The organism is Microcoleus vaginatus PCC 9802, from assembly GCA_022701275.1.
GTDB classification, from domain to species: Bacteria; Cyanobacteriota; Cyanobacteriia; order Cyanobacteriales; family Microcoleaceae; genus Microcoleus; species Microcoleus vaginatus_A.
On sequence record CP031740.1, the window covers coordinates 3,364,599 to 3,422,269 of the forward strand.

Annotated in this window: 36 protein-coding genes and 4 pseudogenes (2 of these 40 cut by a window edge); 19 read left to right on the forward strand and 21 right to left on the reverse strand. The window is 47.1% G+C overall.

The window, feature by feature from the left end:
* Positions 1-740, reverse strand: partial view of a folate/biopterin family MFS transporter gene (gene fbt, locus D0A34_13685; protein ID UNU19783.1) — the 5' portion only. 715 nt of this gene lie to the left of the window's left edge; only the first 740 of its 1,455 coding nucleotides appear in the window; its start codon is at positions 738-740; the stop codon falls past the left edge of the window.
* Between the two features lie 148 nt (positions 741-888).
* On the opposite strand from fbt, the gene D0A34_13690 reads away from it, so the two are divergent.
* From D0A34_13690 to D0A34_13705, 4 genes are all read left to right on the forward strand, one after another.
* On the forward strand, positions 889-1,368 hold the full coding sequence (locus D0A34_13690) for a hypothetical protein (GenBank protein UNU19784.1): 480 nt from the start codon (positions 889-891) through the stop codon (positions 1,366-1,368).
* Between the two features lie 47 nt (positions 1,369-1,415).
* Positions 1,416-1,877 (forward strand): cupin domain-containing protein, encoded by a 462-nt coding sequence (locus D0A34_13695; protein ID UNU19785.1) that lies wholly within the window; start codon positions 1,416-1,418, stop codon positions 1,875-1,877.
* Positions 1,878-1,883: 6 nt separating this feature from the next.
* Positions 1,884-2,549: a class I SAM-dependent methyltransferase gene (locus D0A34_13700; GenBank protein ID UNU19786.1), complete on the forward strand. Its 666-nt coding sequence runs from the start codon at positions 1,884-1,886 to the stop codon at positions 2,547-2,549.
* 348 nt (positions 2,550-2,897) lie between these two features.
* Positions 2,898-6,236 carry a hypothetical protein gene (locus D0A34_13705; GenBank protein UNU19787.1) on the forward strand — a complete coding sequence of 1,113 codons (3,339 nt, stop codon included), beginning with the start codon at positions 2,898-2,900 and terminating at the stop codon, positions 6,234-6,236.
* 289 nt (positions 6,237-6,525) lie between these two features.
* Here D0A34_13705 and D0A34_13710 read toward each other — a convergent pair whose 3' ends face one another.
* The 6 genes from D0A34_13710 to kdpA all read right to left on the reverse strand — a co-directional run bounded on the left by D0A34_13710 (position 6,526) and on the right by kdpA (position 14,293).
* Positions 6,526-7,764 carry a sodium:proton antiporter gene (locus tag D0A34_13710; GenBank protein UNU19788.1) on the reverse strand — a complete coding sequence of 413 codons (1,239 nt, stop codon included), beginning with the start codon at positions 7,762-7,764 and terminating at the stop codon, positions 6,526-6,528.
* A gap of 271 nt (positions 7,765-8,035) precedes the next feature.
* A complete protein-coding gene (locus D0A34_13715) occupies positions 8,036-9,187 on the reverse strand; it encodes a sensor histidine kinase KdpD (protein ID UNU19789.1) in 1,152 nt (383 codons plus the stop codon).
* 75 nt (positions 9,188-9,262) lie between these two features.
* Complete coding sequence (kdpC, locus tag D0A34_13720) at positions 9,263-9,892, reverse strand: K(+)-transporting ATPase subunit C (protein UNU19790.1); 630 nt, start codon at positions 9,890-9,892, stop codon at positions 9,263-9,265.
* Between the two features lie 41 nt (positions 9,893-9,933).
* Entirely contained in the window at positions 9,934-10,203 is a 270-nt protein-coding gene (kdpF, locus tag D0A34_13725; protein UNU19791.1) for a K(+)-transporting ATPase subunit F, read from the reverse strand.
* A gap of 156 nt (positions 10,204-10,359) precedes the next feature.
* Complete coding sequence (gene kdpB / locus D0A34_13730; GenBank protein ID UNU19792.1) at positions 10,360-12,453, reverse strand: K(+)-transporting ATPase subunit B; 2,094 nt, start codon at positions 12,451-12,453, stop codon at positions 10,360-10,362.
* Positions 12,454-12,532: 79 nt separating this feature from the next.
* Positions 12,533-14,293 carry a potassium-transporting ATPase subunit A gene (gene kdpA / locus D0A34_13735; protein ID UNU19793.1) on the reverse strand — a complete coding sequence of 587 codons (1,761 nt, stop codon included), beginning with the start codon at positions 14,291-14,293 and terminating at the stop codon, positions 12,533-12,535.
* A gap of 652 nt (positions 14,294-14,945) precedes the next feature.
* Here kdpA and D0A34_13740 point away from each other — a divergent pair.
* Genes D0A34_13740 through D0A34_13750 form a run of 3 tightly spaced genes read left to right on the forward strand, consistent with a single transcriptional unit; the run spans position 14,946 to position 16,924 of the window.
* Positions 14,946-16,046: a sensor histidine kinase gene (locus D0A34_13740; GenBank protein UNU19794.1), complete on the forward strand. Its 1,101-nt coding sequence runs from the start codon at positions 14,946-14,948 to the stop codon at positions 16,044-16,046.
* Positions 16,043-16,735: a DNA-binding response regulator gene (locus D0A34_13745; protein ID UNU19795.1), complete on the forward strand. Its 693-nt coding sequence runs from the start codon at positions 16,043-16,045 to the stop codon at positions 16,733-16,735. Before D0A34_13740 ends, D0A34_13745 begins: the two co-directional genes overlap by 4 nt.
* On the forward strand, positions 16,736-16,924 hold the full coding sequence (locus tag D0A34_13750) for a hypothetical protein (GenBank protein ID UNU19796.1): 189 nt from the start codon (positions 16,736-16,738) through the stop codon (positions 16,922-16,924). It abuts the gene before it with no gap.
* Positions 16,925-16,936: 12 nt separating this feature from the next.
* Here D0A34_13750 and D0A34_13755 read toward each other — a convergent pair.
* From D0A34_13755 to D0A34_13770, 4 genes and pseudogenes are all read right to left on the reverse strand, one after another.
* Positions 16,937-17,047: pseudogene (locus tag D0A34_13755) on the reverse strand (IS630 family transposase).
* A 390-nt stretch (positions 17,048-17,437) separates the two neighbouring features.
* Positions 17,438-17,959, reverse strand: a complete 522-nt coding sequence (locus D0A34_13760) for a hypothetical protein (GenBank protein ID UNU22289.1) — start codon at positions 17,957-17,959, stop codon at positions 17,438-17,440.
* 8 nt (positions 17,960-17,967) lie between these two features.
* Positions 17,968-18,465 carry a TIGR00725 family protein gene (locus tag D0A34_13765; protein ID UNU19797.1) on the reverse strand — a complete coding sequence of 166 codons (498 nt, stop codon included), beginning with the start codon at positions 18,463-18,465 and terminating at the stop codon, positions 17,968-17,970.
* A 460-nt stretch (positions 18,466-18,925) separates the two neighbouring features.
* Positions 18,926-19,811, reverse strand: a pseudogene (locus D0A34_13770) (4-hydroxybenzoate octaprenyltransferase).
* Positions 19,812-20,024: 213 nt separating this feature from the next.
* On the opposite strand from D0A34_13770, the gene D0A34_13775 reads away from it, so the two are divergent.
* Positions 20,025-21,641 carry a Ppx/GppA family phosphatase gene (locus D0A34_13775; protein ID UNU19798.1) on the forward strand — a complete coding sequence of 539 codons (1,617 nt, stop codon included), beginning with the start codon at positions 20,025-20,027 and terminating at the stop codon, positions 21,639-21,641.
* 538 nt (positions 21,642-22,179) lie between these two features.
* Here D0A34_13775 and D0A34_13780 read toward each other — a convergent pair.
* The 3 genes and pseudogenes from D0A34_13780 to D0A34_13790 form a co-directional block, all read right to left on the reverse strand.
* Positions 22,180-26,730 carry a sodium:calcium exchanger gene (locus tag D0A34_13780; GenBank protein ID UNU19799.1) on the reverse strand — a complete coding sequence of 1,517 codons (4,551 nt, stop codon included), beginning with the start codon at positions 26,728-26,730 and terminating at the stop codon, positions 22,180-22,182.
* A 437-nt stretch (positions 26,731-27,167) separates the two neighbouring features.
* Positions 27,168-31,598 carry a tandem-95 repeat protein gene (locus tag D0A34_13785; GenBank protein ID UNU19800.1) on the reverse strand — a complete coding sequence of 1,477 codons (4,431 nt, stop codon included), beginning with the start codon at positions 31,596-31,598 and terminating at the stop codon, positions 27,168-27,170.
* 213 nt (positions 31,599-31,811) lie between these two features.
* A pseudogene (locus D0A34_13790) lies at positions 31,812-32,310 on the reverse strand (DNA-binding response regulator).
* A gap of 401 nt (positions 32,311-32,711) precedes the next feature.
* On the opposite strand from D0A34_13790, the pseudogene D0A34_13795 reads away from it, so the two are divergent.
* Positions 32,712-33,688 (forward strand): annotated as a pseudogene (locus tag D0A34_13795) (hypothetical protein).
* 109 nt (positions 33,689-33,797) lie between these two features.
* Here D0A34_13795 and D0A34_13800 read toward each other — a convergent pair.
* Positions 33,798-34,910 carry a UDP-N-acetylglucosamine 2-epimerase (non-hydrolyzing) gene (locus D0A34_13800; protein ID UNU19801.1) on the reverse strand — a complete coding sequence of 371 codons (1,113 nt, stop codon included), beginning with the start codon at positions 34,908-34,910 and terminating at the stop codon, positions 33,798-33,800.
* A gap of 332 nt (positions 34,911-35,242) precedes the next feature.
* Here D0A34_13800 and D0A34_13805 point away from each other — a divergent pair, with 332 nt between their 5' ends.
* Positions 35,243-35,812: a pseudouridine synthase gene (locus D0A34_13805; protein UNU19802.1), complete on the forward strand. Its 570-nt coding sequence runs from the start codon at positions 35,243-35,245 to the stop codon at positions 35,810-35,812.
* A 119-nt stretch (positions 35,813-35,931) separates the two neighbouring features.
* Here D0A34_13805 and D0A34_13810 read toward each other — a convergent pair whose 3' ends face one another.
* Positions 35,932-36,777, reverse strand: a complete 846-nt coding sequence (locus tag D0A34_13810) for a hypothetical protein (GenBank protein UNU19803.1) — start codon at positions 36,775-36,777, stop codon at positions 35,932-35,934.
* Between the two features lie 195 nt (positions 36,778-36,972).
* Between D0A34_13810 and D0A34_13815 the strand changes: the two genes are divergently transcribed.
* Positions 36,973-38,292 carry a PDZ domain-containing protein gene (locus D0A34_13815; GenBank protein UNU19804.1) on the forward strand — a complete coding sequence of 440 codons (1,320 nt, stop codon included), beginning with the start codon at positions 36,973-36,975 and terminating at the stop codon, positions 38,290-38,292.
* 295 nt (positions 38,293-38,587) lie between these two features.
* Here the strand turns inward: D0A34_13815 and D0A34_13820 are convergent, their stop codons facing one another.
* Together D0A34_13820 and D0A34_13825 are read right to left on the reverse strand one after the other, a co-directional pair.
* Positions 38,588-39,025: a VOC family protein gene (locus D0A34_13820; GenBank protein ID UNU19805.1), complete on the reverse strand. Its 438-nt coding sequence runs from the start codon at positions 39,023-39,025 to the stop codon at positions 38,588-38,590.
* Between the two features lie 196 nt (positions 39,026-39,221).
* A complete protein-coding gene (locus D0A34_13825; protein ID UNU19806.1) occupies positions 39,222-39,731 on the reverse strand; it encodes a TIGR02652 family protein in 510 nt (169 codons plus the stop codon).
* 107 nt (positions 39,732-39,838) lie between these two features.
* On the opposite strand from D0A34_13825, the gene D0A34_13830 reads away from it, so the two are divergent.
* From D0A34_13830 to D0A34_13840, 3 genes are all read left to right on the forward strand, one after another.
* Positions 39,839-40,396, forward strand: a complete 558-nt coding sequence (locus tag D0A34_13830; GenBank protein UNU19807.1) for a gamma carbonic anhydrase family protein — start codon at positions 39,839-39,841, stop codon at positions 40,394-40,396.
* A 340-nt stretch (positions 40,397-40,736) separates the two neighbouring features.
* A complete protein-coding gene (locus D0A34_13835) occupies positions 40,737-43,193 on the forward strand; it encodes a bile acid beta-glucosidase (GenBank protein UNU19808.1) in 2,457 nt (818 codons plus the stop codon).
* 329 nt (positions 43,194-43,522) lie between these two features.
* Positions 43,523-44,956 (forward strand): YdiU family protein, encoded by a 1,434-nt coding sequence (locus D0A34_13840; GenBank protein UNU19809.1) that lies wholly within the window; start codon positions 43,523-43,525, stop codon positions 44,954-44,956.
* Between the two features lie 254 nt (positions 44,957-45,210).
* On the opposite strand, the gene D0A34_13845 is transcribed toward D0A34_13840, so the two are convergent.
* Positions 45,211-47,625, reverse strand: a complete 2,415-nt coding sequence (locus tag D0A34_13845) for a tetratricopeptide repeat protein (protein ID UNU19810.1) — start codon at positions 47,623-47,625, stop codon at positions 45,211-45,213.
* Positions 47,582-49,780, reverse strand: a complete 2,199-nt coding sequence (locus D0A34_13850) for a tetratricopeptide repeat protein (protein ID UNU19811.1) — start codon at positions 49,778-49,780, stop codon at positions 47,582-47,584. Before D0A34_13850 ends, D0A34_13845 begins: the two co-directional genes overlap by 44 nt.
* Positions 49,781-50,409: 629 nt before the next feature.
* Between D0A34_13850 and mnmE the strand changes: the two genes are divergently transcribed.
* Complete coding sequence (gene mnmE, locus D0A34_13855; GenBank protein UNU19812.1) at positions 50,410-51,795, forward strand: tRNA uridine-5-carboxymethylaminomethyl(34) synthesis GTPase MnmE; 1,386 nt, start codon at positions 50,410-50,412, stop codon at positions 51,793-51,795.
* Positions 51,796-52,047: 252 nt separating this feature from the next.
* On the opposite strand, the gene D0A34_13860 is transcribed toward mnmE, so the two are convergent.
* Positions 52,048-53,586, reverse strand: coding sequence for a SagB/ThcOx family dehydrogenase (locus tag D0A34_13860; protein UNU19813.1), 1,539 nt, complete (start codon positions 53,584-53,586; stop codon positions 52,048-52,050).
* A gap of 228 nt (positions 53,587-53,814) precedes the next feature.
* On the opposite strand from D0A34_13860, the gene D0A34_13865 reads away from it, so the two are divergent.
* The 4 genes from D0A34_13865 to D0A34_13880 form a co-directional block, all read left to right on the forward strand.
* A complete protein-coding gene (locus D0A34_13865; GenBank protein ID UNU22290.1) occupies positions 53,815-54,336 on the forward strand; it encodes a pentapeptide repeat-containing protein in 522 nt (173 codons plus the stop codon).
* A gap of 194 nt (positions 54,337-54,530) precedes the next feature.
* The gene (locus D0A34_13870; protein ID UNU19814.1) at positions 54,531-54,863 is read left to right on the forward strand and encodes a hypothetical protein; all 333 of its coding nucleotides are present in this window, start codon (positions 54,531-54,533) and stop codon (positions 54,861-54,863) included.
* A 33-nt stretch (positions 54,864-54,896) separates the two neighbouring features.
* Positions 54,897-56,975, forward strand: a complete 2,079-nt coding sequence (locus tag D0A34_13875) for a dynamin (GenBank protein ID UNU19815.1) — start codon at positions 54,897-54,899, stop codon at positions 56,973-56,975.
* Between the two features lie 14 nt (positions 56,976-56,989).
* Positions 56,990-57,671 carry the 5' end (the start) of a dynamin gene (locus D0A34_13880; protein ID UNU19816.1) on the forward strand. Its footprint extends 1,001 nt past the window's final position, so only the first 682 of its 1,683 coding nucleotides appear in the window; it begins with the start codon at positions 56,990-56,992; the stop codon falls past the right edge of the window.

The window sequence follows — 57,671 nt, forward strand, 5'->3', positions numbered from 1 at the left end:
AAGAGAAAGGCGGTGGGTAGCCAAATTGTTTTTTGGCTAACAGCTTGCCGCAGTTGTTTTAGTTGGTCTTTGACAGTTTCAAAGTCTGTTCTTTTGTTGGTTTTTTCTTCGGCAATTAACCAAGCTGTTGCTGATACAATTAGCGGAAAAGATGCGGTGATTAAAAATATTGTGTGGGTGCTGAAGTGTTGCAGCAGGGAACCGCTGAGGTAGGCGGTAATGAGTCCGCCGAGGGCTGCAGCGCCCCAAGACAAGGATTGCAGGGAACCGGCGTCGGTAACGGATTCTTTTCTGGCCCTTTCGACTACCAGGGAGTCGGCGATTACGTCGCTGACGGCGAGGGAGAGGGAACTCAGGGCGATCGCGCCTGTAGCGGCAAGTGGCGTGTGTACAATTGTTGCTAGGCCCACCCATGCTGACGTTCCCAGCAGCCCGGAGAGGACAATGTAAGGGCGTCTGCGGTAGCCGAATATCGGCAAACCGTCGGACATGAAGCCGAACACGGGTTTGATAATCCAAGGCAGGGCTACGACGCCCAGCATTGCCGAGACTTCGGCGGGACTCATACCTAGTTCGTCTTTGAGAAAGAAGCTGACGGCTAAGCGGGCTAGTCCGAGAATGCCTTGGACGAAGTAAATCAGTAAGATGGCTATGAGTTCGGGGGTTGGCTCATTCCCAAAGAATACTTTTTCTTTTAAAGATTCTTTGAGTTTGCTGACGCCGGAGGGGGAAACGAGCATTTGAGCAATATTTCTTAATGAATCTCAATATTTATAACACATTCTTAATGGGTTCCGGGAACTGTCGGAGGTGGGATGCGAAAGTGACGGGGAGGTGGCAGGTACTATAAGATTTTGATGAGCTCGAATTAAAGGATTTTTAGTAGCAATGAAAGCAGAAATTAGAATTGTCTTTCTCGCAGCGGCTTGGATTTTAGGAATGGGGGCTAATTTAGCCTCAGCAATACCTGTTGCTAACAAGCAAGGTGATTATCCGGTTCCGCCTGCGAGACAGCGGGGCAACAGGCAGGTAAATTGGTTGGTTGTTGACTCTGATTATAAAGGGTTGAATTGCCGGATGGCTCAGAGATTTCGATCAATTTCTGTAGACGGTTTGGATGCGCCTGCTGAGTTGTTTGAAAGAAATAAACACAATGTTTCGCAGTGGCCTGTCGTGGCTGCATTTCGGCGGGGAGAACGCTTGCAAGCGGTGACAGGAAATAATGCCAATCAAATTATGATTGCTGACTCTCAGGGCAAACCTTGGCTGCCGGTTTCAACGGATAAGGGTAATTGTTTTGTGCGGGCGAACAGCCGTTTTATTAAACCCATTCGGGAAAATCCTACTACTTTGAAACCTTTAGAATAGCTAAAATTTTTTGGATAAGAGTGGGCAATTGGTGAAAAGAATGTTTTATGATTATAGATCCTAAAAATGTGCCGGAAATTACTGGTTCCAAGTACCCTCAGCCATTCAAATCTGCTGTTTTGGGGAGAGTTAAAAAACGCTTGGGCGATGCTGCCGGATTGCAGAATTTTGGGGTAAATTTGGTGAGACTTGCACCGGGAAGTTGTTCTGCTCTCAGGCATTGGCACACCCGGCAAGATGAGTTAATCTATGTTTTGGAAGGGGAAGTTACTCTGATTACAAATTCGGGAGAGGAAGTGCTGAAACCGGGTATGGCGGCGGGTTTTCCGGCGGGTGATGCAGATGGGCATCATTTAGTCAACCGCACGGATTTAGATGTTGTTTATCTGGAAATTGGCGATCGCACTGAGGGTGATTCAGCTAATTATCCCGATGATGATTTAATCGCGAAAACTAGCGATAATGGTTGGATTTTTACACACAAAAACGGCGAGCCTTATGAGAGTTGAAAAAATATGAGTCAAGTGAATCTTTGGACTTCTGCGGAACACGCTTTGTGGTATCTTGCTAAAGCTGAGGGAATTCCTCACCGCACTGAAGGTGAAGCGGTTTTGTTGGAGGAAGTGCCGAAAAATGTTAAGCGAATTCTGGATGTGGGCACGGGAGACGGGCGGTTGCTGGGTCTGCTGAAGTGCGATCGACCAAATGTGGAATGTGTGGCGATCGACTTTTCGCCGACAATGCTGGAAAAAGCCAGAATTCGCTTTGCGGATGACCAGAAGGTCACGGTAATCGAGCACAATTTTGACGAATCGCTGCCGGATTTGGGCAAGTTTGATGCGGTTGTTTCTAGTTTTGCGATTCATCATGTAGCAGACGATCGCAAACGTTCGCTTTACGCTGAGATTTTCGAGCTTTTGGAACCGGGAGGCATCTTTTGCAATTTGGAACACGTAGCGTCCGCAACTCCCGCTTTACACGAGAAATTCCGAGAGGCGCTGGGTATTAGCAACGATCCGGATGATCCGTCTAATCAATTGCTGGATGTCGAAACGCAACTGCGCTGGTTTCGAGAAATCGGTTTTACCGATGCAGACTGTTATTGGAAGTGGCGGGAACTCGCTTTATTAGTTGGGGTGAAACCAGTCACCCCTGTCAACGTGGTGCAGAAGGCTCCCTAAGGCTTGAAATTTCGTTGCAGTCGCGAGCTCTGATTTTTTTCAACCGCGCGAGACAATAAATTTTGTTTATTATCGATCGCCAACCGATAGGATGACGTAAAGTTGCTCGTTCGCACCTTGACGCGGGCTGGGTGAAACCAGTTTAATAGCTAAACAAAACAGTAGTAGATTGCAAAGCCTACGCACTTCCTTTGGGCAGCCCAACTGCGAAACTTAATAAAATTGGCAGCGTCATAGATTCTAATTTGCAATATCGCACTACGCGCGCGATGGAAATCGCGATCGCTGCCCCTAACCCGCGAGATCCGCGCTAGAGCCACAACCATCACTTACCATCTATCAAAAAAAATGGCTACACTCGAAGGTACCCCCAACAACGATGTTTTAATTGGCTTTCCTGGAAGTAACTCGCTCTCGGGCAAACAAGGCGATGATACTTTGTTTGGCGCAGAAGGGGACGATCAAATCTTTGGCAACCAAGGTAAGGACTACATCTTGGGCAACCAAGCCAATGATACCCTCTACGGCGGCAAAGACAGTGACCTCATTCAAGGTGGCGAAAACGAGGATTGGGTGTTTGGGGATAACGGTAATGATACCCTCGAAGGAGGGCAGGGAAACGATTTTGTGCGCGGCGGCAAAGAAAATGATTTGCTATCTGGAAATGAAGGCAATGATGTCCTATTTGGAGATAGCGGTGCCGATACCTTAAGCGGTGGCAATGGTGACGACCTTTTTGTCATCGGCCGAGTACAAAATAATTCTGTTAATACCGGCACTTCTACTCTTGCCAATGCAGACTTGATTGCCGACTTTAGCCTGGGTACAGACTTAATAGGACTCGATGGAGGCTTGCAATTTCAAGACTTGAATATCTCTCAAGGAACAGGCGATTTTGCCAGAGATACGATCGTTAGAGATAACGTGACAGGCGAATATCTCGCTATTTTAAAAGGTATTAACAGCAGCAGTATCCGAGCCGCCAATTTCACCACCTCACTCGCTCCAGTTACCTCAACATCAAGCCCCAGTATCTTAGCATTCAGCACCTCTAGCTACAGTGCCGACGAGGGCAAGAGTGGCACTTCCGAAATTGTCGCCACAGTTCAACGCACTGGCAGCAGCGAGGGGGCAGTCAGCGTTCAAGTGGAACTAGATACACCTTCCACAGCTACTGTTAGCGAAGACTACATTAACAATCTGCCAGTTACTATCAACTTTGCCAGCGGCGAATCCTCCAAAACTCTATCAATTCCCATTGTGGGAGATACCATCGTCGAACCAGACGAACAGATTAAAGTGAAATTGGTTAATCCTGTAGGTAGGGTAACTTTAGGAAGTCAGCCTACTGCCACATTAACTATTATTAACGATGACATATCAATCCCCAGTCTCTTAGCATTCAGCACCTCTAGCTACAGTGCTAACGAGGGCAACAGTGGCAGTCCCAATCAAGTTGTCGCCACAGTTCAACGCACTGGCAGCACCGAGGGGGCAGTTACCGTCCAAGTGGAACTAGATACCTCTTCCACAGCTACTGTTACCGAAGACTACATTAACAATCTGCCAGTTACTATCAACTTTGCCAGCGGCGAATCCTCCAAAACTGTATCAATTCCTCTTGTGGGGGATACCGTCGTCGAACCAGACGAACAGATTAATTTGAAATTAGTTAATCCAGTAGGCAGGGGAATTTTAGGAAGCCAGCAAACAGCTACCTTCACTATTATTAACGATGACATTTTGCCAACGGTCAGCATCGCTGCTATAGATGAGGCAGCATCAGAAACAGGCAACAATCCAGCCACTTTTCGCATCAGTCGCGCTGGTGAGAGTCGCGGCAACTTAACAGTCAACCTAGCAATAGACGGTACTAGCAACAATCCAACTAAACCTAGCGACTACACCCTCAGCGGTGGCGGCGTTTCTGTCAACAGTTCAAATGTCAGCGTCACCATCCCGGATGGACAAAATTTTGTAGATGTCAGCCTCACCGCTGTCGATGATATCCAAGCTGAGGCACAGGAGACGCTGAAGCTGAAACTAGCAGATGGGAATTACCAAATTGATGCTAACCAAAACAATACTACTATCGCGATCGCAGACAATGATACCGTAGTTGTCAATAGCAATGACAGCTTGACAGACTACAGTCTGGCAGAAGGTTCGTTTCGACAAGCACTGCTGAATGCTAACGCTTTTGCTGGGAATGATACTATTACTTTCAATCTACCAGCCGAACCGCAGACAATCAATCTCACAGGAGTATTGCCTGAGATTAGCGGCGATGTCACTATTACTAATAGCACTGGTTCTAGCAACTTGACAGTGCGGCGGGATACGGGCGGAGATTACCGGATTTTCAAGGTAAACAGTCAAGTCAGTGCGACTTTTGACGGATTAACTATCGCCAATGGTTTGACAACTGACAACGGCGGCGGCATCTATAACGACGGTGGCACAGTAAATGTGACCAACAGCACTCTCTCTAACAACACTGTGAAAGATGGCAGGGGTGGTGGCATCTACAACAATGGCGGCACAGTAAATGCGACCAACAGCACTTTCTCTAACAACCGTTTGAGCAATTTCTTTAACCCCAATTTGAATCCCATCCCCAGTGGTGGTGGCATCCACAATGAGGGCGGCACAGTAAATTTGACTAACAGCATTTTCTCAAGCAACAGTGGCTTCGCACCAAGCAAAGGCGGTGCCATCTCAAACAATAGTGGCACAGTAAACGTGACGAACGGCACTTTCTCAGGCAACAGCGCTCAAGATGGCGGTGGCATCTCTAACAATGGCCCAGGCACAGTCAAAGTAGCAAACAGCACTTTCTCTGACAACGTTGGAGTGCGTTTTACCCTAGGGCTTCCGGCATCAGTAGATGGTGCTGCCATCTTTAACCAAGGCGGTACTGTGGAGGTGACAAACAGCACTCTTTCTGGCAACAAAGCGGGCGGTGCCCGTGGTGGTGGCATTCATAACCGTGAGGGTGGTACAGTCAAAGTGACGAACAGCACTATTTCTGGTAACACAGTGGGTGGTATTTTTGGGTTGGGTTTGCTTGGCGGTGGCATTTATAACGATAACGGCACAGTAGAGGTGACCAACAGCACTCTCTCTGGAAACCAAGCAACCAACGCAGGTGGCAGCGGTGCTGGCATCTATAACAAAGCTGGCACGGTAACGCTGACCAACAGCACTCTCTCGGGCAACATAGCAAACCCCTCCACCACCTACTCTGATGGCAGCATTTTCCCTACCCCTGGAAGTGGTGGTGGTATATGGAACGGCGGCACGTTGAATGTCAAAAATACGATCGTCGCTCAGAACAATGCCGCTACTGGCCCTGACGTTTTCGGCAGCTTCGCCAGCGGTGGCTACAACTTAATTGGCGACGGTACTGGCAGCACTGGTTTTACTGCAGTCGGCGATCGAGTTGGCACTGCTGCTGCACCTATTGACCCCCTACTAAACCCCCTGGCAGATAACGGCGGTTCGACTCAGACTGTGGCACTGCAACCGGGTAGTCCCGCTATTAATGGTGGCGACCCAGCTTTTGTTTTAACCTCTGGACCTTTTATCGGTCCTCCCTTCTACGACCAGCGGGGTATCTCTCCTTTTGATCGCGTTAGCGGGGGAATTATTGACATCGGCGCTTTCGAGTCTCCTCTGGTTCCTTAACGCCTGTAGGATGCGTGGCAATGCCTTTGTTGTCAACTTAAGAGTGACGGCATAACTCAGGCACAGAAAGCAACCCTGTGCGCTTTGGGGGCCATCGAGAATTAAGATTTAGTAGGGTGCGTGATTCTCAATCATCTCGTTGGGAATTAAAGAACTCAAAGTCACGCACCTTACTCAATTAGTCCTGGACGCAGAAACCTGTTTTGTTTAGGAAGATACTGCATGGTTAACCTTTAATAAAAGTGACCAATCTAGTTGATAAAGGTATTTAGGCGTCCCGGACTATGAATTAAATTAAATCCGGTACTTGAGGTTTGATTCGGCGCTCGTACCAGTTCATTAACGGGGTGGAAGTAATGCCGTGCAAAATCACAGAAATTACGATAGTTGTAAAGGTAATCCAGGCGATTTTTTCGGCTGTTTCACCTTCCAAACCCTTACCGAAAGCATAGGTAAGGTAATAGATAGAACCGACACCACGAATGCCGAACCAACCGTAAAGCCAGCGGTTGGCGGGATGTAAAGGACTCCCGATCGTACTAATCCAAGCTCCCACAGGCCGGATTAAAAAAAGCAACAATCCAGCTACTAAGAGGGAGTATCCTCCATATGCCAACATAGGCTCTAGGCGCAAAAGCGAACCTAATAGTAAAATAGTTGCTATTTCCATTAACTTTTCAATGCGCTCGGTAAAGTGCAGTTGGGAAAGCGGTTTTTCTGGGTTGCGGTAACTCGCCTGCACCACAATTCCTGCTACAAAAACTGCGAGAAATCCGTAGCCGTTGACTACTTCTGTGAGGGAATATGTGAGCAGAATTGTGCTGAGAGCAATGAAATCTTCCATTAATTGATCGGCCGGTCGATAGTGTTGGAGTTGGCGATCGATCCAGGTGACGGCTTTAGCTACTAAAATTCCCATAACGATACCTGCGGCGATCGCCCAAATCAAGTCAACTGCTACCCACTGCGAAAACCACTTCGACCAGTTGTTATCTTTTAGCGAATAAATTCCGAAATAAACAAAGGGAAAAGCTAAAGCATCGTTCAAACCGCCTTCCGATGTTAAACCAAAGCGCAATTCATCGCGATCGTCTAGATGAGCTAACTGAACTTCTGAGGCTAAAACTGGATCGGTGGGAGCGAGAATTGCTCCCAGTAAAATCGCCGGACCCCAATCTAATTTTACAAACCAATGACCGATAGCGGCCACTGCAAAAATAGAAATGGGCATCAAAAAACCGATCAGCCGCGCTGTGGAATTCCAAGCCCAAAATTGCAGCGGGCGATTCATTTTTAAGCCGCAACTGAACAGAGAAACAATAACTACAAACTCTGTAAGTCTTTCTAAAAATTGAGCTTCGGGACGCAAGTCAATCAGCTTCACGCCGTAGGGCCCCAATCCGATACCGACAATTAGATAAATTAAGGCATAAGATACAGGCAATCGCGAAATCCATCCGGAACCCAAGGTAACGGTAAGCAGGAGGATGCCAATAACTAGCAAGTTGAGAATGTAATCATCCACCATAGCGATCGCACTTTTAATCAGGTCTAGCAAGTGCCATTTTGACAGGTAAATGCTTCGAGCGCATCTACCGCCCGCTAGATTCAGCTATCCTCCGAAAGTTGGAGTTGTTATACCAAATTGTTTATGCTTCTAGCCTGCTCCGGCGGGCTTTGCCTTTGTGCCCTATAAATTCCGTGACTTACAATCGCCCGGAATTGTTTATTTCATTCATGTGGCTAATAACTAATAATTAATGACTAATGGCTGATGACTAATGACTCAGGAGTAATGACTAATTAGAAAGACCACTTTTTTCGGTAGCGATGATGTGCAAATCTACGTGTTTGAGCGATCGCACTAACTGTTGAGTCAAAGAACCCCGCAGCAGCAAATTCCAGCGGGATTGCTGGCTTTCGCCGATCACAATTTGAGTAATGCGATACTGTTTAGCTACCTCCGAAATCGCTTTGGCTATATTAGTGCCGTTTACCCGCAAAAATTGCCCGTTAAATTCTTGACAGAGTTTCTCACAAGTTTCAACGTGCAAGCTTTCTGCTTTTGTTAAAAATCGGTCTGGATCGTTGACAAACACAGCATAAAATTGGGCATTCATGTAGCTAGCAATCCTCGCGCCCCGCCGCAGCAGTTGCAAGGAATTCGGATAAGTCGAGGCGCATACTAATACTCGTTCGTGAATGTTGCAAGATTGACCTTTTAAAGTTGCTGCGTCGTCTTCAACATTGTCTGCTACTTCTCGCAGGGCGAGTTCTCGCAAAGCAATTAAATGACGGCGCTGGAAAAAGTTTTCTAAAGATTGTTCAATTTTTTCGGGAGCATAAATTTTGCCTTCTAGCAACCTGTCTTCTAAAGTTTCCGGCGTGACATCGACAACGACTATTTCGTCAGCAGCTTCGAGGACGCGATCGGGCACTCGCTCTCGCACTACAACTCCGGTAATTCGAGCTACTAAATCGTTGAGACTTTCTATGTGTTGAATGTTGAGGGTGGAGAAAACATCAATCCCAGCTTTGAGAATTTCTTCGACATCTTGATATCGTTTTTCTCGTAGACAACCCGGAATGTTTGTATGAGCCAGTTCGTCTATTAAGGCTAATTGAGGACGGCGTTCTATGACAGCATCCGTATCCATTTCGTTGAGAATTTTTTCGCCGCGCAGCATTTGTTTTTTGGGCACTATTTCTAGTCCCTCGCCTTTAGCTGCTGTCTCTTTCCGCCCGTGAGTTTCTAACAGTCCAATTACCACATCAATGCCTTCAGATTTGAGCCTGTGTCCTTCTTCCAGCATTCGGAAAGTTTTGCCGACACCGGGGGCCATGCCGATAAATATTTTGTGCTTTCCCCGGCGGGGGGTGCGATCGTAAGTGCGGTTCGGTTGGGTGTAAACCGCGTCTGGATTGTTGGTAAGTTCGCTAGAGTGAATCATCGGCCAAGGAGTGGGTAGTTAGTCAATTTCGAGTCATCAGTCAGTTGATGACCGATGACTGTGAACTGTTGTAAACTATTGTAAACGGTCGAGAGCCAAATTTAGTTGGAGGACGTTAACTCCCGGTTCGCCGAAAATGCCGAGAAATCTGCCATCTGTATTTTTGGCTACCAACATTTCTACTTGATTGAGATTGAGCGATCGCACCGTTGCTATCCGCTGAATTTGCGCTCGGGCTGCCTCTACGCTAATGTGCGGATCGAGGCTAGAACCAGAGGTGTAGACTAAATCAGCAGTCGGTTTGATACCAGCTTTGTTAAGGCGATCTAATTCTACTTGCACCCCCTGAAAACCATCTTTCTCATTGCCTCGCTTCAGCAACTCCGAGTTACTGGGGGCAATGTTGCTAGCTCCCGAAATACCTGTTTTTTGAATTAAATTTTCTGCGTTTGTGGGATCGTAATTTTCGGTCGCAAAGCTGCTGTAATTTGTCGTGCTGGGGCGGCTCCAAAAATATCTTTCGGAGGAGAAAGGTTGGCCAATTAATGACGAACCCACTATAACTCCTTGCTTGCTAATTAAGCTGCCGTTTGCCTGGGAGTTGAAGGCAATTTGACCGATTACTAGCAAGATTAAAGGGTAAATAATGGCTGTGATTCCCCATAAAACCAGGGTAACGCGAATGGCTCTAATTATTTCTCTCATAAATTACCTGGCTCGGTTATTTGCTAAGGGTTAATTATTGACTAAAATCTTTCCGGCTGAAAGATGACTACAAACAGGTAAATAGAAAGGGCGATAATCACCAAACCCAGGAGACTTAAACCCCAGACAGCTTTTCGGGTCAAATCTTCACCCGCAGCCGCGTAAACAGCGGGGGCAATTATCGCATTGAAACACATTACCAGAAATAGCTGCACCGGGATTGGGTGGCGCTGCCCAAGCATTTGCGCTAACTCAATAATTTCTTGGAAATCTCTGGGAAAAATATCATTCAGCAAATCATTCCGTTTCATGAATTCTCCTTATTTTGGGAATAAATATCTGTCTTTCTATTGGATGATTTTTTTGGGAAAATCGAGGCAGATCCTCTAGATATGCGTTCCCAGGTAGAGCCGGGTAACGAGAATCATCCGTTACATCCGTCGAGGGAATCCGTTGCCGAACTTCTCTTATGCTAGCCCAACGGCGGTAATCAAAACATCAATAACTTTGATGGCAATAAACGGCGCGACTGCTCCGCCCAATCCGTAGATTAAAATATTCCGCTGCAACAGTTGGTTGGCGCTCAATGGTCGAAATTTTACGCCAGTTAATGCTAGGGGAATCAAAGCGGGAATAATCAAAGCATTGTAAATTAAGGCAGACAAAACTGCCGATTGACCGCTGGCTAAACCCATGACGTTTAAAGCCCCAACCGGGGCAAATATGGCGGGAATAATTGCAAAATATTTAGCGATATCGTTGGCTAGCGAAAATGTGGTCAGCGCCCCACGAGTAATCAGCAATTGTTTGCCAATTGTAACTAAATCAATTAGTTTGGTGGGGTCAGAATCTAAGTCCACCATGTTTGCGGCTTCTTTCGCGGCTTGCGTTCCAGAATTCATCGCGAGTCCTACGTTTGCTTGCGCTAGTGCGGGTGCGTCGTTGGTTCCGTCTCCCGTCATTGCTACTAATTTGCCTTCTGCTTGTTGCTTGCGAATTACTTCGATTTTGTCCTCGGGAGTTGCTTCGGCAATGAAGTCGTCAACGCCTGCTTCGTCGGCAATTACTGATGCTGTAATTCGGTTATCTCCGGTGAGCATTATTGTGCGGATGCCCATTTTTCGCAGTTGGTCAAACCGATCGCGAATTCCCGGTTTGATGACATCTTTCAAATAGATAATGCCGTAGGTGTCGCTGCCTTGACAAACGCCTAGAGGTGTGCCTCCCAGCCGGGAAACTCGCTCATAAGCTTCATCGAGATCGGGGCCGATATTACCGCCGCGCGATCGCACAAAACCCTTCACCGCGTCCACCGCACCCTTGCGAACCTCCGTACCGTCGGGCAAATCCGTGCCAGACATCCGCGTTTTTGCGGAAAAATCAAGCCCCGTGGCGTTGGTGCGATCGAAATCCACCTGTGCGCCCAAATTCTGAGCCAAACGGACGATCGACTTTCCCTCTGGAGTATCGTCAAACAGGCTAGCAGCAAGGGCTACACTCGCAACCTCCTCCAGCGAGTGACCGTTTACCGGAATGAACTCCTCGGCTAAACGGTTCCCCAGCGTGATCGTCCCCGTTTTGTCCAAAATCAGCGTATTCACGTCGCCGCAAGCCTCCACGGCGCGTCCAGAGGTCGCTATCACGTTAAACTGAGCGACGCGATCCATGCCCGCAATGCCGATCGCACTCAGCAAACCGCCGATCGTCGTCGGGATCAGCGCTACCAGCAGCGAAATCAGCGTCACCACGCCCACGGGAGTTTTCACGTAATTGCCGATCGGCGGAATCGTCGATACCACTATCAAAAACACCAGAGTCAGCACCGCCAGCAGCACCGTTAGCGCGATCTCGTTGGGCGTTTTCGACCTTTCGGCCCCCTCCACCAGCGCGATCATCCTGTCCAAAAACCCTTTACCCGGGTCGGCCATTACCCGCAGCGTCAGTTCATCAGAGAGGATGCGCGTACCGCCGGTGACGGAACTGGCAATGTCCGAACCCGGTTCCTTGAGCACCGGCGCGGATTCGCCAGTGATTGCAGATTCGTCCACCGACGCGACACCCGCAATCACTTCGCCGTCGGAAGGAATGACATCGCCTGCGATCACTTTAATTTGGTCGCCGCGTCTCAGGGATGTCGAACTAACTTCTTGAATTGAACCGTCTGGTAAGAGTTTGCGGGCTGTTGTGTCGGCTTTGGTCGATCGCAGCGCATCTGCTTGCGCTTTTCCGCGCCCTTCTGCTACCGCTTCGGCAAAATTAGCAAATACCAAAGTGAAGAACAAAATAAACGTGACTAAACCGTTGAAAACTCTCTGATTTTCGCCGGCAACCGGGCCGAACAGGGTCGGGTCGATCGTTAAAAGTGCAGTCACAATTGTGCCTATCCACACCACGAACATCACCGGATTTTTTAGCATCACCCGCGGGTTTAGCTTGACAAAAGCTTCTTTAAAAGCTCTTTGATAAAGGCCTTTTGTATTTGCTTTCGGCGTGTGCTTGCGAGACTCGCGAGAGCCTCTAGCAGGTTTTTTTGGGGAATCAGGAGTATTGGAAGAAGCCATATCGATTGGGAATTTTTAATGAACCACAGAGAACACAGAGAACACAGAGAAAGAGAAGAGTTAGGTTGATAACTTTTTGCTACAGAGGTGGAGGAGTTGGTGTTGCTAAAGGTGTTGTGGGTGTAGTTATCGATGCAGGTTCAAACTTGCCGCTGCTAATTTCATATCCTTCGGCAATTGGCCCTAAAGCTAGGACTGGGAAAAATGTTAGCGCGCCCAGAATTATGATTACTCCTGCAGTTACACTGGTGAACAAAACTGAATCGGTTCTGAGAGTGCCCGTTGTTTCGGGAACCAGTTGTTTGTTCGTCATGCTGTCAGCTAAAAGTAATAGGGCAATAATTGGAACGTAGCGCCCCAACAGCAAGCTAAAACAGGTGCTTAAATTCCACCAAAGTCCTGTCGGTGCGGGTTGAGAGTCAGCCAATCCTTCTAAGCCAGAACCGTTGTTAGACGCTGCCGAAGCGTATTCGTACATCACCTGGGAAATGCCGTGAAATCCCGGGTTGCTGATGCCGCTCAAACTGTCGGTAAAGGCGAGGGTAATTGCACCGGGGATTAAAACTGCGATCGGGTGAATTAATAAAACAACGCTGGCTAACACAATTTCCCGTTTTTCTATTTTGCGTCCCAAAAATTCCGGCGTTCTCCCCACCATCAATCCGGTGAGAAATACGCTCAAAATTGAGTAAATAAATAAGTAAGCCGTTCCCGTTCCTTGTCCGCCCCAAACGATTTGCAGAAACAAATTAAACAGAGTAGCAAAACCAGCGGGAGGCATTAAAGAATCGTGCATCCCGTTGACAGCGCCGCACATTGTCCCAGTCGTAGTAACAGCCCACAGTGCAGTCTCGGCCCAGCCAAATCTAACTTCTTTGCCTTCTAAATTTGGTTGTTGCGCGCCCAGTAAATTATTAATTTGAGGGTTGCCGCCGTACTCGCCAAACGCTGCAATGCCAATCAAGACAACGTAGATGGCAAACACCATCCAAAAAATCAGCCATCCCTGCTTTTTGTTGTTGGCAAATCTGCCGTAGGTGTGAATCATAGCTGCTGGTATAGAAACCATGGCTAGTGTTTCCAGCAGGTTGGTAAAAGGGTTGGGATTTTCAAAGGGGTGAGCCGAGTTCATGGCAAAAAATCCGCCGCCATTTTCTCCCAGTTGTTTGATACTTTCCAAGTGAGCAACTGGGCCGCGAGCAATTACTTGGGTGCCGCCTTCTAAGGTACGGGCAACTGCCGGCCCTGCTAGGGTTTCCGGCACTCCTGAAATTAGCAACAGTAAGGCAATTATTAAAGAAAGAGGTAGCAGAATCCTGGTGATTGATTGAATTAAATCGATGTAAAAGTTGCCCAGCGGGCGACCAGTCAATCCCCGAATAAAGGCAATCCCTACCGCTAAACCAGTAGCGGCTGAGGTAAACATTAAAAAACCCAGAGTTAACTGGGATAAGTAACTGAAGGTTGTCTCGCCGGAGTAATGCTGTTGGTCGGTATTTGTGAGGAATGAAATAGTTGTGTGCAGCGCAGTATCCCAGGTTGGGGTACTGAGGCTGGTGGGATTTAAAGGCAGCACTCCCTGAAGCATGAAAATAAAAAAAACAAATATGCCCATTGCTGCATTGCTGTAGAGTAAAGAGCGGGCATATTGCCAACCAGTCATGGAATCTACAGACCGGATGTTGCTGGCTTTATAGATGAGTTGTTCTAGGGGTTTAATAGCGGGATCGAGAATGGTTTTTTCTCCCATGTACACCCGCGCCATGTAGTTGCCGAAGACAGGCGCGATTGCTATTAAAATGATTAGGGTTAATGCGATTTGAAGTAATCCTTGCTGCATAAATGAGTTAATTTTTATCCTTGGGTAAATACGTTTTCGCGATCGCGAAATGGGTTAGGTGGGAGATTCCAAAAACCGGGCGAGCTTTTTTTGAAGGTCACTTTCAGTTTGGGGGCGATCGCCGAATTCAATGCTGCTAAGATGCAATCTCCCCAGCCAGAGGGATTAACACCATCAGCGGGTTTTCGCTGGCGAGAATTCCTTGTTTTTATTTTGCTAATCCCGTGCTTTGACAGCGATGGAGCAATTGTATAGCATTTAAGAGCGCGCCACCATAACTATTGTTAATTTGGATGAAACTGAAATCGCTTTGATTAGACAAAGTTGATATGTCACTTCTGTTAGCCCAAAAATGCTATCTACTTTTAGTGATTACTATACTCACTGTTAGAAAATTGGATAATCAGCTTTCCGGTATAAATTGCTGTTGCCACATTAGGCTTATTCGCTCTATATTTGGCAGCATAGATGAATATTTAGCTCGGGTTAAGTGTCTATACTTCTAGATATAGATGTTCGCTAAACGCCGTGCTTTTGCGCGAGAATAGGTGAAAAAAAATCATAAAAAATAACTATGCTAAGGTAGAAAGGAGTAGGTAGTAGGGAGAAGAAAAAAACTGTGAATACAAAATATAAAATGGATTGATTGATGATGTTTAAAAGTTTATGGGCTATCCCAAAAAAACTCGCTATTCAAGAGAAGTATTTGCGGGGGAGGTGGTCGATCGCAATTTTATTTGCGATTGTGGTAGTGCTGGAATTTACTACGCCGTCGGAGTATCTGTTTGGGTATTTGTACACGGGGCCGATTTTACTGGCAAATTCGCGCCTGAGTCGGTTGGGTAAGTTGCAAATTACGCTGGTATCGGCAGCTTTGACGCTGTTAAATTTGTTTGTTCCTCCTGGAGAAGCGATCGCCCTAGCAACTGTAGCAAATAGATCGATCGCAGTCATGGCTTTAGGGGTGACGGGATATTTGAGCGATCGCAACCACCAGTACCAAGAAGCGATCGCGATCGCTAAAGCTGAGTTACAGTCGCAGCAGCAGCTAGCAAGCATCCGAGAAGATTTTGTCTCTACTTTGAGTCACGACTTAAAAACGCCAATGCTGGGGGCGATCGAAACAATTAAAGCTTTTCAGTCAGCAAAATTTGGGAATGTCACCGCCAGTCAGCAAAAAGTTCTCGAAACAATGGCGCGATCGCACAAAATGTCACTACAATTAGTAGAAACGCTGCTGGATGTTTACCGCAATGATGCCGAAGGTTTAAAACTGCAACTTGCGCCCGTAAATTTAGTAGCTGTGGCAGAAGAAGTAATCGCAACTCTCACCCATTTATCTGCGGCGCGCCGGGTTTACATTAGTATGAGTTACGGAGAGTCACATTTCCGTCGCTCTTTGTGGGTAAATGGCGATGCGGTGCAACTCCAGCGCGTTTTTGTGAATTTGCTAACAAACGGCATCAACCATTCTCCTCGCGGTGGCAAAGTAGAAATAATCATGGAATCTTATTTGAATTATCAGGTGGTGAAAGTTATCGATAGCGGGTTGGGAATTACCGCCGATGAACTGCCCCACTTGTTCGAGCGTTTTTATCAAGGACACAGCGATCGGCAAGCCAAAGGATCGGGATTGGGGTTATACTTATCTCGCCAAATTATTGACGCCCACGGCGGTATAATTTGGGCAGAAAATAAATTGCCTCTAGGCGCTTTGTTTGGATTCCGACTCCCTGCTATCCCAGAGAAATGAAACCAGTTTATCCCTTGCGAATTCTCTTAGTTGAAGACGACGAACTGTTTCGGTTGGGACTGCAAACCCGGTTGCAGCAAGAAAGTTGCTTACAAGTAATTGCCGAGGCAGAAGATGGCGAAACGGCAGTAGAATTGACTCAGGAACACTTGCCCGATGTGGTCGTTCTCGATGTCGGTTTGCCTGGAATTGGTGGCATTGAAGCTTGCCGCCAAATTAAACAGCGACATCCAGCAATTCCCGTTTTAATTTTAACATCTCATTCGCAAAAAACATTAATTGAAAGATTGATGGCAGCGGGTGCTCAGGGATATTGCCTAAAAGGAATTGCGGCGGAAAGTTTGGTTTTGGCAATTCGATCGGTAGCGGCGGGTGCTTCGTGGTGGGATAAGGCGGCAACTGCGGAAATTCGGGCGGTTTTTGCTCAGCCTGAACCTATTAAAAATGGGTTGAGCTCGGGACTTTTAGAAAATCTACTGACGAAGCGAGAACAGGAAATATTAGCTTTAGTTGCGGGGGGAAAAAGCAATCAGGAAATAGCTCAAATATTGTACATTGCTCCGGGGACTGTGCGGGTTCACGTGCACGCGATTTTGCAAAAGTTAGAAGTGCGCGATCGCACTCAAGCTGCTGTACTCGCAATTCAGAAAGGATTGGTAGCAGAAGAACTGTTAGGCAGTCAATCTTGAATGCGGCAGTTTATAATGATTCAAAATTTCGCTCTCTACCTAAAAAGTATGAGTCTTATCAATTTGGTAATTCCCGAAAAAAGATTACTTGAAATAAAAATAATGAAGTATTATAATTTTGGTATACCTAATTTTTTCTTCACTTATGCCATCATCAGATGTATTTCTTTCATCCTATGTAGAACGTAAGCTGTTGCACATTTAAACTGTGATACAAGCATTACCCTTGTTTGTGATTTTTCGCGCCCATTTAATTATTAATTGTTATTCCTTTAAGAGGCGAGGCCATAAATACTCTAGCTCTTCAATTGATTAAACGGGACTTCCCCTATACAAATGTACTAACAGTGATCAAACTCTTACTCAACAAAGAATGCAACTATTGAGCTGAAAATTTGTACCCATTAATAAGTAATAGCTGACGCAGGCGATCACGCTCAATTGTTGTAGATTCAATATAATTGCCGATCACAAACAGATATGAATCATCTACATGGGTACACAATTATTTACTAAACACCTGAAACCTTTGTGCTGAGAGGCTTTTGAGCCTAGATAAGTATATTTGCAGGGGGAAGTTCCGCCTAAAATTTAAGCCCTAGTTGTGACAGTTTGCCTTAGTCCTATAATTGCTAAGAACCCTCAATATCGTTTCCAAACCCCGGTTTATTCGTGGGCGAGTGGGAAGGAATTTAGATATTTTTAAGGAGAGGAAACTGGTGCCAGAAAATTGCTGCTGCCTTTATAACCGGATAAAATAGCCAGTTTTTCCAAAGATTGCCTGCCCGTGTAATATTTACCCCGAATTTCCCAAGTGGGATAAGCTTTAATATTAGCAGCTTTGCACAAATCGGGTTGAGCATCTTTGCCTCTAGGATCGCACTCAATGTAAGTAATGGCGGTAAATGCTTCTTGGCCGAAAAGTTCTTGTTGGGTGTGACAGTGAGGACACCAGTAAGCACCGTACATTCTAGCTTTGATTGTCTGCAAGTGGGTTGCTAAAGCGATTTGATCGGGTACGGATTCGCTGCGAATAGGTGGCGCTTCTTGTTCGGTAACAGGCTGTGTGAAAGGGGGAGGAGGAGGGAGGGTTTGTGCTAATTTTTGAGTGGATTTGTTGCTGAAACTGAACTGTGCAATTCTTCCGTCTGCTTTCGTACTGACGAAAATCCCCAAAGTCAGGAAAAGGCCGATCGCACAAAAGTTGAATTTGCTTACTCTCATCTTGGGTTTCATCTTGGATTTGCTAGGATTTTGCGAGCTTGATTCATAGCCTCTACAGCATTGTTTACCACAAAGATGTTAAATTGTGCTACACCTTTAAAAAAAAGTTGACTTTCAGCGCTGTCATTTAACAAGATAACTTGTTTGTTAGCTTTCAGAGCGAGTGCTATTTCCGAAGCAGTTCCCGTGCCCATACCGCAGGCAATTATTACGTGTGAAGAAAGAATGTTAATATTATTTCGGGCGTTTCCCATATCGGTGACAATGGCAATATCTACAGCTTCAGAGATGTCGCGAGTGTCATTCCCCGGAAGGATGCCGACTGTTAAACCGTTAGCTGATTTTGCTCCTTTGTTGGCCGCATCCATGACGCCGACATTTCTGCCGCCAGTTAACAATATCCATCCTAGTCCGGCGATGAGTTGTCCGAGTTGATAGGCGTTTTCTAAGTCGGTTGATGTGGCACTCTCGCCCGGGCCCATAATGCCAATGATGATTCTTTTCATATCATAGTTTAGGGTTGAATATATCGCCTTCTTGAAAGATCGAGAACCCTTCTGAACCTGGGTGAGAAAGGACTCTCGATCTTTCTTACCCAGATGCCGCAGCCTCACATGTCACAATCGGTTTTTATTTATTTTTATCGAGCAATATTTAGTATAATTGACGAGAATTTTGTATGACCAAAAAATATATCACTTTTTAGAAGCCTGCCCCTCATTAATTTATGTAAAAATTTTAATTGAATTGAATTGACAACTAAGTATATTTATGTATAATGCTCCAGAAAAAGGGGGAATAAGCGATCGCACATCCCCCTTTTTCACGATCGTGCAGCGGTTGGAGACTCCGATACAAAGCAGAGAGACACAGGCTTTCAGGCTTAAATCTATGTGAAGCTCTTCTTTCAAAATTCAATCATTGGAGTTTCATACCCGTTTCCTCCGGGAAAAGCCCTACCAAAAACTAAAAAATCTCCCCAACAATCATCCCGGCTAACAATACAAACCCCACCCAAACATTTTGGCGAAATATTTGACCGTAAACAAGCTTCGGAATATCGGCGCTCCGCAGTTGACTATATTGCCAAAACCACAAAATCACCGCCGCACTAATTGCTATCCAAAAACCAATGTGCAAGTGCAGATTAATCCCCATTGCTGCTAACAAACCGACAGTCCCAACAAAGAATAAACCCACAGCATTAGCGGCATTATCCCCGAAAAATATCGCGCTGGAATTCACCCCCAGACGCAAATCGTCTTCCCGATCGCTCATCGCATAAACTGTATCAAATCCCATCGTCCAAAACACGACTGCACCCCACAGCAGCCAAGTCGCTAATTCTAATTGGTTAACGGCCGCACTCCAACTAATTAAAACTGCAAAACCCCAGGCAATTGATAGCACTAATTGCGGCACTGGAAAGAATCTTTTTGCCAGCGGATAGCAGATAATTACTGGTACGGCGGCGACAGACAGCCAGAAGCTTAAAGGATTGAGATAAAAAGCGAGAATTGCCGCACAAGCAAAGGAAATTAATGCAACTCCGATTCCAGTTTGCACGGTGAGGGCGCGGGATGCTAGGGGGCGCGATCGCGTTCTTTCTACTTCGGGGGTCGATATCGCGATCCCACAAGTCGTTGATGACGCATCCAGCCGCACTCGTGGCTAAGGTACCCAACACAATCACGCCCACCAATGCTGCGGGCGGCCTCCCATCTGCTGCTAAAAAGACGGCCCAGAGGGCTGGAATCATTAAAATGAGCCTTCCTGCTGGCTTGTCCCATCTCAAAAGCCTTACGACGGTTAGCAATGTGGATTCGGGTTGGCGATCGGGCTCTTTAAGCATTTCAATTCTAGATTTGATATTTTTAACTCTAGATTTTATCAAATTTTAGGCACAATCACCTACGATCTCTGCTGGATATCCCACTTCGGCTGGAATTCAACATAGGGTTAAAGTCTTGCCCAGTCAGCCGTTCCCGATTTTGGCTGATTTAATATCATGCCTCACTGGATTCGTGAAATAATCATAAATATCTGTCAACCCCGATACACTCCAATGGTTAATTCACTTGCTTCTGCGGAGTCAAATCGCATTATTGCTGCTATTGATATGGGTACTAACTCATTTCACATGGTGGTGGCGCGGATCGATCCGAAATTGCCCGCGTTTACGATTATTGCTAGAGAAAAAGATACGGTTCGGTTGGGCGATTGTGAGGTTAAGACAGGGTGCTTGAAGTCCGAGGTTATGGAAAGGGCGATCGCCACTCTGCGCCGTTTTCAAGATATTGCTAAAACTTTCAATGCTGAACAAATTATCGCTGTTGCGACGAGTGCGGTTCGGGAAGCTCCTAACGGGCGGGATTTTCTCAAACAAGTTGCTGAAGAATTAGACCTGAATGTTAGTTTAATTTCCGGTCAGGAAGAAGCGCGGAGAATTTATCTCGGCGTTCTTTCGGGTATGGAGTTTAACAATCAGTCGCAGGTAATTATTGATATTGGGGGCGGTTCTACGGAGTTGATTTTAGGAGACAGTTCTGAGCCTCGGTGTCTCACCAGTACAAAAATTGGTGCTGTCCGCTTAACAGGACAATTTGTCAAAACTGACCCGATTAGTAGGGAGGAGTTTGCTTATTTGCAAGCTTATATTCGGATTTCGCTGGAAAGACCGATCGACGAATTGCGCTCTCAATTCAATGCTGGCGAACCTTTGCGCTTGATTGGCACTGCTGGAACCATCGAAACTCTGGCTGCAATTAACGCTCGCGAAAAGTTGGGAACAGTGCCGAATCCCCTAGCCGGATATCAGTTAACTTTAAAAGATTTGCGCGATTTAGTCAATCGCTTTCGCAAACTTTCTTACTCGGAAAGGCTGGCAATTCCGGGAATGTCGGACAAGCGGGCGGAAATTATTCTGGCAGGATCTTTGATTTTGCAGGAAGCTATGACACTATTAGGAATTGAATCGCTGACTGTTTGCGATCGCTCTCTGAGAGAAGGCGTAATTGTTGACTGGATGCTGGCGCACGGTTTAATTGAAAACCGCTTGCGCTATCAAGGTTCAATCCGCCAGCGCAGCATTCTGCACATGGCTGACAAATATCAAGTCAATTTAGAACAAAGCGAAAGAACCGCAGCATTTGCGCTCAATTTATTCGACCAAACTCAAGGAATCCTGCACTATTGGGGAACCGAAGAACGGGAGTTGCTGTGGGCAGCCGCGATTCTGCATAACAGCGGTTTGTACGTCAGTCATTCGGCGCACCACAAGCATTCTTACTATTTAATTCGCAACGGTGAGTTATTAGGATACACTGAAACTGAGATTGAAGTAATTGCGAACTTAGCTCGCTATCACCGGAAAAATCCTCCCAAAAAAAAGCACGAAAATTTTTTAATTCTTCCGAAAAAATACCGGGAGATAGTTAGTAAATTGCATCCTTTTCTGCGGCTGGCTGTGGCTTTGGACAGGCGGCAGATTGGCGCAATTTCTGATTTTAAATGCGAATACCGCCCGGAAGTTCGAGAGTTTCACTTGCGGCTGCAACCGCTCAATCCAGAAGACGATTGCGCTCTGGAACTCTGGAGTTTGGATTATAAAAAGCCGTCTTTTGAAGATGAGTACAATCTCAAATTAGTGGCAACTTTGGAACCGACTCTGGTTCCGGTTTAAATACAAAGCCAAGCGGGGAAACGAGAAGCTGTAGGGTGCGTACTCTGTACCCTACAGTTTCCACTTAACCCCAAGTCTAGTACCAATATTGTGTTTGACTCCACAGTCCTCCCGAGCGCTTTACCCTCCCTTCCGAAGGCAGGATGGATTAATTTTATAGAGGATAAATCCAGCGATTATGACTATTTGCTGACGCTACATGAAAGATTTAAGTAGTCTCTCACATCAAATCCGGTAGCATCGGAATTAATATTACCCACAGCTAGGACACCGCTAGTGCCGGAGTCCCTACAATTAATCGAGGTAGGGACACGGCAGTGCCGTTTCCTCTATCTATTGATATGAATAAAAGATTGTTGGTAACACGCGCTCCTACAAGTATTGCGGTTTGTAGTAAGCACTTTAGCCCTTTATTTACCTAATACCAACTCCGGCTTTGATATGCCGTTCATTCTTTAGTCCCGGAACGAGGTTCGGCGAACCGAATGTTTTTCGCAGACTAAAGTTTGTGTAAACGCGGTTTCAACCGCCGTCTTCTCTACAAACCAGGTCGCCCAATTACTGTAAAATCCTGTTGAGTGATGAGATTAGGTGGTACGCCGTTGATGGTAGCTAAGATTTGATCTGTGTTGGCAATTTTGATAAAAGTTGTAGTGTTTTCTTCAGCTATGCTGAGTCGATCGACCGTTAACCCTCCCGTCAAAATTAATAAATCTTCACCTTGCGTAAAATCAGCGACTACATCGCGGCCTTCTCCCGCAGCCAAGAAAAAGTAATCGCGCCCGCTTCCTCCTTGCAGCGTATCGTTTCCGAAGTCTCCCATCAACCAGTCGTCGCCCATTCCCCCAATCAAAGTATCATCACCCTTACCGCCGTAGAGAGTATCGCTACCGTCACCGCCGCACAATTGATCGGCATCTTGATTACCAAAAATTAAATCATTGCCGCTACCGCCACACAAATAATCTTTTTGACTGCTAGCATCCGTGGCGATATTGTCAATATCTCCGAAAATCGTATCCTCGCCTTCGCCGCCGCAGATGCTGTCATTTCCCAAATCTCCAAACAGCAAATCATTGCCAGAATTGCCGCAAATTATATCCTTATTTTTGCCGCCATGTAAGGTATCATTGTCCTTGCCGCCGCTTAGAGTATCTTCGCTTTCTTGTCCGTACAAAACGTCGTTGCCGTTATTGCCAAAAAGCAAATCTTTTCCTGTCAAGTCACCGTCAGACGCATCAGAAGTGCCGCCAATTAAACTGTCATTACCTTCATCGCCAAGTAGGGTATCGTTGCCTGTGTCGCCCCAAACTACGTCATTATCTTTGCCTGCGATCGCCACATCCTGATCTTTACCCGCATAAATAATGTCATTCCCAGCGTGGCCGACGAGATAGTCGTTATTTTCGTTGCCAAATATAGTGTCGCTGTCTGCATCCGCGCCAACAGTAACTGGGCTCGCAAGGCCACCGTAAATATTGTCGTTGCCGAGAAAGCCATTTAGCCAGTCGCTGCCGTTGAAACCGTTAATGATGTCATTAATATCGCTGCCGGTTAGAGTATCTTTACCGTCAGTACCGTTGAGGACATTTTCAGGGATATTCGGGCCGGGAATGGAAGTGCGATCGGGTAAAGTGATTCGATCACACATACAGTCTTCGGAAGCAGCAGGAATTAGCGCAGGTTCCGGGGTTTCGGTTGATGGAGAGGTGGTTTCGGCGATCGCATTCTGATTGGCGATCGGCGTTTCCCACGGTTTAGCCGTTGGAATTGGAGTTTCTCCAGATGTCGGAGTCGGAGTCGGAATTGGTGTCGGAGTATCCGCAGGCGTCGGAGTCAGTGTCGGAATTGGAGTTTCCGCAGGCGTCGGAGTCGGAATTGGTGTCGGAGTTGGAATTTCAGCAGGCGTCGGAGTCGGATTGGCGATCGGCGTTTCCCACGGTTTAGCCGTTGGAATTGGAGTTTCTCCAGATGTCGGAGTCGGAGTCGGAATTGGTGTCGGAGTATCCGCAGGCGTCGGAGTCAGTGTCGGAATTGGAGTTTCCGCAGGCGTCGGAGTCGGAATTGGTGTCGGAGTTGGAATTTCAGCAGGCGTCGGAGTCGGAGTCGGAATTGGTGTCGGAGTATCCGCAGGCGTTGGAGTCAGTGTCGGAATTGGAGTTTCCCCAGGCGTCGGAGTCGGAATTGGTGTCGGAGTTGGAATTTCAGCAGGCGTCGGAGTCGGAGTCGGAATTGGCGTCGGAGTCGGAATTTCCGCAGGCGTTGGACTCGGAATTGGCGTCGGAGTTGGAATTTCCGCAGGCGTCGGAGTCAGTGTCGGAATTGGAGTTTCCGGAGGTGTCGGAGTTGGCGTCGGAGTTGGAATTTCCGCAGGCGTCGGAGTCAGTGTCGGAATTGGAGTTTCCGCAAGCGTCGGAGTCGGAATTGGCGTCGGTGTCGGAATTGGGGTTTCCGCAGGTGTCGGAGTCGGAATTGGCGTCGGTGTCGGAATTGGAATTTCCGCAAGCGTCGGAGTCGGAATTGGAGTTTCTGCAGGCGTTGGAGTCGGTGTCGGAGTCGGTGTCGGAATTGGAGTTTCCGCAGGCGTTGGAGTCGGTATCGGAGTCGGTGTCGGAATTGGAGTTTCCGCAGGCGTCGGAGTCGGAGTTGGGGTTTCCGCAGGTGTCGGAGTCGGAGTTGTATCTACAATAGTCAAAACAGCACTATAAATCGCTCCTAAATCGGCTCCGTTAGTGGGATTGTTCAGAGTTAAATTAACAGTTTCATCCTCTTCTATTTCTGAATCATCAAGAATTGGAATCGTGAAAGTTTGAGTAGTTTCGCCAATGCCAAAATTTAATGTTCCCGATGTCGGGTTATAGTCACTACCAGCATTAGTAGTGCCATTAGTTGTAGTGTAACTGACAGCAGCAGCCACATTAGTAGCATCAGTGCGAGTAACGGTAATTGTGGCAAATTGACCGTTTTCATTAACGCTATACGTGGCGTTACTGAAGTTAAATGTGCCTGGATTGGTGAGGTTGATAATGAACGCTTGGGTGTCAGAAGTATCGAGCCCTTCGTTATCTATACCGCCATTATCTCTCAGGTTGAGAGTGATATTAGCACTGCCGATCGCCCCCGGCACCGGTGTAAAGGTTAGCGTCCCCAGCGAGTCGATCGCCGGTGGTACACTAAACAAAGCAGCATTATCATTCCCTACCACTTGAAAAGCCACAGTTTGTCCCGATTCGTTTGCCGGGCCTGGAGAAATGGCAGTCGCCCATCCGGGGATGGTTTGTGGCCCCGAATTGCTGCTGAGAGTGCGATCGACTCCTTTGACAAACGAAGGTGCATCGTTGACGGGATTAACTGCGATCGAACTTGTTAAACTATTAGTGCTAAACGGCGTTGTTCCACCAGTAACTGAAGCATTGACGCCCGCAGTACCGTTACCCACTCCGTTACTTCCATCCCACGCCCGAAAAGTAATTGTTGGTTCGCTTCCAGGGGTACTGTAATAGTCTGGGTTGGGTACAAAGCGAACTTTCGCAGGCGTTTGCAGGGAAACCCGCGTCAGGTTGATGTTAGCTTGGGCTGAGGTAGTGCCGTCACCGAGGAATAGAAAATTAGGAGTTTCGTAAGGATCGGTCTGGTCACTATATCCTGAATAATCGCGCAGTGGGCCGGTCAGTATGACATCGCTGCCATTGGAAAGAAAGTAATTGTCACCTTGAACTCTGAGAGTGTAGTTAGTAGCAATATTGGTGTTATAAGCAACATTCTCTGCTGCAACAAATAAGCCCTTGGTTTGTGCGCCTGGGTTGGGAGTAATGCCGTCGCCTTGTGCAAAGATATTGCCAGAAGTTGCAGATAGCTGCTGAAAACCGATTTCAATGGCTTTGCGATCGCTAGTAACGGCAACAATGCTAAAACCAGCTTGATTTTGATTATTACGGGATTCCGAGATAATTTGTAGATTAAAAGACAAGCTAAAGCCTGTAGTGCGATCGAGCGGGGGAAATGACGGATTTAAAGAATTATTTGTATAGCCAGCATAAATGCTATTGGCAGCAGTGCTGTTTAAATTAACTCCATTACCGCTAAATATTTCTGAAGCAGTAGCGGTAGGATCGGTCTGATTTAAGTTCGTCAAAGACAGCCATTTTTGAGAACTAGGAGTGTTACCAAGTAAGCCATTATAAAGAGGAGTCGGACCGAGCACTGTTGCGGAACTTTCCGACACTGCACCAACATTTGTCCAAGTATTGCCGTTAGTTGAAAATTGCCAGTTACCATTAGTATTGTCTGCATCGGTGACTGCGACACCCAAAGGATCGCCATTAGCGTCACCGCCTAACTCGCTAGTGATGTTAAAAATACTAAAGCCTGTGTTAGCTGCGTTGGCTATGTCTTCATTAATTGGGAGCAGAGTATTAAAATTAGAATTTGCCAAAGTTGGAGCGCTGTTAACCTGCGGGTTGCGGAGGCTGTTAATATAAATAGTGTTAATTCCGCCGTTGGGCAAACCCAAGGAACCAGGATTATCTACAGCATAATTAGCAGTTTTGTTCACGCCGCCAAGAGCGCTGGAAAACTCGACAATACCCCCGTTGCTTGGTGCTATAATTTGCACCTTAGCTGCACTGCCGAATGCTCCGTGGGTTCCCGATGTCCTCCAGGCGATCGAATCTACTGTATCGGTAGTTGTAGTGCTAGCATTATCAACATAAACAACATCTGAAGCCGCGAAATCCCCATGAAAATTTCCGACTGGGAGCAGCTTTGTCAAAAATCCACCTTGGGGACTCAATCTAATGTTCCAATCGTTATTTGTTCCCGACGGTATGGGGTTGTAGGCAATCTCTTGATTAACAGGCGAACCGCCGATCGTAAGTATTGTTCCTGCTTTAAACACAGGAGCAATACTTGCCATATTAGTAAATCGATAAGCTGAATATTTAGCTGCTGTTGGCTCAGTTGAGTCGCCTACAAAATAGCTCTGAAGCTGAGTTGCACTTACATCTTCTGTGAGCAGTAACTCTACATACTCGTTGCCTGTAATGTTTCCCGTAGCGCGCCGGAATTCGTTAATAATTATCTGTCCCATCTAGATGCACCGAAATTTGAGATGATTATGTATTAGCTATCAACTAATGTCAATTTTTTTAATGTAAAAAAATTGTTACTTACGTAAATACACTGTCAGTAGTTTGTCCGTACAGTGGCTTGTTTAAGTCATTTTTATTACTAAAATAATATCTGGAGTTCTGAGTAGTGTCAAGCAAAAGCTTGGATTATTGTCGATCGCACTCCTAGACACAAAAAGTGATTTGATATCAATTCCGGTTGCACGAGCGAGATGATTGTTGACTGTTGGCTAAAATTATGCTTTCGGGACAAGTGACTGTTTGGACATTGGAACAATACCCATGCAACCGGAAACGATATGATTGGACACACTACTAATAGCGGTAAGCAGGGCGTTTCCCTCTCTACATAATTAACTAAGGTGCGGAGTACCTACCTTAGTTAACTAATTTCTGCTTACCCGAAGATGGTAAAATCATTCACACCGAGCGCACTAGCTTGCACTCCATTCAAAGCAGCCAACAGTTGACCGTTCTCACCAATCCTGATGAAAGCTGCATTAGCGTTTTGGGTAATACTAAGTTGAGCAAAAGTTAGACCGCCCCCTAACACCAACAAATCTTCACCTTTTGTGAAATCAGTAATTTGATCGGGGCCGGAACCTGCTGTTAAAACAAAGCGATCGCGCCCAATGCCGCCGCTGAGAATATCATTACCCAAACCCCCTATCAGACAATCGTCGCCTTTACCGCCGTAGAGAGTATCGTTGCCCTCCTCGCCGCATAGCTTGTCACTACCGCCGTTGCCAAACATCAAATCATTGCCTGCACCACCGCACAGGGAATCTGGATCGGCGTTAAAGTCGATCGCACTGTCTCCTAAAATAGTATCGTCCCCGTCGCCACCACAAATGCTATCACTGCCGCGATCGCCCAACAGCAGATCGTTGCCCGTACCCCCCACCACAACGTCATTGCCCTTGCCGCCGTAAACAGTATCATTGCCCTCGCCGCCGCTTAGAGTGTCCGCAGCATCTCCCCCATTCAAGAAGTCGTTGCCAGCACCGCCAAACAGCAAATCGCGTCCATTCGAGTCAGGGCTAGACGGGTCAAAACTGCCTCCAAACAAGCTGTCGTTACCCTGATCCCCAACCAGAGTGTCATTGCCTTTGTCGCCCCAAATCAAGTCATCGTCTTTGCCGCCGATCGCCACATCATCGCCCTTACCCCCGAAAATGAGATCGTTGCCCGCATCGCCGTTGAGGTAGTCATTGCCATTGCCGCCAAACAGCACGTCATTGTCTGTATCCGGGCCAAGGGGGATATTGCTGGGCCGTCCTCCGTAAATATTGTCGTTGCCTTGTTCGCCCAGCAGAATGTCGTCGCCGTTGAAACCGCTGATAACGTCGTTGAGATTGCTGCCGGTGAGGAAGTCGCTGCCGTCAGTGCCATTGAAAGTGCGATCGACAGAATTCGGGCCCGGAATCGAACCGATCGCGGGTAGGGTAATCTGTTGGCAAATGCAATCGGCATCGCCGCCGCCAACCCTGTCAGAGTCAACAGGAGTTCCCGCAGGAGTCGGAGTTCCTGTCGGAGTTGGAGTTCCCGTCGGAGTTGGAGTTCCCGTCGGAGTTGGAGTTTCCGTGGGAGTCGGAGTTCCCGCAGGAGTCGGAGTTCCCGTGGGAGTCGGAGTTTCTGTGGGAGTCGGCGTCGGAGTTTCCGTAGGAGTCGGAGTTGGAGTTGCCGTGGGCGTCGGCGTCGGAGTTTCCGTGGGAGTCGGAGTTCCTGCAGGAGTCGGTGTCGGAGTCGGAGTTTCCGTGGGAGTCGGAGTTTCCGTGGGAGTCGGAGTTCCCGTGGGAGTCGGCGTTGGAGTTTCCGTGGGAGTTGGAGTCGGCGTCGGAGTCGGAGTTGGAGTTTCCGTTGGAGTCGGAGTTTCCGTGGGCGTCGGCGTCGGAGTTTCCGTGGGAGTCGGAGTTGGAGTTTCCGTGGGCGTCGGCGTCGGAGTTTCCGTGGGCGTCGGCGTCGGAGTTTCCGTGGGAGTCGGCGTCGGAGTTTCCGTGGGAGTCGGCGTCGGAGTTTCCGTGGGAGTCGGCGTCGGAGTTTCCGTGGGAGTCGGCGTCGGAGTTCCCGTGGGAGTCGGCGTCGGAGTTCCCGTGGGAGTCGCCGTCGGAGTTTCCGTGGGCGTCGGCGTCGGAGTTTCCGTGGGAGTCGGCGTCGGAGTTTCCGTGGGAGTCGGCGTCGGAGTTTCCGTGGGCGTCGGCGTCGGAGTTTCCGTGGGAGTCGGCGTCGGAGTTTCCGTGGGAGTCGGCGTCGGAGTTCCCGTGGGAGTCGGAGTCGGAGTTCCCGTGGGAGTCGGCGTCGGAGTTTCCGTGGGCGTCGGAGTTGGAGTCGGAGTCGGAGTTTCCGTGGGAGTCGGCGTCGGAGTTCCCGTGGGAGTCGGACTTGGAGTTTCCCTGGGCGTCGGAGTTGGAGGGTTATTTACAATAATGCTTGCCGTGACGATCGCAGAATCAGCTTTCCCGTCATTAGCTTTGTAGGTAAAAGAGTCTGTCCCTGCAAAACCAGCATTCGGAGTGTAACTGAAAGAACCGTTAGCGTTGAGGGCGATCGACCCTTGAGTCGGATTTGCCACCAAAATCGCAGTCAGCGGGTCATTTTCCCGGTCTGTATCGTTGATTAAGACTCCCAAACCCGTCACATTGAGGGGAGTATTAAAAGCAGTAGTATAGCTGTCAGAATTCGCCACAGGGGGGTTATTGTTGACGCTGACAGTCACGGTAGCCGGTTCAGAGCTAACTATTCCGTCGCTGACTGTGTAGGTAAAGGTGTCTGTTCCAGAAAAGCCGGCGTTAGGAGTATAAGTGAAAGAACCGTCTTTGTTGAGGGCGATCGACCCTTGAGTCGGGTTGGCTGCCAATGCAGCAGTCAGCGTGTCCAAATCTGGGTCGGTGTCGTTTTCTAACACTCCGGGCACGGCAATGCTGAGGGCTTTTCCCGCACTGGTGCTGTAGGTGTCAGGATTTGCGGTTGGCAGATAGTTAGTAACGTTGATATTCACCGTGGCGGGGAGAGTTGCAGCGCCGTCGCTAACGCTGTAGGTGAAGGTATCTATGCCGGAAAAGCCGGCTTTGGGGGTATAAGTGAAGTCGCCACTTTTGTTGAATGCGATCGTACCGTTAGTCGGGCCTGTAACTAAGGCTGCACTGAGCGTGTCCAAATCTGGGTCGGTGTCGTTTTCTAACACTCCGCGCACGGCAACGCTGAGAACTTTGTCGTGCAAGACGCTGTAGTTGTCAGCTTGTACGATCGGGGGAAAGTTAGTAACGTTGATATTCACCGTGGCGGGGAGAGTTGCAGCGCCGTCGCTAACGCTGTAGGTGAAGGTATCTATGCCGGAAAAGCCGACTTTGGGAGTATAAGTGAAGTCGCCACTTTTGTTGAATGCGATCGTACCGTTAGTCGGGCCTGTAACTAAGGCGGCACTCAGCGGGTCCAAATCTGGGTCGGTGTCGTTTTCTAACACTCCGCGCACGGGAACGCTGAGAACTTTGTCGTGCAAGACGCTGTAGTTGTCATTGACCGCCACCGGGAAGTTATTAACCGAGATGGGGCCGAGAGTAAAACTCGCGCTTGCTTGATCCGTGTTGTCGCCGAAAAATAGGAAGTTTGCCTGGCTGTAGGGATCGTAGGGTAAAGGCGGCTGACTGGCTTTTTCATCAAAAGCCGTGTAGTTGCGTAGCGGTTGATTTGTCAGGCCTGGTATTGCTGCGCCTCCAGCAAACAGGCTGTAAGTGCTGCCTTGAACCACCAGTTTGTAGTCGGTAGCATTGCTGATGTTAAAAGGTGCATTTTCCCCGCGAGTAAACAGAGTTGGGGATGCACCACCGTTTTGAGCAAAAATGCCTCCGTTGGCGCCGAGGTTGCCGTTGGTGAAACCCAGTTCAATGCCATTTTGAGCGTCGCTGCTAATGGCGATGATGCTGAAACCTGCCCAAGCGTCACTATTGCTGGTTTCCGCCGTAACTGCAACTCGAAAAGAAACGCTGTAACCGTTGGTGCGGTTGAGGGCCGGGAAAGTTGGGCTGATTGGAGTAAATGTTTCTGGCGTCGCTGGCGGACTTGGAGGAGTGTATTTGTAGTTGGTGTAGCCTGCATAGCCTGTAGTGTTATTGTTATTCGCGTTGGTAACCCTAGCAGTATTAATGCCCGTGTTTGGCGAGAACGCACCAGGGGCAAGGGAACCAGAACCGAATGGGAAAGGTAGAGGTAACTGTGCGTAACCTAATTGAGTAGCGCCTGATGCCCCGATACCGGGGGGCGAGCCGGCTGGAAAGTTACTTGTACCGTCGTAGAGGGTGACGCCGAAGGCAAATTGATAGGCGGCTCTTGTGGCTGGGTCGATCGCCAGCCCAGCCACAATCGCTCCCGTTGTATAATCTAGCAGCCAGTTTCCGCCTAAACGGCGACTGCCGATCGGCGATCTAGAAGCAGCAATTTTTGCCTTGGTTAGCTGACTCAGTTGCTGCACAAAGTTAGCGCCCTTCTCCCCCGCCGCTACATCACACCCATAAAGCAAAATCTCTCCACTGTCTGCCAGCGAACGCGACCAACGCTGCAAGTCTTTAGCATAAGTTTTTAAATTTGTGAAGTTTAGATGGATCGCCCCTAGCTGCAAACTCGCGGGGCGGCCGTGGGAGATGATATGAATGCTTTTAATATTGCTGCGACTCGCTAGCGCTGCCGTGATTTGTTCTACTCCATCCCGCGCCGCATCGAGGGTAATAACTTCTGTCCCCGCTGCGATGCCGTTGCGGAGAGTTTGGCGATCGGGAAGGGCAGAGTCGAGAAAGGCGATCGAACTAAATACTGAACTGATAAAATTTGGCATAATACACCTTTGGTTAGATGACGGTAGGAAAATTAAGGCATATGCGGGAGCTTAGCAAATTTAAAGATTAAATGTCATCAGTAAAATTAAAAATCAAGACGAATGATACTAATTTTCCGTGAACCTGCCTGCCACAGAGGCATCTTGATAGGGGCGGGTTAAGCCAATAATTCCTTTAAAAAACCGACAATTCCGGTACAAAACCCGCCCTGGTCAAGGTTCGATCACCAAAAGTTCTTCAGCAACCCATCCTTTCTCAATTGCGAGTACAGCAGCTTGAGTGCGATCGCGCACTTCTAACTTTTGCAAAATCGCGTGCACATGAACCTGCACCGTACCCGGAGGAATGTACAATATTTGTGCAATTTCCTGATTGCTTTTCCTCCGCAAATAAAGCCAAGATTTTATGTTATCGTTTCGTCAGCGGATTTTCCAAAACTTCTGATTTTGACCCAAATTTCACAGCTTCAGGATTAGTAAAAACCGCCTGAATTTCCGCAGTTGCTGCCTTATACCACCACCAACCACGCGCTGCTATCGATCGAATTGCCAACACCACAGTTTCCGCCGCAATTGCCTTGAGGCAATATCCCTGAACTCCCGGTGAAATCAACCTTTGAATTATTAACGATTTTTGGGTAGTTGTAAATACACATAACCACCAAAAACAGACAAGTTTATGGCTAATATAGGTCGATTTGTATCGAGGTATTCCGGATAATTATCACAGTAATGACGAACTATTTTTAACACTCGAATACTGAGGTAGAATAAAATTTTTATCTTAAGTGGAGTACAATTTTTCACATTTACTGCAGGCAAGTCTAATAGAGAGTTTAAATGAAAGTTCATCATTGTAACTGTAAATGTAAAGTGCTTAGGGGGTATCTAAAATTATGATTTTTATGAATTCAACGTCTGAATAATATGAATTGAGATGACAGTGCTCTAGTTATTTAATTGTAATTAGGCCGACAGATAGATGTCAATTTCAGATTAGCAGCTATTCAGGAGACTGCTGAAGCGATGCAGTTACAATTTAGCAACAAACAAATAATCTGGAGCAGTTTGCTGTGCTTTTAGGCAATGGCATTTCCCCTAACGAGCCAAGCTATAACAGTACAAGAAGTACCGAATCCGCGTCAAGTAAATAACACTTGGGTAACGGACAATGCAAAGATTCTCAGCGACAAGACCGAAACTCAGCTAAATCAAATGATTTCGGATTTAGAGGCAAAAAACGACTCAGAAATCGCTGTTGTGACAGTGCCTGATACTAAGCCATCGGCGACACCAAAAGCATTTGCTACAGAATTATTTAACTTGTGAGGGCTTGGCAAAAAAGGTAAAAATAACGGAGTGTTATTATTAATTTTTTCGGGGAACGCCGCGTTCAAATTGAAACAGGTTCGAGCATTCAAAGCATTGTGCCGGATGCTAGAGCAGTAGGCATTATTGAAACCGAAATTACGCCCCGATTTAAACAGCAGGACTTGGACGGGGGCACATTAGCCGGGACAAAGGCGTTAGTAAATGTTTTACAAACTCCGACGGTAAATGCTCAATCTCAAACCACACTGCCTTTGGCTCCAATCGTACCATCTCAAGGGCTGAAACCGTCACCAATACCTAGTCAATCGCCAGTTATTAGTAATAGTACATCCACAGGTGAAGATTCATCGAATCTAATCTATGGCTTACTTGGGTTGTTATTCATAGCATTCATAGCATTTATACCTTGCTTCATTATCTTCAAGATATTTCGCAGCTTATTTTCTGGGAAATCTCCTTCCCCCTCCCACCGCCGTTATCGGCGCAATTACAGCAGTAACAATTGCAATTACAGCACTAACCGTCCGAATTACAGCAGTAACAGTCACAACTATTGCGGTGGGGCTGGCGACTACAGCATTAACAGCATCGATTACAGTACCAGTAACGACTACAGCAGTAACCGTAACAGCGATGATTGCGGTGGCTACTACAGCACTAATAGCAGCGACTACAGTATTAGCAGGAGTAGCAGTAGCGACTACAGCATTAGCAGTAGCGACTACAGCATTAGTGGGGGTGGCGGTGGGGATTGGTAATTCGGGGATGGAGGCAGAAAGCGAGTTTTTTTAACAGGAATTAGTCCCCCTGTGCGGGGACTTCGTTTGTGGAGTTGCGGTTTCAACTGCCCCACTCGCCAAGGGGTAGCTAACTAAAATACTCTTCAACAATTTTCAAAATCCGCGAGGCTGCCAAACCGTCACCAAAGGGATTAATTGCCATTGCCATTGCGTTGTATGCTTCGGAATTGCTGAGCAGTTCTGCTGCTGCTGTGAAAATTGTATCAGAATTAGTACCCACAAGTTTAGCAGTACCAGCAGAAATTGCTTCTGGTCTTTCTGTGGTTTCTCGTAATACTAAAACTGGTTTACCCAAACTAGGTGCTTCTTCTTGCAAGCCACCGGAATCTGTAAGAATTAAATGACATCTCTGAATCGCTCCTACTAATTCTGCGTAATCTAAAGGTTCAGTTAAAAATACTCGTGGGTGGTCGCCCAAAAGAGCTTGCAAAGGTTGTCGAACAGTGGGATTTCGGTGCAGGGGTAGCAGTAAAGCTGTATCGGGAAATTTATCTAAGATTTGAAGAAATGCGTGAGCAATTCCTTGTAAGGGTTCGCCCCAGTTTTCGCGGCGGTGAACTGTTGCTAAGATAGTGCGATATTTGCTCCAATCTAAATTGGGAATGTTGCATTCTGGTTCGCGTTGGGCGACAGAAAGCAAAGCATCGATTACTGTGTTGCCTGTACGGTGAATTTCTCCCAAAACGCCCGATCGCCCTAAATTCTCTTGGGCAAGCGCTGTCGGGGCAAAATGCAGCCGTGTGAGCTGAGAAATCAACCGTCGGTTAGCCTCTTCCGGGTAAGGATTGAACACATCGTCTGTTCGCAATCCGGCTTCTACGTGACCTACGGGTATTTTCTGGTAAAATGCAGCCAAAGTAGCGGCAAACGCAGTGGTTGTATCGCCCTGAACTAAGACGATTTGGGGCTGCAATTCTTTAAACAAGGCTTCCAAACCCTGCAAACTCCGGGATGTAATATCTGTCAAGGTTTGCTGGTGCTGCATAATTGCTAAATCCCGATCGGCTTTTAGATCAAACATTCGCATTACTTGCTCGACCATTTCTCGGTGCTGACCGGTTAAAATTACTTGGGTGTCAAAGGTTGGCGAACTTTTGAAGAGTTGAATTACTGGCGCTAGTTTAATCGCTTCTGGGCGAGTTCCTAAGACGATGCAAACGCGGTGAGTGGCTTCGGGCATGGTAAAATTAGGTGTAAGTTTATTCATATTGCCGTTGGGTAGGGACGCTTTTCCAGATTGTCGGTTTTAGGCAATTCTTGTTGGTGAAACCCGCCCCTTACAGGATTATTGACATTAGTGCAGGATGTTAGTTTATACTGACATCTTGCACCATTCTCGCTTAACAGGCTTTCGACCCTGTTCCACAACAACATATAAATTATCTTGTGGGGAGTAGGGGTTGGGTTCCTAGCCCGCCCAGAAATAATTATTGAGAAGGGTGCAAAATATGAGTTTATACCAACTTACTTAATATTAAAACCAGCCCGTACATTTTTAATTGTTAATTGCTCATGCCCTATCGTTACATTCTATTTTATAAACCCTACGACGTTTTAACTCAATTCACTGACAACTCCAGCGAAACTAAACGCAGCACTCTCAAAGACTATATTCCTATTCCCAACATTTATGCTGTAGGAAGGCTCGATCGCGATAGTGAAGGTTTGTTGCTGTTAACCGATGACGGACAAATGCAGCACCGCCTCAGTGACCCGAAATTCGCTCATCCCCGCACTTACTGGGTGCAAGTTGAACGAATTCCCGATGCAAGTGCGATCGCAGCTTTGCAGACAGGTGTCACAATTCAAGATTATCGGACTCGATCGGCAAAAGTGCAATTATTGTTAGAAGAACCCCCTTTGCCACCCCGCGAACCGCCGATTAGATTTCGCAAAAACGTGCCCACAGCTTGGCTGGAAATGACTCTCACAGAAGGCCGCAACCGCCAAGTGCGCCGGATGACCGCAGCAGTAGGGTTTCCGACGCTGCGGCTAGTCAGATGTGCGATCGGGCATTTGCGTCTGGAAGGCCTCAAACCCGGTGAATGGCGCGAACTAACTCAAGCTGATTTTAGATTTTAGATTTTAGATTTTAGATAGGGGAATTACAGTCAACAGTCTAGACGGTTAGGACATTCTTGATAGCTAAAACTATTACTGTGGCTCCATTTCCCTTCTTTCTTTTTCCTTCTTCCTTCTACTTACTTTCGAGGTGGCAAAATAAAACTCTCGTTTCCATCCTTATCTTTTTGCACCTGAGCTCCCAACTTGACAAGAGCTTGTTTCGCCCTTTGACGCACCAACTTATCAGTTGTTTGAGCATAAACCGTACTCCAAGCAGTAAACCGCACCGGCACGCTATCGGGATCTCGGCGCAAATACTCAGCAGTTGCTAGAAACACCGGCGCCAAATTCGACCCTTCCGGGCTTCCTTGCACCCACTCAGCGGCCATTTCGTGGGAGCGAATTGAGTCGGGAATATCCCCCAACAGCAGCAACTCATCAAGACCTTTAGTTCGCCACACTATCCAGGATTGGGAATGAATTTGCGGCGAAACGGCAAGGGCCCTAGTACCGCGCTCTATAAAGCTAACAGCGGTTTCAGGCTTTCCTTGATAAAAAGAAATAGCTGTGGAAAGAAACAGGTAGATGTCCGCCCACCGCGGGTCGCGCTGCGTAACTATGTCAAAATAATCTTGGCTCAGATTGTAGCCCGTCACATCTCGGGCTTCGTCGTCGCCAAAATACTGCAAAAATTTGAGAAATGTCCAATCTGCAATTAAATTGTCAAACCCAAAACCAGGGACAGCTTTGAGCATTTTCAGTCGCAGGGCTTCTTGCTGCGCTTCTTGCTGTGCGGCTTGCTTGAAACTGGCAGCAGAGATTGCAGAGACTGGCTTTTGCCCCGGAACGCGAACTGGGGACATTCCGCCCAACTGCCCGCTCGACTGCATGGCGACGACGCCCGCCAGCGCTGCTAGACCGATAGCTCCATTAACGAGCAGGCTCAACCACTTACGCGAAAATTGTTCGATTTTAGTTTCCATGGCACTTTTAAATCCAAGTTTTAAATTAAGTTTATTGAAAGAGAGTAATAATTGGTTGGCGATCGACTATGAATCTCGTTAAACTGTCCACAGGGATGGTGGAGCCTCCACACAATAGTTTAAGTAGTAGTGTGAGATTTTTTAGCAATATAAAATCTCAAATCAAAAATCTAAAATCGAATTGAGCCAAATTCAATGAATCAAGCCCGCAGACGCTTTTCTAAATTACAGGCAGCCCTGTTCAGTGGGGCGATGGCAACAACCGCTTCGATATCTTTACTCGTTCCCGGGCTGAGTCAATCAGTCCGCGCTGAGCTTCAAGATAGCCCCAAAGCTGTCTTAGACGAAGCTTGGCAAATTGTCAACCGAGAGTATGTTGATGGCAGCTTTAACAAGACTGACTGGCAATTGACCCGCCAAGAACTGTTGAGCAAAAACTATACCTCTCGCGAAGCTGCCTACACCGCTCTCCGCAAAGCCCTAGAGAAATTAAACGACCAGTACACGCGCTTCATGGACCCGAAGCAGTACGAAGCGCTGACGAATCAAACCTCCGGGGAACTGACAGGGGTGGGGATGAGGCTCGAAGAAGACGAGAAAACGAAAGTGATTACCGTAGTCGAGCCGATGGAAAATTCCCCCGCCCTGAAGGCAGGGATTCAAGCGGGCGATAGGATTTTGGTGATAGACGGCAAAACTACCAAAGGCATGACTGTCTCGGATGCAGCTCAGGTAATTCGGGGCGACGAAGGCACGAAAGTCACGCTGCGGATTGCTCGTGAGGGCAAAAGCGAATTTGACATCACTCTGACTAGGGCGAGAATTGAGGTAGCAGCGGTTCGCTACAGCCTTAAGAATGAAGGGGGTCAGAATGTGGGTTACATCCGTTTGCAAGAGTTTAGTTCTCACGCCGGCGAACAAATGCAGGCGGCGATTAAAAAGCTCTCGGATCAGAAAGCTGACGCTTTTGTGTTGGATTTGCGGGGCAATCCCGGCGGTTTGCTGCGAGTGAGCATTGATATCGCTCGGATGTGGATGGATACAGGGGCGATCGTCCGCACAGTCGATCGCGCGGGCGATTCTCAGGAAATGCGCGCAAACCGCACTGCAATCACTGATAAGCCTTTGGTGGTGCTGGTGGACGACAATTCGGCCAGCGCCAGCGAGATTTTGGCCGGTGCTCTGAAGGACAACAAGCGCGCAACTGTGATGGGCGGCCAAACTTTTGGCAAAGCTTTGGTGCAGTCGGTGCATTCTTTGGCTGACGGTTCGGGATTGGCGGTGACGATCGCCCACTACTATACTCCCAGCGGTACCGATATCAGCCAAAAGGGGGTTACTCCCGATGTTAAGGTAGAAGTCACCGACGAACAAAAGCTCAAATTAGCTAACAAACCGATGTTGGTTGCGACTAAGGACGATCCTTGCTACGCGCAGGCGATCGCACTTTTGAAAACTACCGCTTCCTCGACCCGTCCCGTTGCTGCTAATGAGGTTGTTGTTCCTAAGAAGTAGTTGAAACCGTCAGTAGTTAACAATAAGCATGAAGATGAAACCCGCATCGGCGGGTTTTGTTTTTATTGATTAGTTATTGGTTCTTAAGTAAATCAACCTAATTAAACGTAAGATACAGATGGCTAAAAAGTTTGTTATGTGAGCATTCTTCCTGCTTCCTTCTACTTAGTTATTGGTTAATTAATCTCCTGATTAAAGCAAATTAGTGGGATTGGCCTTTTTTAACCGCAGATATCAGCAGATGAACACAGATGGACGCTGATGGGATTTCTGAAGTGTTTCAACTCAGACTTAATTAGCTATTCATCCGCCGGATAAATTCTAAAGGCAAACCATCAGTATCGGCAATAAAAGCTACTTCGTAAACATTTTGCCCGATCGCCTGTTGAGTCGGTTCTAATAAAACTTTCAAAGGTTGAAACTGATTGGGTTGCTCTTTAACTGCTTCCTCAAAACGTTCTTTCATAGACTCCAACCAGCTAGGCAAGTCAGTTGTCGCCTCAGTTAAATCAAAAGATAAATGATAATATCCCACATAATGCTCGTCTCCGAAAGCATCCGGTGCAGGTTTTGGTTCCGGGATTTGAATTAGTTCAATGCGTCCGTTGAGACCTTCCATCCAACAGGCTAGGGTGTAACCTGTGGTAAAGCGATCGCTCACAGTAAATCCCAACTGTTCGTAAAAGGCGATCGCCCGGTGTATGTTAGCAGTGCGAATCGAGGCGTGGTGCATTCGATTTTAGATTTTAGATTTTATATTTTAGATTTTAGACTGGGAAGTAGGAATTGCGATTTGAGATTTTATATTTGAGAGGGTAAACTCGGAAGTCGGAATTAAAAACGATCGCATCTGTTGCCCGAAAGCAATAGAGCCTGGTTTTTTCTTCCTTCTTCCTTCTTCCTTCTTCCCTCTTCCTTCACTTATTCACTTATTCAAACAACCGAAAATAGGGATATCTAATCGGAACTCCCGGCTCTTTTTCCAAATCAAAATTAATCACTTCCCAGCAGGGGTCCTCTTGGGGATCGGGGCTAAAATCCACAGGCAAACCGTACAGCCTCGGCCGCGGCGATTCCGACTGGCCGCGCCAAGGCGTGCTGCGTTCCAAATAAGCGCTGATTAAGTCCCGATAGCGTTGGGCAACGATCACGCGAGTTGCTCGGTAGCCTTGAGTATAGAGTCGATCGAGCGCTTCGTGAATTTCAAACCGAATCCCGTCGGGGTGCGTGTGCTGGCGATACCATTCATTCTCCCAGCGGCGCCAGTGCCGCCCAGACTGAAGGTGAACCAGTTCCCCCGTTTTTGGATCTGCCTCAAATGCCCCGTGACGCGGACACAAATAGGTATCCGTTAGCGTTAGAGCCGGAATTGTTTGGCGACAGTGGGGACACTGAATTTCCGGGCCAAACATCGGGTATTGCAAGGCAACTTCAATCATTTATTTGCGTCCCAGCATATTTTCTCTGCAAAAGTGCCAAATACTATTTATTATATCCCGTATCAACAACCAGCTAATCTGCTAGAAGTATAACGATCGACCAACTAATGAGCAATCTCAACGAATCTCTGTCTGCACTTCCTTCCTATTGGCCCAGCCCAGATCTATCCCAAGCGGCTTTTATCGCTGAAGGCGCTGTTGTCATCGGCAGGGTAGAGGTGGCTGCGGGCGCTAGTATCTGGTACGGGGCGGTGGTGCGGGCGGATATAGAGCGAATTGCGATCGGCTCAAGTACCAATATCCAAGATGGAGCAATTCTGCACGGCGATCCGGGGAAACCGACGGTTTTGGAAGATTTCGTGACAGTGGGACACCGAGCCGTGATTCACTCAGCTTACATTGAACGGGGCTGCCTGATCGGGATTGGGGCGATCGTCCTGGACGGAGTGAGGGTGGGAACAGGCTCTATCGTCGGTGCAGGGGCGGTTGTCACCAAAGATGTTCCCCCTCATACGCTAGTTGCGGGAGTGCCTGCCAAACGCTTGCGGGATGTCTCTGAGGAAGAAGCGGCGGAGTTGGTGGAACACGCTAAGCGTTACGAAAAGTTGGCTCTGGTTCACGCGGGGAAAGGTTCTGATTTGGGATTTGCTGAGGTGAAGGAATAAAGTTTTCAGGATAGTCCTGGACGCATAAAAACCTTCATAACCGGGTTTCTTGCGGTTTTTGCGGGCTGTAACGAAGTATTTTGAAAAAAACCCGGTTTCCGATCGCCCGTGCTTCCAGGACTATAAGACTCACTCTTAATGAGTTTTGTTGAGGTACAAGACTTACACATTTCAGGGCAAATCTGTCATTCTAAGCGTATCGAACAATCTCATAAATGCTAAACTAGAGTAATTAAAATTAAGCAAAAAAGTATAGATTTATAATTGCTTACACCGCCAAAAAACTCCTAAGCTTTGAAACATTCCTATATCGATAATCTAAAATCTAAAATCAATTGACATGAATAACGATCGCACATCTACTCCAAACATCCCCCCGCACACCTGGAAACGTCCCATCGGCCTGGGTTGGGAGAATCCCTATACAGTCCGCTACGCAAGCAATCTCGACGATGGCCCCTGGCACGGAATGCCTCTGGGCGGGTTCGGTGCCGGCTGCATCGGGCGATCGTCCCGCGGCGACTTCAACCTCTGGCACATTGACGGCGGCGAGCACATTTTTCGCAGTTTGCCCGCTTGTCAGTTCAGCGTTTTTGAAGAAACTCAAGGCAAGAAACAAGCTTTCGCACTGTCCACTGAACCGCCTACCGATGGCAGTTTATCTAGTTGGAAATGGTATCCTTGCGAAGGAAGAAGGAAGAAGGAAGAAGGAAGAAGGGAAGAAGAAGAAAGAACCGGGGAAGAGTCTAATTCTTCGGGGAGTTATCATGCTTTGTATCCGCGCAGTTGGTTTGTTTACGAAAATGTGTTTCATGCTCAATTAAGCTGCGAGCAATTTTCGCCCATTTTGCCTAACAATTATCAGGAAAGCAGTTACCCAGTTGCCATGTTTGAATGGGTGGCGCACAATCCTACAGATGCGCCGATTACTCTCAGCATCATGCTGACTTGGGAGAATATTGTTGGTTGGTTTACTAATGCCAACAAGTCGCCGAAAGTGATGGTGCGAGATGATGGTAGTCCATTTTATGACTATCAACCCCGGTGGGGAGAAAGTGCCGGAAATTTGAATTTGTTGGTGGAAGATTTTCACCGAATCGGTTGCGTGATGACGCGGTTGACTGCTGAGGACGAACCGCAAGAGGGGGATGGACAATGGGCGATCGCAACTATTACTAATCCGGCGGTAGAAGTATTCTATCAAACTCGCTGGAACCCGGCGGGGAATGGCGAGGATATTTGGCGCAACTTTTCTGCTGAAGGTTTCTTGTTAGATGACAATGACGAGACAGCCGCAGCAGCAGGAGAACAGTTGGCTTGTGCGATCGCAGTTCGCTTTACTCTTCGACCGGGAAAAACGCGCAAAATCCCCTTTATTATAGCTTGGGATTTGCCCGTTACTGAGTTTGCATCGGGAGTTTGGTACTACCGCCGCTATACGGATTTCTTCGGCCGCAACGGCAAAAATGCTTGGCCGATTATTCGCACTGCAATGAAGCATTCGGATACTTGGCGCGAAAATATTGAAGCTTGGCAAAAACCCATTTTAGAACGGAAAGATTTGTCAGATAGTTTTAAAATGGCTTTGTTTAACGAGTTATACGCCCTGACAGACGGCGGTACTCTTTGGAGTGCGGCTGACGAACGCGATCCGAAGGGTCAATTTGCGGTTTTGGAGTGCATTGATTACCGCTGGTACGAAAGTTTGGATGTGCGGCTTTACGGTTCTTTTGCTTTGTTGATGCTGTGGCCGGATTTGGAAAAGTCGGTGGTTTTAGCGTTTGCTAGGGCAATTTCTGCAGGAGACGATACGCCGAGAATTATTGGCTGGAATCAAGCTTCGGCTATTAGAAAAGCTGTCGGTGCGACGCCACACGATTTGGGTGCTCCTAACGAACATCCTTGGGAGAAAACGAATTATACTAGCTATCAAGATTGCAATTTGTGGAAGGATTTGCCTTGCGATTTTGTGTTGCAGGTTTATCGGGATTTCCTGTTGACTGGCGGTACAGATTCCGAGTTTTTGCAAGAGTGTTGGCCGGCAATTGTTGAGGCTTTGGCTTATCTGAAAACTTTTGATGAGGATGGGGACGGAATTCCTGAGAATTCCGGAGCACCGGATCAGACGTTTGATGACTGGCAAATGCGGGGGATAAGTGCGTATTGCGGGGGTTTGTGGTTGGCGGCGCTGGAGGCTGCGATCGCGATCGGCGAAATCTTGGAAGATGCAGCACCGCAGATAATTCCTAACCCTCAAGCAAAGATAGCATTATATCACAGTTGGCTGCTCCAAGCAAGACCGAGCTATCAAGAAAAACTGTGGAACGGTCAATATTACCGTTTGGACAGCGAGAGTAATTCCGAAGTGGTGATGGCCGACCAACTGTGCGGTCAATTTTACGCGAAACTGTTAGGATTGCCGGATATTGTGCCGCCGGAATGTGCCGTCAGCGCTTTAGAAACTGTGTATGAATCTTGCTTTTTGAAGTTCAATGAGGGAGAGTTCGGTGCAGCGAATGGGGTGATGCTGAACGGTTCGCCGGAAAATCCCAATGCGACTCATCCTTTGGAAGTTTGGACGGGGATTAATTTTGGGTTGGCCGCTTTTTTGGTACAGATGGGAATGGAGGATAAAGCGTTTAAATTGACGGATGCGGTGGTGAACCAGATTTATGAAAATGGGTTGCAGTTTCGCACGCCGGAAGCGATTACGGCGGGGGGGACTTTTCGGGCGAGTCACTATTTGCGCGCGATGGCGATTTGGGCGATTTACGGGGTGTTAACCAATTTTAAATAAGGAAAAAGGTATATTAGCTGGTGAATCTCACTAAACTCAAAAAAGATTAAGCCTTCAACCCTATTTTTAGCAAGGAAAACGGTTAATTCAACTATCAAGAAAATTGACCGTAATTTTTTTTTGCAAGTGAGGAAGAAATTAATGTTTCATGCTCAAATTTTAGCAGAGCTCAAGTTTGAGCATGAAACAGCCCTGGGATGCGAGGGAGATCGAACTCGGCTATAAACGACAGAGACAAAGGGTTTGGGGCGATTGTTGACACCAATGCAGCGCGCACCTTACCCGTATATAATTTGGAGTGATAGCAAATTTCAAGATAAAATAGAAAAATGTCAAATCCTTTGCTTTCCCTCAACTACGAACCCGCGATAGAATCCCTCGGCGGCGACTATTTCGATGAAGTCCCTGCGGCAGATTTTCCGCAGCACATCCTGCGCTTCCGCAACGACAAATTATTGCCGGTATTGGGTTTAGACCCCGCACAAGTAACCGACCAACATTTCATCGAAGCGTTCGGCGAATTTCACTGCGTCCGCCCTTTTCTGGCACTTCGCTATCACGGCTATCAATTCAGCCAATATAACCCGAATTTAGGCGACGGTAGAGGCTTCTTATACGGCCAAGTTCGCGGCACTGACGGCAGACTTTACGACTTCGGCACTAAAGGTTCCGGCCGCACTCCATACTCGCGCGGCGGTGACGGTAGACTCACTCTCAAAGGGGGAATTCGCGAAGTTTTAGCCGCCGAAGCTTTGCACAGGTTGGGAGTTCGGACATCTCGCTGTTTTAGTTTAGTTGAAACTGGGGATGCTTTGTGGCGGGGCGACGAACCCTCTCCCACGAGATCGTCTGTAATGGTGCGTTTCAGTCATTCTCACATCCGGTTTGGAACTTTTGAAAGGTTGCACTATATCCGCCGCCCGGATTTAATTAAAAAACTTTTAGATTTTGTTATTGAATATTATTATCCTGAACTGCATTTACAAGCAAGCAATGCGGGTTTTTCGCCGCAGGAAAAGTACGCGCTGTTTTATGCAGATTTAGTCCAGCGAGTAGCTGAATTAGTCGCTCAGTGGATGGCGGCAGGATTTTGCCACGCTGTGCTAAACACTGATAATATGTCGATTACTGGAGAAAGCTTCGATTACGGGCCTTTCGCTTTTATCCCAACTTACAAGCCGGAATTTACAGCAGCTTATTTTGACTATTCGGGTCTTTATTGTTACGGCAATCAACCGTTTATTTGTAGGGACAATTTAGAGAAGCTCCAGCAACCGCTAGCAGCGGCGATTCCTCAAGCTGATATGGATGCTGCTTTGGCAAAGTTTGGCGATTATTATAATGCAGCTTATCGGCAGTTGATGCTCAATAGATTGGGATTTGAAAATTTGCCAGAAGCGGATGCTGATGAGTTGTTGAAGGTAACAATTAAAATGCTGGCGGAGTCTCAAGTTGAGTATCACGATTTCTTTTTTGAACTGCGAAGACAGTTCGATCGCATTTGGCGAGATGATGCTAGTCAAATTTTTGCTGAGGCGGAACCTGCCGACTTGATAGCACCTTGGCGGCAGTTGTATTATCACGTTTTGCAAAGTTTGTCTGCGGATGATATGGACACAATGGCGGACAGGTTGCTGCGGCACAATCCCGAACAATCGCTGTTGAGACCGACGATTGAGGCTGTTTGGGAGGCCATTGCTATTGAGGATAATTGGGAACCGTTTTATGAATTGGTTAAACGACTTCAAGACCCAAAAAATTGATTGATAATAGCTGGCCTTAATAGCGCGTAGGGGGAGTTTATAGCAATACTCGCATCCTTTGTGAATTTCTTACTCCCTCCCCGCGAGTTCGGGGAGGGTTGGGGTGGGGTAAAAAATTTATGACTCCTGCAAGGATTGTTATATCGGCATTTTCTGTTGAGATTAAAGATTAGGGCGAACTCGCCCCAACACAATCTGAGATCATGAAAAATTGCCACATAAAAAATCTAAGATTGAAAAATAAGGACGAATGACTACTTGAGCTTTTCAATCTCAAATTGTGCATCTTTGTAACCGCCGGTAAGTCCTTGATCGAGAAACATTTTGCCGGCTTTTTCTAAATCGCTAATCGCTCCTGCTTTGTCTCCCAAGGAGCGGCGAACAATGCCTCTACCGTAGTAAGCAGCAGCATAATTCGGACTGATCCGAATAGCTTGCACGTAATCGGCGATCGCACTATTGTAATTCTTTAACTCCTGATAAATCTTAGCCCGATTGGCGTAAGCTTCAGCATTGTTGGGATTGAACCCGATTGCTGCTGTAAAATCTGCGATCGCCCCCTGCGGGTCACCCCCTGTGCTGCGAGCTAAAGCACGATTGTTATAAGCATTATAATCATTTGGATTCACTTTCAGCGCTTGAGTGCAATCGGCAATTGCTTTGGGATAATCCTTCAAATTTAAATAAGCAATGCAGCGATTGTTGTAAGGAACCCCATCCTCATCGCTCAGCGAAATTGCCTGAGTGCAATCGTCAATTGCCGCTTGATGCGCTCCCAAATTCAACTGCGTGCTGCAACGATTAGCGTAAGCATCTGCACTCTTGGGATCGATCGCAATTACCTGAGAATAATCCGCCAAAGCTCCCTGATAATCTCCTAAGTGAAAGCGAGCTCTCCCCCGACTGTAGAAAGCATCAACATTCTTAGCATCAATTTTAATTGCCTCAGTATAATCTCCAATCGCTCCCTGCAAATCTGCGCTCCCAGCACGAGCCAACCCTCGCGAATGATAAGCTTTAACCAGGTTCGGTTGCAACCGAATTACTGCGTTAAAATCCTGAATAGCCGTCTTGTAATCTTGCTGTTCTAAATAAGCAATTCCTCTTTCATAATATGTATCAGCATCATTGGGCTGGAGATTCAAAGCTTGAGTGTAATCCTCAATCGCCCCACGCTTGTCGTTAAAATCGTTACGGGCGAGCCCGCGGTTAAAATAAGCCTGAACATATTTAGGATTGAGAGCGATCGCCTGAGAATAATCCGCAATTGCTTCTTGATATTTTTTTAAATCATAATTAGCATTACCGCGCTGGTAAAAACTCTCAGCATTTTTAGGATTCAATTGAATGGACTTATTAAAAGCCTGCAAAGCTGCATCCGCATCTTGATTGCGAGCCTTTTCCACTCCCAGTTCGTAATATTCCTTAGCTTTAATCGGATTCGGCCGGCTCCCATAACTAAACAGAAATATCAGAACTATCACCGCCCCCAATCCCGCCAAAATCAGCCACCAAAACCGACTTCCCAAACGTGACGAAAAACTATCAGAAGACACTAATAGGGGAGAAATACTTTTCTTGTGAGCCATATTTCCCGGCTCTGGGCGGTGTCTCAACTTGCTGAGAGCTGCCAACACTTCCTCCGCAGATTGATAGCGTTTGCCAAATTGGTGACAAACCATTTTGTCAATTATATTTGCTAGTGCCACAGAACATTGAGTTCGGTTTCGCCAAACAATTTCCCCCGTGTGAGAAGGGCTCGGATTTTGCAATTTGGGCAAATCCGTACCAGGCAAACCCGTGATAGCTTGGACTGCCATCATCCCGACTGCATAGAGGTCGCTGCTAAATTGCGGGTTGCCTTGAAATTGTTCGATCGGCATATAAGCCGGAGTCCCAGTAGCAATGGTGCGCGGAAATTCTGTATCGTAGTCACTGACGTGATTCGCAACTTCTTTAACCGAGCCGAAGTCAATTAAAACTAATTTGCCGTCTGGTTTGCGGCGAATTAAGTTGGAGGGATTAACATCGCGGTGAATCACTCCCTGAGAGTGTACGAAGGCGAGAAGTTGTAACACTTCTTCCAACAGATCCAGCACTCGTTCTTCCCGCCAAGGTTGACCGGCCACAATTTCCCTATTTAGGGCGTGTCCGGGCACAAACTCTTCCACGAGGTAGAATTGATTGCCTTCTTCAAAATAAGCGAGTAAAAATGGAATTTGATCGTGTTTTCCCAGCTTTTCTAATATTTCTGCTTCTTGTTTAAATAAGCGGTAAGCTGTTTTGAGAACTGTGGAAGTGTTGCTGGGAGGGCGCAGTTGTTTGACTACACATTGAGGGTGGCCAGGACGGCGAGTATCGACAGCTAAATAAGTTTGTCCGAAAGCACCCGAGCTGAGAATTTGTACTACGCGATAACGCCTGTCTAAAAGTTGACCAACCATGTTCATATCGGGAATGGGGAATTGGTAACGGGGAGTTGGTAACGGGGAGTTGGTAACGGGGAGTTGGTAACGGGGAGTTGGTAACGGGGAATTGGTAATTTGGCCTTCTTCCTTCTTCCTTCTTCCTTCTTCCTTCTTCCTTCTTTCTTCTTCTTTTAACATCTGACTGGTGATTAATAGCTTATTTAGGATCGTTGATTTGTGCTTGTGCCTTTTGGAAACCATCTGCTCTTCCTTGTTCTAGAAACAGCGTTGCAGCTTTCTGAAAATCCTCGATCGCCCCAGCACGGTCTTTGAGTTGGCGGCGGACGAGGCCTCGGCTGTAAAAAGCGCTAGCATTCTTGGGGTTGAGCCGCAGCGAGTGAGCGAAATCCTCAACCGCTAAAGGGTAATTTTTTAGTTCTGAGTAAATAGTACCGCGATTGCTGTAAGCTACTGCATCGCTGGGATTGAGCCGAATTGCTTGAGTAAAATCTTCCACAGCGCCCTGCTTGTCTCCCGAAGCCAATCGAGCTAATCCTCGATTGCTGTATGCTTTGGGATTGTTGCCGTTGAGTCCGATCGTCAAACTGCAATCTTCGCTGGCCTTTTGAAATTGTTTTAAATTCAGATAAGCAATGCAGCGGTTGTTGTAAGCTGCTTCATCTTTTGGAGCGAGGCGAATTCCTTCTGTGCAATCTGCAATCGCTTTGTCGTAGGTGGCCAAATTCAAGTAAGCGCTGCACCGATTGGTATAAGCATCAGCGAGATCTGGCTGCAATTCGATCGCCTTAGTATAATCTTCCATCGCTCCTTGATAATCTGCCAGATTAAACCTGGCTCGACCACGACTGTAGTATACGCCAGCTTGCTTGGGGCTAATTTGAAGGGCTTGAGTAAAATCTGCCATTGCTCCTGTTTTGTCGCCTGCCGCCGATCGAGCTAAACCCCGATTGCTGTAAGCTGTAGCATCGTTGGGACTGAGCCGAATTGCTTGAGTGTAGTCTTCAATTGCCGTGCGGTAGTCGCCCAAATCGTAGTAGGCTAAACCCCGCTGAGAGTATGCCTCACCGTCGCTGGGATTGAGTCGCACTACTTGGGTGAAATCTTCCACGGCCCCCCGCTTGTCGCCGATGTCGAGGCGGGCCATACCTCGATTGTAGAGAGCTTTAGTGTGGCTAGGATGGACTTTAATTGCTTGCGTGTAATCCTGTATTGCTTGCTCGGTTGCGCCCATGTCGTAGCGAGCGTTTGCCCGCTTATAGTAAGTTTCCGCATCGCCGGCATTCAGGGCGATCGCTTGAGTATAATCGGCGATCGCGCCTGTTGTGTCACCTTGCTGCGCTTTTGCCACGCCGCGAGCGAACCATTCTTTTGCCCTCCCCGGGCTTTGACTTTGCCAAAAGTAAATTATCAGTGCCGTTAAGATTAAAGCTGCCCCTGTTGCAGCCAACAGCAGCAGTTTGGTTTGGCTTTGTCTTCGCGGTTGACTCATAGCGTCCGTGATGATTGTGGCTGGCGGCGGCTCAACCTCGAATTTTACGGCGATTTGTGTGAGGTCTGCTAAAACTTCGGCTGCCTCCTGATAGCGTTCCTCGTAGTCAGGGCGCACCATTCGATCGATAATATCTGCTAGGGCTGCCGAACAAGTTGCCCGGTTTCGCCAGGGAATTTGGCTTTTGTTGTTTTTTAAGGCACTCAGTTCGTTGGGTGAGAGTCCCGTGACGGCAAGCTGAGCGATCGTACCTAGAGCGTAAATGTCGCTATTGTACCGGGGGTTGCCACTCAATTGCTCGATCGGCACGTATAACTCCTGGGCCGCCAAATCCTGTTTTTTTGCCTCATGCCGTTTAACAGAGTTCGGGGAAGTTTGCGCCAACAAATGACAGTTAGCAAGTTCCGGGTTAATTTCTTTGTCTAAGCTAAAGTCTACCAATACAAATTTGCCGTCTGACTCGCGCCGGATCGCTCTGTCTGGTTGAATTCTGCGGTGAATGAAACCTTTCTCGTGTATGAACACCAAAATTTCTAATATTTCTGATAGCAGACAAATTACTTGGTCTTCCTCCCAAGGTTGACCGGGTATTAGTTCTTGACTTAAAGGTGAGCCGGCAATAAATTCTTCAATTAAGTATAAACTTTGATTTTCCTCAAAATAAGCCAATAATTCGGGAATTTTGTCGTGTTTTCCCAACTTTTCAATTATTTCTGCGTTTCTTTGAAATATAACTTTGACTAATTCTGGAGTTTGCGAACTTGTGCCGGGTAGCCGCATTTCTCTAACCGTGCATTGCGGATACCCGGGACGGTGAGTATCTGCTGCTAGATAAGTTTTTCCCACCTCACTTGAGTCTGTGACTTTAATGATGCGGTAACGTCTGTCTAGAAGTTGACCAATCATGCTTTGCCCTCTACCCTGTCAATTTTCCATTATCGCATGAAATCAGAATAGCCAAAATATTTGGCTGAGTAATTTAAGTTCGATCGAGCCGTGACTCCCACCCAAAAACGGATAGTTGCTTTCCGACAGGAGTCGTGAGCCTCCCAAAATTTTAGACCCGAGTTGAAGCTCCCCCTTTCATCTGTGGAGTCAATCTAAAATCTAAAATCTAAAATCTAAAATCGACTGACTGAGCAAACGGGCGATGGGATTGGCGAGCCAAGTGCAGCGCGGTGACCACGCTCTTCTAATATCTTACAAAAAAATCGCTGAAATTGTTTATTCTGTGAATGAGATATGTATAATTTAACAATTAATCTGGAGATCAGTCAAATGAAGGTACAACTGGTTGAATCCCTAATTCTATCTTACGTCTGGCAGCCGACGAGCAATTACGGAGCTTAGGAAAAATATTACCAAATATCCCCTACCCTCCGACCCCGAAACTCGGGAAGCTTGCCCTTTCCTGGCGGCTATTTTAATTTTTTGAATGAGGAACCAGAGATTTCTCCTCTCGAAGACCTAGAAGCAATTCCCGGGTACTAAAAAACAGGAGAGTGAAAGAAGTTTTGAATGTATGAATAATAAAAATGTCTGAATCATTAACAAAAGGAGGAACGATCGCAGCGATCGCCACCGCCATAGTTCCCCAACAAGGCAGCGTCGGCATTGTGCGAGTTTCCGGTTCCGCAGCCTTAAAAATTGCCGAAACTCTGTTTTGCGCCCCAGGACGGCAAATTTGGGAGTCTCACCGCATTCTTTACGGTCACATCCGCCACCCCAAAACTCAAGAATTAGTCGATGAAGCTTTGTTGCTAATCATGAAAGCACCGCGTTCTTTTACTCGCGAAGATGTGGTGGAATTTCACTGTCACGGTGGCATTATGGCAGTGCAGCAAGTCTTGCAGTTGTGTTTGGAAAATGGGGCGAGATTGGCGCAGCCGGGAGAGTTTTCGCTGCGGGCTTTTTTGAACGGGAGGCTGGATTTAACTCAAGCTGAAAGTATTGCAGATTTGGTGGGAGCAAAATCGCCCGCTGCTGCACAAAGTGCTTTGGCTGGTTTGCAAGGAAAATTAGCGCAGCCAATTCGCAAATTGAGAACAACTTGTTTGGACGTGCTGGCAGAAATTGAGGCGAGAATTGATTTTGAGGAAGATTTGCCGCCTTTAGATGAAGCTAAAACTTCTTTGGAAATAAATCATGTTTTGGAGGAATTGTCAACAATTTTGGCAACGGCAGATCGTGGAGAATTGTTGAGAACAGGTTTGAAAGTAGCGATTGTCGGGCGGCCGAATGTGGGCAAATCGAGTTTGTTGAATGCGTGGAGTAAGAGCGATCGGGCGATCGTCACGGATTTGCCCGGTACGACGCGGGATGTGGTAGAGTCGCAGCTAGTTGTGGGCGGCATTCCGGTGCAGGTGCTCGATACTGCGGGAATTCGAGAAACCGAAGACAAGGTAGAAAAAATAGGCGTTGAGCGATCGCGCGCAGCAGCAAAACAAGCCGATTTAGTGTTGTTGACAATTGACGCGGAATCTGGCTGGACAGAGGAAGATTCGGAAATTTACGAACAAGTAAAGCACCGCCAGCTAATTATAATTATCAACAAAATCGACCTAGTAAAAAGAATCCCAGAACTACCTTTTTCCTCTGAAATTCACCGTATAGTTACCACAGCCGCCGCCCTCGATCGAGGCATAGCAGACTTAGAAACAGCAATCTTAGATGCCGTCAGCGGGGCAAATTTGCAAGCAGCCAACTCCGACTTAGCAATCAACCAGCGGCAAGCAGCGGCGTTAACCAGAGCTAAAATTTCTCTGGAACAGTGCACGGATACTATTAGCAACAAATTGCCTTTAGATTTCTGGACAATAGATTTGCGCGGTGCAATTCAAGCATTGGGGGAAGTTACGGGCGAAGAAGTGACAGAATCAGTGCTCGATAGAATATTTAGCAGGTTTTGCATTGGCAAATAGCAATGGTAAAAATTACGTAATACCTCTATATTGCAGGTTGACGATGCTGACTTTAGCGCTATCACTTGAAAATGCAGGGGATTGACTGACTCGCTTGTTTGATTTTTTGCAGATTGAGTGGTTCCTACCGTAAATCAGCCGGGCCAATTCTTCAATCTAAAATCTAAAATCTAAAATCTAAAATCGATTCAGCCAGGCCAATTCTTCAATCTAAAATCTAAAATCTAAAATCTAAAATCGATTGACTCATTCTCACGATCGAGGTCTTCCCAGACTTGTAATATAGAGTACAGCCTCACCCGCAGGAATACCGAGAACGTCATTGACGCGATCGTCAAAAAAGCCCGCGATACCGCTGACACCCAAACGCAGTTGTATAGCTGCTAAATTCAACCGCTGGCCCAAATGGCCCGCGTCCATGTGCAAATAGCGGTAAACTCGATCGCCATATTTTGCTACAGCCCTGTTCAAATCCGCCGTGTGAAACAACAGCGCCCCCGCATCTCTGCCTAAATCTTGCCCCAAACACAAAAAATGCAGCTCCCTGCGGAAATTTTTAAACCGAATTTGCCGCAATTCTTGAGCTTTCGGAGCGTAATAGTAACAGCCTTCTTCTAACCCATTCACTCCTGAAACAGCAATAAAAGTCTCGATCAAACTTATATCGAAATAGTCGGGAGAACCGTCTAATCCTTGGTCGATATAGTGCTGCGGCTGGTAAGTAAAATCGAGCATAGCTAGCAGTTCGCCCAAGCTCAAAGAAGCACCTGTATAAGCACGGGTCGAACGCCTTTTGAGCATAGTATTTTCTAAAGTTTCCAGGTTCACTCCCCAAGGAATCGAAGGAGTGACCGTCGAAACTTTAGTACAAAAGGGAAAGTTGTATTTATCCTCTAATTCCCCTTCACTTTCATCAAGTTTCCAGCCGTCTGCTCCGGTGGGATCGGATTCTAAATGCGTCGCTTTGTGGAGGTATCTTAACAGTTGACCTTCGGAAATTTGCGGGTAATCTGTCGTGGTGTTTCCGGGCAAAGCTGTTTTAAATTTAGGCAAGTTTTGGTCAATATCTAGCAAGTCGGCTAAAGCAACTACACAAATCGCTCCTTCTTGCTCCGAGTCGATGTACAGTAATTCGTTGACAGCTTCGTCGGCGAATCCTCCAATCAGGTGAGGTCGGTAATCGTTGACCGCGCAAGCTAACTCGATATTGCTCAATAGATGACCGGTGTCTAGGAAAATTCGCCGATAAGCTCGGTCTTCGTAACGCCAAGAAGAACGAAAAAAAACAGTGGTAATGGCGATCGCCAATTGGGTATTTTCTAGCGCTGGCGGCTGGAAACAAGCTGCTTGCAAGGTCGGCCAAACTTGACTGTCCCAAAAATGAACAAGTGAATGAGTTCTGGACTGATAGTTGTAAAGTCCGGCCGGCAACTGGGCAGTGCCGCGGGAGATTAAATAAACCTCTGCGGGGTAGAGCCCGCCGGCCGACGGTGCCGATCGCAAATACAGGTAGCTGTCGTCTACCGTTTGCACTTTCGCCGTCAACCCGTAGCTGCACAGCAACAAGCTGGATAACCGATGCCACCAACCGGCATCGGGATCGGCATCGGAATCCTCCGAGGGGTCTTTTAGATAGGGCTTGAGGTCAAAATACGCTCCAATTTTATATTCTTTGAACGGCACAGGTTGCTCTGTCCAATCTAGCCGTTTGCTTTTGGCAGCAATGGTTTCAGGATCGTATTTCGTCCGTTCGTGGTAGTGCTGAGCAATGGAGAGAGGAAGTTCTGGCATATTTCAGTAGAGGATTCGCTTTGGTTTCTCGATCGATCTTGACATTACTAAGCGTTTACTGGTCGAGCAAGGCAGAAATTTACAAATATAAAAAAAATCTTAGAAAAAATGAGATCGTTGTTACACAAGCTTAACATAAAACAATGCCTAAGTATAAATACACAGATTAATACCCATTAATTACTGTTATGGATTGGCTGCAATAGCTGTCCTCATAAAGGGATGAAAATGCAAAAGCTAAGCGCTGAGGAATTGCTCGCTCAGTATGCTGAGGGCAAGCGAAACTTTAACGCCGTTGACTTAAGTGAAGATAACTTGTTTCAAGCAGATTTGGCAGAAATAAATCTTTCTGGTAGCGTTCTGAGGCGAGCTTATTTGCCCTACGGAAATTTGACTGAAGCCAATCTTTATAAAACTGATTTGCAAGATGCTGAGTTGGGCGACATTCAACTTTATCAGGCAAACTTGTCGGAAGCAAATTTATCCAGAGCAAATTTATCCAGAGCAAATTTGCGCCACGCCAATTTACAAGGTGCCAATTTGCAGAAAGCCAATTTGCAAGGTGCGGATTTGTACAATGCAGATTTGAGGAATGCGGATTTGAGATATGCGGATTTGAGCAGAGCTAATTTGGAGAAAGCAAAGTTAACCAAAGCTCAATTAGCGGGCTGCAACTTATTTCGATCGCGCTTGGTTGATTTGTCGGAAGCTGAGTGCGATCGCACTACTATCGGGCCCGAAGGCTATTGAGGATTTGCAGCGCTGGGGGCGATCGGCTTAAAAGGTCGTGAAGCGTAGCTATCCCGTAGGGAATCGCCCTTTTTTACATTTCTTAACATCTATCGACACAGCGGAAAATGTGAGTTACAGTTGTAAAAAACTTATCGCTCCGCAACATTGACAATAAATAACACACTTTGCCACCGGCAAACCGGGTAAAATTTATGAATTCTCCCGACAAAAAAGCAAGAGAACTCCGGCACAAAGAACAAGAACTGCGGAGGCGCGAACAAGAAATTCGGCTCCGCGAACTAGAATCAGAAATTGATCGCTCAGTGCCAGAACATCGGACGAGCAAGTACGAAGAACCAGACAGCCAAGCTAAGGGCAAACTCAAACAGTGGCGCCGAAAAATTATAGCAGCCGCTCAATTTACAGGCATTGTTATTGCTGTTGTCGTTGCAGTTCGCATAGCATCTTGGCTGGCCGCCGCGCTGATAGTGGGAGGCATTGCTTTGATCGCTTACAAAATGTTTATTGAAGAAGACAGAAGTTGAAAAGCTCAAGCACGAAACTATCAGGAAACACCCATGAACCTTAAAGTAGAAACTAGCGACTTTCTCAACGATTTAGAGCGAGTAGCCGCAGTCCGCCGAGAAATTGCCGACTCTCTCAGCAACATCGCCACAGCCATCAACCAATCAGAATTAGCAGGAGGAGAAGCATCGGGCAAACTCGGTTTAGAAACAGATAACGCTGACATTGATGTCGCCAGTAAAAACTTGCGCCAAGGAGTCTTTCGCCTGCTAGTGCTAGGCGACATGAAACGCGGAAAAAGCACTTTTCTCAATGCGTTAATCGGCGAAAACTTACTACCCAGCGATGTAAATCCCTGTACAGCTTTGCTGACGATTTTGCGCTATGGGTCAGAAAAAAAAGTCACCGTTTATTTCAATGACGGCAAAAGCCCCAAACAGCTCGATTTTAAAAGTTTCAAACAGAACTACACAATTGACCCCGCTGAGGCTAAACGTTTAGAAGAAGAAAAAAAACCAGCATTTCCCGATATCGACTGCGCCGTAGTAGAATATCCCTTACCTTTGCTGGAAAAAGGCATAGAAATAGTAGACAGTCCCGGACTGAACGATACAGAAGCCCGCAATGAATTATCTCTCGGTTACATCAACAACTGCCACGCTATTTTGTTTGTACTCAGGGCAACTCAGCCTTGCACAATGGGGGAAAGACGCTATCTAGAAAATTACATCAAAAATCGCGGATTGAGCGTTTTCTTTCTGATTAATGCTTGGGATCAGGTGCGGGAAAGTTTGATTGACCCGGACGATCCTGAAGAATTGGCAGAAGCAGAAGGGAAACTGCGGCGGGTTTTTCAAGCTAATTTAGCTGAATATTGTTTAACAGAAGGACACGATATTTACGACGAGCGAGTCTTTGCAATTACCTCACTTAAGGCGCTCAGGTTGCGGATCAAAAACCCGGAGGCGGATTTGACAGGAACTGGTTTTCCCGAGTTTATGGCGGCACTCAATACGTTTTTGACGCAGGAAAGGGCGATTTCGGAATTGCGTCCGGCGAGGACTTTGGCGCGTCAAATTTCTGCTCGCGTCCGCGAAGCTGTAGGGCGCCGATTACCATTACTCGATCGCGATGTCAATGAGTTGAAGGAAAAGATTAATTCAGTTGAGCCAGAGTTTAAGAAGCTGACTCAGATTCGCGATGAATTTCAACAAGAAATTATCGGCGTTAGAGATAGTAAATCGCGGGCGATCGCAGATTCTTTCCGCGCCTACGTTCTTAACTTAGAAAATACCTTTGAAACAGATTTTTTGCGGTATCAACCGGATCTGAATTTTCTGGATTTCTTCAGCCAAGGCAAGCGAGAAGCCTTTGAAGCATCGCTCAAACGAGCATTAGAGCAGTACATCAACGACAAATTAGCAGCTTGGACTCTCACAGCAGAACAAGAGATGAATTCAGCCTTTTCACAGCTATCGAAAAGTGCGGCCAATTACGGAGCCTCTTACACGAAAGTGACTGAAAAAATCACAGAAAAACTGACTGGGCAAAAAATACCAGCAGCAGTCAGCAACTCAACCGAAGATAACTCGCCCGCTTGGGCAAAATGGGCGATGGGATTGTTCTCGTTAACGACCGGAAATCTGGCGGGCGTAGCAATGGCAGGAGCGGGTTTTGATTGGAAAAATATCCTGCTTAATTTAATCACTGTGTTGAGCGTCAGTACGATTTTTGCTAGTTTGACGGGGGTTGTTTTGGGACCGCTGTCATTGGCTTTATTGGGAATCGGTGTTGGGGTTTTGCAAGCAGACGGAGCTCGCAAACAGTTGGTAAAAGCGGCGAAAAAAGAGCTGGTGAAATATCTGCCGCAGGTGGCTCAAGAGCAGTGGCAGCCGATTCACGATGCTGTTAAAGAGTGTTTTGATGTTTACGGGCGGGAAGTGGGCGATCGCATGAATGCGGATATTAATTCTCGGAAAGCTGAGTTAGATAATTTGCTGGAACAAAAGGAATCTCGCGAGATTAATTGTCAGGCTGAATCTGAGCGGTTGAAAAAATTGGAGGCTGATGTTTCTGCCGAGTCGCAGAGTATTGAATCCCTATATCAAGGTTTCCTAGCATCCGCTAAATGAAATAAAACAGCAATATGCAACAACCCGAAATTTATCAAAACCTGACCGACTATCTCAAATCAGCACTCGGTATTCTCGAACTTGACAAAAACTCCCAACTGTATCGAGATACCACCTCAATCTGCGACTATCTCGCCAAACCGACTTTTCAAATTGCTGTCTTTGGCCCGTTTAATTACGGCAAGTCAACTCTGCTCAATGCTTTGCTGGGAAATCGTGCTTTGCCGATCGACCTCGTGCCCACTACAGGTGCTGCCATTTATGTCAACTACGGCGAGGAATTGCGCGCAAAAATTACCCTGAAAGACGGCACGGAAGTTAGCGAACCGGGGACTGATGTGTTGAAACGCTACGCCATCCTTGACGATGCGAGACAAATGCGGGATGATGTGACCGCTGTTAATGTTTACTGTCCCCACCCTTTCCTGAAAACAGGTGTGGAATTGCTGGATTTGCCGGGAACCAACGATCGGGAAGAACAGGATAATTTAGTCAGGGATAAATTGCTAACGGCTGATTTAGTTGTGCAGGTTTTAGACGCTCGCAAATTGATGACTTTAGGCGAACGCGAGAACTTGAGAGATTGGTTGAGCGATCGCCACATCAACACTGTAGTCTTTGTTGCCAATTTTCTCAATCTACTCGAACCAGACGACCAAAAACAAGTTTACAATCGGTTGTTGTTTGTTGCCGAAA

Bases quoted from the DNA above. Each gene is read 5' to 3' on its own strand.
- D0A34_13690 (UNU19784.1), top strand. From the start codon at position 889: ATGAAAGCAGAAATTAGAATTGTCTTTCTCGCAGCGGCTTGGATTTTA.
- D0A34_13695 (UNU19785.1), top strand. From the start codon at position 1,416: ATGATTATAGATCCTAAAAATGTGCCGGAAATTACTGGTTCCAAGTAC.
- D0A34_13700 (UNU19786.1), top strand. From the start codon at position 1,884: ATGAGTCAAGTGAATCTTTGGACTTCTGCGGAACACGCTTTGTGGTAT.
- D0A34_13705 (UNU19787.1), top strand. From the start codon at position 2,898: ATGGCTACACTCGAAGGTACCCCCAACAACGATGTTTTAATTGGCTTT.
- D0A34_13710 (UNU19788.1), bottom strand. From the start codon at position 7,764: ATGGTGGATGATTACATTCTCAACTTGCTAGTTATTGGCATCCTCCTG.
- D0A34_13715 (UNU19789.1), bottom strand. From the start codon at position 9,187: ATGATTCACTCTAGCGAACTTACCAACAATCCAGACGCGGTTTACACC.
- kdpC (UNU19790.1), bottom strand. From the start codon at position 9,892: ATGAGAGAAATAATTAGAGCCATTCGCGTTACCCTGGTTTTATGGGGA.
- kdpF (UNU19791.1), bottom strand. From the start codon at position 10,203: ATGAAACGGAATGATTTGCTGAATGATATTTTTCCCAGAGATTTCCAA.
- kdpB (UNU19792.1), bottom strand. From the start codon at position 12,453: ATGGCTTCTTCCAATACTCCTGATTCCCCAAAAAAACCTGCTAGAGGC.
- kdpA (UNU19793.1), bottom strand. From the start codon at position 14,293: ATGCAGCAAGGATTACTTCAAATCGCATTAACCCTAATCATTTTAATA.
- D0A34_13740 (UNU19794.1), top strand. From the start codon at position 14,946: ATGTTTAAAAGTTTATGGGCTATCCCAAAAAAACTCGCTATTCAAGAG.
- D0A34_13745 (UNU19795.1), top strand. From the start codon at position 16,043: ATGAAACCAGTTTATCCCTTGCGAATTCTCTTAGTTGAAGACGACGAA.
- D0A34_13750 (UNU19796.1), top strand. From the start codon at position 16,736: ATGCGGCAGTTTATAATGATTCAAAATTTCGCTCTCTACCTAAAAAGT.
- D0A34_13760 (UNU22289.1), bottom strand. From the start codon at position 17,959: ATGAGAGTAAGCAAATTCAACTTTTGTGCGATCGGCCTTTTCCTGACT.
- D0A34_13765 (UNU19797.1), bottom strand. From the start codon at position 18,465: ATGAAAAGAATCATCATTGGCATTATGGGCCCGGGCGAGAGTGCCACA.
- D0A34_13775 (UNU19798.1), top strand. From the start codon at position 20,025: ATGGTTAATTCACTTGCTTCTGCGGAGTCAAATCGCATTATTGCTGCT.
- D0A34_13780 (UNU19799.1), bottom strand. From the start codon at position 26,730: ATGGGACAGATAATTATTAACGAATTCCGGCGCGCTACGGGAAACATT.
- D0A34_13785 (UNU19800.1), bottom strand. From the start codon at position 31,598: ATGCCAAATTTTATCAGTTCAGTATTTAGTTCGATCGCCTTTCTCGAC.
- D0A34_13800 (UNU19801.1), bottom strand. From the start codon at position 34,910: ATGCCCGAAGCCACTCACCGCGTTTGCATCGTCTTAGGAACTCGCCCA.
- D0A34_13805 (UNU19802.1), top strand. From the start codon at position 35,243: ATGCCCTATCGTTACATTCTATTTTATAAACCCTACGACGTTTTAACT.
- D0A34_13810 (UNU19803.1), bottom strand. From the start codon at position 36,777: ATGGAAACTAAAATCGAACAATTTTCGCGTAAGTGGTTGAGCCTGCTC.
- D0A34_13815 (UNU19804.1), top strand. From the start codon at position 36,973: ATGAATCAAGCCCGCAGACGCTTTTCTAAATTACAGGCAGCCCTGTTC.
- D0A34_13820 (UNU19805.1), bottom strand. From the start codon at position 39,025: ATGCACCACGCCTCGATTCGCACTGCTAACATACACCGGGCGATCGCC.
- D0A34_13825 (UNU19806.1), bottom strand. From the start codon at position 39,731: ATGATTGAAGTTGCCTTGCAATACCCGATGTTTGGCCCGGAAATTCAG.
- D0A34_13830 (UNU19807.1), top strand. From the start codon at position 39,839: ATGAGCAATCTCAACGAATCTCTGTCTGCACTTCCTTCCTATTGGCCC.
- D0A34_13835 (UNU19808.1), top strand. From the start codon at position 40,737: ATGAATAACGATCGCACATCTACTCCAAACATCCCCCCGCACACCTGG.
- D0A34_13840 (UNU19809.1), top strand. From the start codon at position 43,523: ATGTCAAATCCTTTGCTTTCCCTCAACTACGAACCCGCGATAGAATCC.
- D0A34_13845 (UNU19810.1), bottom strand. From the start codon at position 47,625: ATGGTTTCCAAAAGGCACAAGCACAAATCAACGATCCTAAATAAGCTA.
- D0A34_13850 (UNU19811.1), bottom strand. From the start codon at position 49,780: ATGATTGGTCAACTTCTAGACAGACGTTACCGCATCATTAAAGTCACA.
- mnmE (UNU19812.1), top strand. From the start codon at position 50,410: ATGTCTGAATCATTAACAAAAGGAGGAACGATCGCAGCGATCGCCACC.
- D0A34_13860 (UNU19813.1), bottom strand. From the start codon at position 53,586: ATGCCAGAACTTCCTCTCTCCATTGCTCAGCACTACCACGAACGGACG.
- D0A34_13865 (UNU22290.1), top strand. From the start codon at position 53,815: ATGCAAAAGCTAAGCGCTGAGGAATTGCTCGCTCAGTATGCTGAGGGC.
- D0A34_13870 (UNU19814.1), top strand. From the start codon at position 54,531: ATGAATTCTCCCGACAAAAAAGCAAGAGAACTCCGGCACAAAGAACAA.
- D0A34_13875 (UNU19815.1), top strand. From the start codon at position 54,897: ATGAACCTTAAAGTAGAAACTAGCGACTTTCTCAACGATTTAGAGCGA.